The 57,671-nt window shown below is 40.9% G+C and carries 49 protein-coding genes and 5 pseudogenes (2 of these 54 running past the window's edge); 19 read left to right on the top strand and 35 right to left on the bottom strand.

Features of this window, described 5'->3' with window-relative positions; translation table 11 throughout:
* On the bottom strand, nucleotides 1-333 hold the beginning of the coding sequence (locus B9Y89_RS08335) for a BCCT family transporter (protein ID WP_085522757.1). Its footprint begins 1,218 nt before the window's first position; the window shows 333 of its 1,551 coding nt (coding positions 1-333); it begins with the start codon at nucleotides 331-333; the stop codon falls past the left edge of the window.
* 166 nt (nucleotides 334-499) lie between these two features.
* Nucleotides 500-1,162 carry a GntR family transcriptional regulator gene (locus tag B9Y89_RS08330; RefSeq protein ID WP_176222155.1) on the bottom strand — a complete coding sequence of 221 codons (663 nt, stop codon included), beginning with the start codon at nucleotides 1,160-1,162 and terminating at the stop codon, nucleotides 500-502.
* Nucleotides 1,163-1,303: 141 nt separating this feature from the next.
* Between B9Y89_RS08330 and B9Y89_RS08325 the strand changes: the two genes are divergently transcribed.
* The 5 genes and pseudogenes from B9Y89_RS08325 to B9Y89_RS08300 all read left to right on the top strand — a co-directional run bounded on the left by B9Y89_RS08325 (nucleotide 1,304) and on the right by B9Y89_RS08300 (nucleotide 7,364).
* Nucleotides 1,304-2,482 carry a CaiB/BaiF CoA transferase family protein gene (locus B9Y89_RS08325; RefSeq protein WP_085522755.1) on the top strand — a complete coding sequence of 393 codons (1,179 nt, stop codon included), beginning with the start codon at nucleotides 1,304-1,306 and terminating at the stop codon, nucleotides 2,480-2,482.
* Nucleotides 2,483-2,500: 18 nt separating this feature from the next.
* Nucleotides 2,501-3,361, top strand: coding sequence for an HpcH/HpaI aldolase/citrate lyase family protein (locus B9Y89_RS08320; protein ID WP_085522754.1), 861 nt, complete (start codon nucleotides 2,501-2,503; stop codon nucleotides 3,359-3,361).
* Between the two features lie 10 nt (nucleotides 3,362-3,371).
* The gene (locus B9Y89_RS08315; RefSeq protein WP_139822759.1) at nucleotides 3,372-4,694 is read left to right on the top strand and encodes a 2-hydroxycarboxylate transporter family protein; all 1,323 of its coding nucleotides are present in this window, start codon (nucleotides 3,372-3,374) and stop codon (nucleotides 4,692-4,694) included.
* A 218-nt stretch (nucleotides 4,695-4,912) separates the two neighbouring features.
* The gene (gene guaC / locus B9Y89_RS08310; RefSeq protein WP_085522753.1) at nucleotides 4,913-5,893 is read left to right on the top strand and encodes a GMP reductase; all 981 of its coding nucleotides are present in this window, start codon (nucleotides 4,913-4,915) and stop codon (nucleotides 5,891-5,893) included.
* A gap of 284 nt (nucleotides 5,894-6,177) precedes the next feature.
* Nucleotides 6,178-7,364 (top strand): annotated as a pseudogene (locus B9Y89_RS08300) (IS3 family transposase).
* Nucleotides 7,365-7,884: 520 nt separating this feature from the next.
* Here B9Y89_RS08300 and B9Y89_RS08295 read toward each other — a convergent pair.
* From B9Y89_RS08295 to B9Y89_RS08285, 3 genes are all read right to left on the bottom strand, one after another.
* Nucleotides 7,885-8,745, bottom strand: a complete 861-nt coding sequence (locus tag B9Y89_RS08295; RefSeq protein ID WP_085522809.1) for an STAS domain-containing protein — start codon at nucleotides 8,743-8,745, stop codon at nucleotides 7,885-7,887.
* Between the two features lie 79 nt (nucleotides 8,746-8,824).
* Nucleotides 8,825-9,466 carry a histidine kinase dimerization/phospho-acceptor domain-containing protein gene (locus tag B9Y89_RS08290; protein ID WP_176222154.1) on the bottom strand — a complete coding sequence of 214 codons (642 nt, stop codon included), beginning with the start codon at nucleotides 9,464-9,466 and terminating at the stop codon, nucleotides 8,825-8,827.
* A 106-nt stretch (nucleotides 9,467-9,572) separates the two neighbouring features.
* The gene (locus B9Y89_RS08285; protein WP_254901216.1) at nucleotides 9,573-10,424 is read right to left on the bottom strand and encodes a Cof-type HAD-IIB family hydrolase; all 852 of its coding nucleotides are present in this window, start codon (nucleotides 10,422-10,424) and stop codon (nucleotides 9,573-9,575) included.
* A 719-nt stretch (nucleotides 10,425-11,143) separates the two neighbouring features.
* Here B9Y89_RS08285 and B9Y89_RS08280 point away from each other — a divergent pair.
* Together B9Y89_RS08280 and B9Y89_RS08275 are read left to right on the top strand one after the other, a co-directional pair.
* On the top strand, nucleotides 11,144-12,550 hold the full coding sequence (locus tag B9Y89_RS08280; RefSeq protein ID WP_085522751.1) for an alanine/glycine:cation symporter family protein: 1,407 nt from the start codon (nucleotides 11,144-11,146) through the stop codon (nucleotides 12,548-12,550).
* A 467-nt stretch (nucleotides 12,551-13,017) separates the two neighbouring features.
* On the top strand, nucleotides 13,018-14,232 hold the full coding sequence (locus tag B9Y89_RS08275; RefSeq protein WP_085522807.1) for a Bcr/CflA family efflux MFS transporter: 1,215 nt from the start codon (nucleotides 13,018-13,020) through the stop codon (nucleotides 14,230-14,232).
* Nucleotides 14,233-14,716: 484 nt separating this feature from the next.
* Here B9Y89_RS08275 and B9Y89_RS08265 read toward each other — a convergent pair whose 3' ends face one another.
* Nucleotides 14,717-15,532: a nuclease-related domain-containing protein gene (locus tag B9Y89_RS08265; RefSeq protein ID WP_085522749.1), complete on the bottom strand. Its 816-nt coding sequence runs from the start codon at nucleotides 15,530-15,532 to the stop codon at nucleotides 14,717-14,719.
* 358 nt (nucleotides 15,533-15,890) lie between these two features.
* Here B9Y89_RS08265 and B9Y89_RS08260 point away from each other — a divergent pair, with 358 nt between their 5' ends.
* From B9Y89_RS08260 to B9Y89_RS08240, 5 genes are all read left to right on the top strand, one after another.
* Nucleotides 15,891-16,601, top strand: coding sequence for an SDR family NAD(P)-dependent oxidoreductase (locus B9Y89_RS08260; protein WP_085522748.1), 711 nt, complete (start codon nucleotides 15,891-15,893; stop codon nucleotides 16,599-16,601).
* A 756-nt stretch (nucleotides 16,602-17,357) separates the two neighbouring features.
* Entirely contained in the window at nucleotides 17,358-18,779 is a 1,422-nt protein-coding gene (locus B9Y89_RS08255) for an amidase (RefSeq protein WP_085522747.1), read from the top strand.
* Between the two features lie 15 nt (nucleotides 18,780-18,794).
* Nucleotides 18,795-20,135: a short-chain fatty acid transporter gene (locus B9Y89_RS08250; protein ID WP_085522746.1), complete on the top strand. Its 1,341-nt coding sequence runs from the start codon at nucleotides 18,795-18,797 to the stop codon at nucleotides 20,133-20,135.
* A gap of 785 nt (nucleotides 20,136-20,920) precedes the next feature.
* The gene (locus B9Y89_RS08245) at nucleotides 20,921-21,508 is read left to right on the top strand and encodes a hypothetical protein (protein WP_085522745.1); all 588 of its coding nucleotides are present in this window, start codon (nucleotides 20,921-20,923) and stop codon (nucleotides 21,506-21,508) included.
* A 32-nt stretch (nucleotides 21,509-21,540) separates the two neighbouring features.
* Nucleotides 21,541-21,837, top strand: coding sequence for a hypothetical protein (locus B9Y89_RS08240; protein ID WP_085522744.1), 297 nt, complete (start codon nucleotides 21,541-21,543; stop codon nucleotides 21,835-21,837).
* A gap of 170 nt (nucleotides 21,838-22,007) precedes the next feature.
* On the opposite strand, the gene B9Y89_RS19480 is transcribed toward B9Y89_RS08240, so the two are convergent.
* From B9Y89_RS19480 to B9Y89_RS08190, 9 genes are all read right to left on the bottom strand, one after another.
* Complete coding sequence (locus tag B9Y89_RS19480) at nucleotides 22,008-22,799, bottom strand: 3D domain-containing protein (RefSeq protein WP_085522743.1); 792 nt, start codon at nucleotides 22,797-22,799, stop codon at nucleotides 22,008-22,010.
* Between the two features lie 981 nt (nucleotides 22,800-23,780).
* Nucleotides 23,781-24,974 (bottom strand): thiolase family protein, encoded by a 1,194-nt coding sequence (locus tag B9Y89_RS08225; RefSeq protein WP_139822757.1) that lies wholly within the window; start codon nucleotides 24,972-24,974, stop codon nucleotides 23,781-23,783.
* Between the two features lie 19 nt (nucleotides 24,975-24,993).
* On the bottom strand, nucleotides 24,994-25,635 hold the full coding sequence (locus B9Y89_RS08220) for a 3-oxoacid CoA-transferase subunit B (protein WP_217807179.1): 642 nt from the start codon (nucleotides 25,633-25,635) through the stop codon (nucleotides 24,994-24,996).
* Nucleotides 25,632-26,318: a CoA transferase subunit A gene (locus B9Y89_RS08215; RefSeq protein WP_085522740.1), complete on the bottom strand. Its 687-nt coding sequence runs from the start codon at nucleotides 26,316-26,318 to the stop codon at nucleotides 25,632-25,634. The genes B9Y89_RS08220 and B9Y89_RS08215 overlap by 4 nt, the downstream gene beginning before the upstream one ends.
* A 316-nt stretch (nucleotides 26,319-26,634) precedes the next feature.
* A complete protein-coding gene (locus B9Y89_RS08210) occupies nucleotides 26,635-27,363 on the bottom strand; it encodes a carboxymuconolactone decarboxylase family protein (protein ID WP_085522739.1) in 729 nt (242 codons plus the stop codon).
* Nucleotides 27,364-27,385: 22 nt separating this feature from the next.
* On the bottom strand, nucleotides 27,386-28,072 hold the full coding sequence (locus B9Y89_RS08205; protein WP_085522738.1) for a cyclase family protein: 687 nt from the start codon (nucleotides 28,070-28,072) through the stop codon (nucleotides 27,386-27,388).
* 15 nt (nucleotides 28,073-28,087) lie between these two features.
* On the bottom strand, nucleotides 28,088-29,137 hold the full coding sequence (locus B9Y89_RS08200; protein WP_085522737.1) for a zinc-dependent alcohol dehydrogenase: 1,050 nt from the start codon (nucleotides 29,135-29,137) through the stop codon (nucleotides 28,088-28,090).
* A gap of 39 nt (nucleotides 29,138-29,176) precedes the next feature.
* A complete protein-coding gene (locus tag B9Y89_RS08195; protein WP_085522736.1) occupies nucleotides 29,177-30,514 on the bottom strand; it encodes a short-chain fatty acid transporter in 1,338 nt (445 codons plus the stop codon).
* Entirely contained in the window at nucleotides 30,511-31,464 is a 954-nt protein-coding gene (locus B9Y89_RS08190) for a 3-hydroxyacyl-CoA dehydrogenase NAD-binding domain-containing protein (protein WP_085522735.1), read from the bottom strand. Before B9Y89_RS08190 ends, B9Y89_RS08195 begins: the two co-directional genes overlap by 4 nt.
* A 278-nt stretch (nucleotides 31,465-31,742) precedes the next feature.
* Here B9Y89_RS08190 and B9Y89_RS08185 point away from each other — a divergent pair, with 278 nt between their 5' ends.
* Nucleotides 31,743-32,534 carry an IclR family transcriptional regulator domain-containing protein gene (locus B9Y89_RS08185; RefSeq protein ID WP_085522805.1) on the top strand — a complete coding sequence of 264 codons (792 nt, stop codon included), beginning with the start codon at nucleotides 31,743-31,745 and terminating at the stop codon, nucleotides 32,532-32,534.
* A 109-nt stretch (nucleotides 32,535-32,643) separates the two neighbouring features.
* Here the strand turns inward: B9Y89_RS08185 and B9Y89_RS08180 are convergent.
* The 9 genes and pseudogenes from B9Y89_RS08180 to B9Y89_RS19590 all read right to left on the bottom strand — a co-directional run.
* A pseudogene (locus B9Y89_RS08180) lies at nucleotides 32,644-32,748 on the bottom strand (SDR family oxidoreductase); the annotation flags it as partial.
* Nucleotides 32,749-32,824: 76 nt separating this feature from the next.
* On the bottom strand, nucleotides 32,825-33,754 hold the full coding sequence (locus B9Y89_RS08175; RefSeq protein ID WP_085522734.1) for a nucleoside hydrolase: 930 nt from the start codon (nucleotides 33,752-33,754) through the stop codon (nucleotides 32,825-32,827).
* Between the two features lie 22 nt (nucleotides 33,755-33,776).
* Entirely contained in the window at nucleotides 33,777-34,958 is a 1,182-nt protein-coding gene (locus B9Y89_RS08170; protein WP_085522733.1) for a NupC/NupG family nucleoside CNT transporter, read from the bottom strand.
* A gap of 119 nt (nucleotides 34,959-35,077) precedes the next feature.
* Entirely contained in the window at nucleotides 35,078-36,013 is a 936-nt protein-coding gene (locus B9Y89_RS08165) for a pseudouridine-5'-phosphate glycosidase (RefSeq protein WP_085522732.1), read from the bottom strand.
* The gene (locus tag B9Y89_RS08160; protein WP_254901215.1) at nucleotides 35,997-36,971 is read right to left on the bottom strand and encodes a carbohydrate kinase family protein; all 975 of its coding nucleotides are present in this window, start codon (nucleotides 36,969-36,971) and stop codon (nucleotides 35,997-35,999) included. The genes B9Y89_RS08165 and B9Y89_RS08160 overlap by 17 nt, the downstream gene beginning before the upstream one ends.
* 170 nt (nucleotides 36,972-37,141) lie before the next feature.
* Nucleotides 37,142-38,236 carry a carbohydrate kinase gene (locus B9Y89_RS08155; protein WP_085522730.1) on the bottom strand — a complete coding sequence of 365 codons (1,095 nt, stop codon included), beginning with the start codon at nucleotides 38,234-38,236 and terminating at the stop codon, nucleotides 37,142-37,144.
* Nucleotides 38,237-38,381: 145 nt separating this feature from the next.
* Nucleotides 38,382-39,062 carry a YkyA family protein gene (locus B9Y89_RS08150; protein ID WP_085522729.1) on the bottom strand — a complete coding sequence of 227 codons (681 nt, stop codon included), beginning with the start codon at nucleotides 39,060-39,062 and terminating at the stop codon, nucleotides 38,382-38,384.
* A 36-nt stretch (nucleotides 39,063-39,098) separates the two neighbouring features.
* Complete coding sequence (locus tag B9Y89_RS08145; protein WP_085522728.1) at nucleotides 39,099-40,013, bottom strand: polysaccharide deacetylase family protein; 915 nt, start codon at nucleotides 40,011-40,013, stop codon at nucleotides 39,099-39,101.
* Nucleotides 40,014-40,441: 428 nt separating this feature from the next.
* On the bottom strand, nucleotides 40,442-40,618 hold the full coding sequence (locus B9Y89_RS19590; protein WP_369596727.1) for an SDR family NAD(P)-dependent oxidoreductase: 177 nt from the start codon (nucleotides 40,616-40,618) through the stop codon (nucleotides 40,442-40,444).
* Nucleotides 40,619-40,747: 129 nt separating this feature from the next.
* Between B9Y89_RS19590 and B9Y89_RS08135 the strand changes: the two genes are divergently transcribed.
* Complete coding sequence (locus B9Y89_RS08135) at nucleotides 40,748-41,416, top strand: PadR family transcriptional regulator (RefSeq protein WP_139822756.1); 669 nt, start codon at nucleotides 40,748-40,750, stop codon at nucleotides 41,414-41,416.
* A gap of 690 nt (nucleotides 41,417-42,106) precedes the next feature.
* Here the strand turns inward: B9Y89_RS08135 and B9Y89_RS08130 are convergent.
* The gene (locus B9Y89_RS08130; RefSeq protein WP_085522726.1) at nucleotides 42,107-42,499 is read right to left on the bottom strand and encodes a hypothetical protein; all 393 of its coding nucleotides are present in this window, start codon (nucleotides 42,497-42,499) and stop codon (nucleotides 42,107-42,109) included.
* Nucleotides 42,500-42,584: 85 nt separating this feature from the next.
* Between B9Y89_RS08130 and B9Y89_RS08125 the strand changes: the two are divergent.
* Nucleotides 42,585-42,697: pseudogene (locus B9Y89_RS08125) on the top strand (PadR family transcriptional regulator); the annotation flags it as partial.
* Nucleotides 42,698-42,777: 80 nt separating this feature from the next.
* Nucleotides 42,778-42,981: a DUF2812 domain-containing protein gene (locus tag B9Y89_RS19585; RefSeq protein ID WP_369596726.1), complete on the top strand. Its 204-nt coding sequence runs from the start codon at nucleotides 42,778-42,780 to the stop codon at nucleotides 42,979-42,981.
* Between the two features lie 384 nt (nucleotides 42,982-43,365).
* Here B9Y89_RS19585 and B9Y89_RS18765 read toward each other — a convergent pair whose 3' ends face one another.
* From B9Y89_RS18765 to B9Y89_RS08075, 10 genes and pseudogenes are all read right to left on the bottom strand, one after another.
* On the bottom strand, nucleotides 43,366-43,536 hold the full coding sequence (locus tag B9Y89_RS18765; RefSeq protein WP_139822755.1) for a transposase: 171 nt from the start codon (nucleotides 43,534-43,536) through the stop codon (nucleotides 43,366-43,368).
* Between the two features lie 737 nt (nucleotides 43,537-44,273).
* Nucleotides 44,274-45,794: a tripartite tricarboxylate transporter permease gene (locus B9Y89_RS08115; protein WP_085522724.1), complete on the bottom strand. Its 1,521-nt coding sequence runs from the start codon at nucleotides 45,792-45,794 to the stop codon at nucleotides 44,274-44,276.
* Nucleotides 45,795-45,807: 13 nt separating this feature from the next.
* Nucleotides 45,808-46,287 carry a tripartite tricarboxylate transporter TctB family protein gene (locus B9Y89_RS08110; protein ID WP_085522723.1) on the bottom strand — a complete coding sequence of 160 codons (480 nt, stop codon included), beginning with the start codon at nucleotides 46,285-46,287 and terminating at the stop codon, nucleotides 45,808-45,810.
* A gap of 15 nt (nucleotides 46,288-46,302) precedes the next feature.
* Nucleotides 46,303-47,295 carry a tripartite tricarboxylate transporter substrate binding protein gene (locus tag B9Y89_RS08105; protein ID WP_085522722.1) on the bottom strand — a complete coding sequence of 331 codons (993 nt, stop codon included), beginning with the start codon at nucleotides 47,293-47,295 and terminating at the stop codon, nucleotides 46,303-46,305.
* Between the two features lie 578 nt (nucleotides 47,296-47,873).
* Nucleotides 47,874-48,077: a DUF3231 family protein gene (locus B9Y89_RS08100; protein WP_085522721.1), complete on the bottom strand. Its 204-nt coding sequence runs from the start codon at nucleotides 48,075-48,077 to the stop codon at nucleotides 47,874-47,876.
* A gap of 365 nt (nucleotides 48,078-48,442) precedes the next feature.
* Nucleotides 48,443-48,976 (bottom strand): annotated as a pseudogene (locus B9Y89_RS08095) (SDR family oxidoreductase); the annotation flags it as partial.
* Between the two features lie 42 nt (nucleotides 48,977-49,018).
* Nucleotides 49,019-50,287 (bottom strand): dihydrolipoamide acetyltransferase family protein, encoded by a 1,269-nt coding sequence (locus B9Y89_RS08090; protein WP_085522720.1) that lies wholly within the window; start codon nucleotides 50,285-50,287, stop codon nucleotides 49,019-49,021.
* A 78-nt stretch (nucleotides 50,288-50,365) separates the two neighbouring features.
* Complete coding sequence (locus B9Y89_RS08085; protein ID WP_085522719.1) at nucleotides 50,366-51,400, bottom strand: alpha-ketoacid dehydrogenase subunit beta; 1,035 nt, start codon at nucleotides 51,398-51,400, stop codon at nucleotides 50,366-50,368.
* Nucleotides 51,400-52,414 (bottom strand): annotated as a pseudogene (locus B9Y89_RS08080) (thiamine pyrophosphate-dependent dehydrogenase E1 component subunit alpha). The gene B9Y89_RS08085 and the pseudogene B9Y89_RS08080 overlap by 1 nt, the downstream one beginning before the upstream one ends.
* A gap of 179 nt (nucleotides 52,415-52,593) precedes the next feature.
* Nucleotides 52,594-54,426 carry a sigma-54-dependent Fis family transcriptional regulator gene (locus tag B9Y89_RS08075; protein ID WP_085522718.1) on the bottom strand — a complete coding sequence of 611 codons (1,833 nt, stop codon included), beginning with the start codon at nucleotides 54,424-54,426 and terminating at the stop codon, nucleotides 52,594-52,596.
* Nucleotides 54,427-54,795: 369 nt separating this feature from the next.
* Between B9Y89_RS08075 and B9Y89_RS08070 the strand changes: the two genes are divergently transcribed.
* The 3 genes in view from B9Y89_RS08070 to B9Y89_RS08060 are tightly spaced (at most 53 nt apart) and all read left to right on the top strand, a layout consistent with a single transcriptional unit that may run on beyond the window.
* The gene (locus B9Y89_RS08070) at nucleotides 54,796-56,049 is read left to right on the top strand and encodes a M20 family metallo-hydrolase (RefSeq protein WP_085522717.1); all 1,254 of its coding nucleotides are present in this window, start codon (nucleotides 54,796-54,798) and stop codon (nucleotides 56,047-56,049) included.
* A 37-nt stretch (nucleotides 56,050-56,086) separates the two neighbouring features.
* Complete coding sequence (locus tag B9Y89_RS08065) at nucleotides 56,087-57,517, top strand: amidohydrolase (protein ID WP_085522716.1); 1,431 nt, start codon at nucleotides 56,087-56,089, stop codon at nucleotides 57,515-57,517.
* A gap of 53 nt (nucleotides 57,518-57,570) precedes the next feature.
* Nucleotides 57,571-57,671 carry the start of an AbgT family transporter gene (locus tag B9Y89_RS08060; protein WP_085522715.1) on the top strand. The gene runs 1,411 nt beyond the window's last position, so 101 of the gene's 1,512 nt are visible here — the first part of the coding sequence; its start codon is at nucleotides 57,571-57,573; the stop codon falls past the right edge of the window.

The following is a 57,671-nucleotide window of genomic DNA, read 5'->3' as shown; positions in this document are numbered from 1 at the left end:
TGCATGGGAAACAGGCTCCGCTGTCGTCCAGAAAACCAACCCCACACCCATACCTGCACTAAACAGCATGGCAAACCAAGAAGGCAAACTGAAAGAGGGTTCATCATCTTCTTTTCCTAATTTAATCTTGCCAAATCGTGAAAATATCAAATAGACACAGAAGACTAGCATGATCATGATAATCAACAAATAATACCAGCCAAACGTCGTAGAAAAATAGGAGGTTACATTTGCCGTTACAGACTCAAGTTGATCAGGTGCAATGACACCCCAGATAACTACCGCCACACAAATAGCGAGAGCATTCCAAAATACAATCGTTACGTTTTTCACCGAGTCACCTCTTATGTATTTTTTACGAGAATTTTCGGCCGAATGTTTAATATATTAGCATAAACACATCAAATTTGCCAAGTTTATATTAAACAATAAAAACGTTTAATATATTAAATAATTATTAAAGATCACCATCCGGCCTGCACTCAATATTGCTTTGAGGTTACTCATTGTTGTTTTCATTTAGATGAAAATGAGCCAAAAAATCACCTTTCGTTCGCTTCACATGATTTTGAGCCTGTTCGCGAGCACGATTTGTATCCTGATTTAAAATCGCCTGCAACATATGCTCATGCTCTATGACTGATGTTTCAACTTGAAAATTCACAAACTCAGGGAACTGGGGCTGTAGGCCATTCCATAAGTCTGAAAGGAGCGCATACAATCTCGCGCTTTTTGAAGCTTCCCATATCGTTTTGTGAAAAGCCTCATTGAGTGAAACATAATCATAGCCATTATTAGTTTCTTCTTCCGCTATCTTAACAATCTGTTCATGAATATTTTTCAAGTCAGCGAAAAATTCGGGATGCTCACATGCCTTCTCTGCTGCCATTCCCTCCAGAAAAGCGCGAATATTATAGTGATCTATAACATCCGCTTTCGTTAATCCAATCACAGTTACTCGCCGGGTATCATGAATTTGAATGATTCCCTCTCTATCCAATATTTGAAAAGCATCCCGGACCGGCATCCGTGAAACGCCAAGCAGATTTGCAATTTCCTCTTGTGTAATCTCCTGATTGGGCTGTAAATCACCATTGAAAATAGACATACGTAAGGAACTTAGAACCTGTTCTTTCGCTGATACTCGCTTAATTTTCTGCATCATTTGGCCCCCTTTATAGCCTTTATAATTATATTATAACTAATTTGACATTTGAAAAAATGATAAATATAATTAGGTTATTAAATTTTGGATACAAAATACATTATACTAAAATATCAATTAAAAGAGGGGGTATGAGGATTGTTACCTTTGGAAGGGATCAAAGTTGTTTCTTTGGAGCAAGCCGTAGCTGCACCATTTGCATCCAGACAACTGGCAGATCTAGGTGCAAGAGTCATAAAAATTGAACGGCCAAAAGTTGGCGATTTTGCAAGATATTATGACCAGACCGTTAATGGCATGTCCAGTCACTTTGTTTGGTTAAATCGCTCCAAAGAATCACTTACGCTGGATCTGAAAGCGGATTCAGGCAAAACCCTATTTACTGATTTGGTCAAAGATGCCGATGTCGTCATTCAAAACCTTGCCCCAGGTGCTATGAATCGCTTGGGCTTCAGCCATCAAGAACTTCATGACATCAATGACGCTCTAATCATCTGCAACATTTCTGGGTATGGCTCTTACGGATCCTACGTCAGTAAAAAAGCCTATGATTTACTGATTCAATGTGAGGCCGGCGTCTTATCCATAACCGGAACAGAGGACGCCCCCTCTAAAGCAGGCATCTCTGTCGCGGATATTGCCGCCGGAATGTATGCATACAGCGGGATTTTGAGCAGTATTATTAAACGCTCCCAAACAGGGAAAGGTGATGTCCTTGACATTTCCATGCTAGAAGCCCTCGGTGAATGGATGGGCTATCCAATGTACTATTCGATGTACGGTGATACGGAACCCAAACGTACCGGTGCACAGCATGCAACCATTTATCCCTACGGACCCTTCCCGACCCAAAGCGGAGAAACCGTCTTTTTCGCTATTCAAAATGAACGTGAATGGACGAATTTTTGTAAAAAGGTGCTGAACCAACCGGATCTTGCCACAGATGACCGCTACAATAGCAATTCCAAGCGAGTCGAAAATAAAGAGCCTTTGAAATTGATTATTGAGCAAGCCTTACAACAAAGAAATCTGGATGAAGTGATGCAAGACCTTGAAGACAACAAAATTGCTAATGCACAATTAAAAAACATGAACCAATTTGCGGATCATCAACAACTTAAAGAGCGAGAAAGATGGATGGACGTCGAGACACCCGTCGGCAATATCAAATCATTACTACCGCCGGCTATTCAAAACAAACAGGACATGAAGCTCTCACCCATTCCTGACATAGGACAACACACGCGTCAAATACTCGGTGAACTAAACCTAACAGAAGCAAAAATCGATCAATTAAAAGCGGAACACATCATTTAGAAAGGAGCCCGATGAGATGTGCTAAGTCGATCTCTCTTATTTGTGCCAGCTGATCAAGAAACGATGATATCCAAAGTCAATCAGCTGGAAGCAGATATTATTCTCTTGGATCTTGAAGATGCGGTAGCCATTGAGACAAAGCCCGCCGCCAGAGATCTATTGAAAAAACATATTCAGTATTGGCATCGTCCCGTTTTCATCAGAATTAACAGCATTGAAACAACTGATTTCTTAGACGACATGACGTTTATAAAAAGTCTAGGAAACTCAAACGCATTACAAGGCTTCATGCTGCCAAAGGCGTCCTCAAAAGAGGATATTGAAAAACTAGCTCAACATCTAGAGGATGCTGAACAGTACAATCAATTGGATAAGACATACCTTATTCTCCCTTTAATTGAAAGTGCTGCTGGGGTCAAAAAGGCACATGAGATAGCAGTAGCTAGTGAACGCATCACAAGACTTGCATTTGGTGGCGTGGATTTCACACATGACATTGGGGCACAAGATACCCCTCAAGAGCATGAATTACTGTACGCGCGTTCCGAAATTGTTATCTCTTCTCGCGTTGCCAATATTAAGAAACCGATTGACACAGTTTATACTCATTTAAAAGACTCAGAGGGATTCCGCCAGAGCAGCAGCTATGCTAAGTCGCTTGGATTCGGAGGAAAGCTTTTGATCCACCCTGCTCAGATCGAACCCGCAAATGACGTGTTTTCACCAACGGATGATGAAATCAGCTTCGCAAAAGAATTGGTAAAACACGCCGAAGCTCAAGCCGGAACCTTTCAACTGAACGGAAAGATGATTGATAGGCCTGTGATCGAAAAGGCTTATCAAGTATTAGAAGATGAAAAAGCAATTAACAACGGCTAGGAGGCGAAGTATGACACAGGAAGCAGAAAAGATGGACCAACAGGATATCGACGCAACACCTTCGGAATCAAAACCATTCTGGCAGCGAATCAAAATTTTTAATATACCGATGATCTGGTTTGCTGGCATCACAGTTTTATCGTTATTCGCTATGTACACAAATAATCTCCCTGCCGGAATGATCGGTGCCTTACTCATCATGATGGTATTGGGTGAACTGCTTGGATGGATCGGTGACCACACACCGATTATCAAGAGTTTTCTCGGCGGAGGAGCGATTCTTGCTATTTTTGGGGCCGCCTTCATGGTCTACTCCGGACTCATGCCTGAAAACACCGTTACACAGATTACCGACTTTATGAAATCAGGCGGATTTCTCAACTTTTACATTGCAGCCCTCATTACAGGTAGTATTTTAGGCATGAACTCGAAAATATTAAAACAGGCCGGCTCCAAGTTTGCGCTACCGCTGCTCGCAGGTGTATTGCTTTCTATATTTCTGACAGGAATGATTGGCTTATTGATAGGTTACGGATTCAAGGAAGCCATCCTCGTGATCGCCATGCCGATCATGGGCGGAGGTATGGGTGCTGGTGCTGTCCCCATGTCTCAAATATACTCTGGCATTTTAGGTAACGATCCTTCTTATTATATTTCAATATTGGTACCCGCTTTAGCTCTTGGGAATGTTTTCGCTATAATATTAGCAGGTATCCTGAACATGGTTGGGGCTAAATTTCCTAAACTGACTGGTAATGGGCAATTAATGACGGGATTCCACGTGGAGCAAAAAGCCATCACTTATAATATAAGCGAAATGGGAATTGGTGTCGTCGCGGCCTTATTATTCTATGTTATTGGCCAAATCCTCGGAAGCTTTATTCCGCTGCATCCCTATGCCCTAATGATTATTATGGTTGCCATTTTCAAGCTGGGCGGATGGCTTCCGGACATCGTAGAAAATGGCGCCAACCAATGGTATCAGTTCGTTGCTAAAAACTGGACGTTAGCATTGTTAATTGGCATTGGAGTGGCCTATACAGACTTAGGCTCTGTCCTAAATGCTCTGACATTAGAGTACATCCTTCTCGTTATCAGCGTCATACTCGGAGCAGCCATTGGAGCAGGTCTTCTTGGAAAACTCGTCGGTTTTTACCCTATTGAAGCTGCGATTACAGCCGGTTTATGCATGGCTAACATGGGTGGAACCGGTGATGTTGCCGTACTATCCGCTTCTAAACGTATGGAACTCATGCCTTTTGCCCAAATCTCTTCCCGACTTGGAGGTGCACTCATCCTCTTGATTGCCGGATTGATTGTGCCATTGTTATAGAAGCCACTACGAGGGAGCATCGTTCTCCCTCGTTTTTTTATACTTAAATAGCAGTGTATTCGGGATGCGACCAATCAACAATCCATACGAAAAGAGCCTTAAGCAAAAATCAATTGACAAAAAACTTTGACACACTGCTTGAAATATTGTAAATTTACTAATGTACGAACATTAAACATATACTTATTTAATAATATTCGTCTTTAAGGATGTTGATCATGGAAAATGTATTTGATTACGAAGATATCCAGTTGATTCCGGAAAAATGTATGGTAAATAGCCGATCTGAATGTGATACCTCAGTGACTTTGGGTGGACATACTTTTAAATTACCTGTAGTCCCTGCCAATATGCAGACGGTTATCGATGAAAACATCGCTATTTCCTTAGCAGAAAAGGGTTACTTCTATGTTATGCATCGGTTTGAACCCGAGAAGCGATTAGCTTTTGTTAAAGACATGCAATCACGCGATTTAATCACATCTATTAGTGTTGGGGTTAAAGATGCAGAGTTTCGATTCATACAACAGTTGTCAGATGAACGCCTCACACCAGAGTTCATTACGATTGATATCGCCCATGGTCATGCCAATGCCGTGATCGAGATGGTTCAACATATTAAGCAGCACTTGCCTCAAAGTTTTGTTATTGCAGGGAATGTAGGCACCCCCAAGGCCGTAAGAGAATTAGAACAGGCGGGTGCGGATGCGACAAAAGTGGGTATTGGACCTGGAAAAGTTTGCACCACTAAAATTAAAACAGGATTTGGAACAGGGGGTTGGCAATTAGCTGCATTACGTTGGTGTGCTGAGGCAGCCAGTCAACCGATTATTGCTGACGGAGGCATTCGCACTCATGGCGACATCGCTAAATCCATCCGATTTGGCGCATCAATGGTTATGGTCGGTTCTTTACTAGCTGGACATGAAGAATCTCCAGGAAAAACCATTGAGAAAGATGGTAAGCTCTATAAAGAATACTTTGGTTCGGCTTCTGAATATCAAAAAGGTGAAAAGAAAAATGTGGAGGGCAAGCGAATGGTTGTCGAGCACAAAGGTTCTTTAGATGATACTTTGCAAGAACTGGAGCAAGACCTTCAATCCTCAATTTCCTATGCGGGCGGCAATACGTTGGAAGACCTTCGTCATGTCGGCTATGTCGTCGTGAAAAATTCAATTTTTAATGGAGACAGCGTGTAACACCTTTGTCCCATAACAAGCGCGTTGTCCCATGGTTGTCACGCACTTTAACAAATGTGTCCCGCTTTTTCTTCATTCTGTCCCGCAAATCACTGAACTTGGAACGCGCTTGTCCCATAACAAGCGCGTTGTCCCATGGTTGTCACGCACTTTAACAAATGTGTCCCGCTTTTTCTTCATTCTGTCCCGTAAATCACTGAACTTTAGAGTTAGTCTAAAAAGTGGACACGCTACAGAGAGAATTTTTACAATGAAATTATCAATCGAATGGAGCGTGTCTAAAGATGGGAAAACATTATGATGACGAATTCAAGGAATATGTTGCCAAAATGGTTGTGGATGAAGGCAAAAAAGCGGCGGAAGTATCTAGAGAAATGGATCTCCCTTATAAAACGATGACGCGTTGGGTCCGTGATTATCGGAAGAAAAAACAGTTGAAAGCCGAGGAATTGGACTATATCACCCCTAGTGAGCACAAGAAACGGGAAAAGGAATTGCTGGATCAAATTAAGGAATTGAAAGAGGAGAACGAAATCGTAAAAAAGGCGGCGCACATCTTCATGAAAAACCAGAAATAATTTACGCTTTCATGAATGAACATCGCCACGAGTTTCGAGTCGTGAAGATGTGCCAAGTTCTAGAAGTCTCGAAAAGTGGCTTTTATAAATGGCTTAAAATGCGACCCCATCAAAGTGATTGTGAAAAAGAAAAGGAACGTTTGAAGGGTGTCATTTGTCGACTTTTCTATGAGTATCGTGAAACGTATGGAAGCCCACGAATCACCCATGAACTTCGAAAACAAGACATTCATGTTTCGGAGAAAACAGTGGGGAGATATATGAGAGAAAGGGGGCTCCGTGCGGTTCCAGAAAAACGTTTTGTGACAACAACAGACTCGAATCACAGTCATCCCATTTATCCAAATTTATTGAATCGTCATTTCAATCCAGAACAGCCTGACCGTGCATGGGTGACCGATATCACTTATGTGTGGACATTAGAAGGATGGTTATATTTAGCTAGTGTGATGGATTTATATTCGCGTAAAATCATTGGGTGGCATATTGATAAAAGCTTGTCCAAAGCGTTGGTTTTAAAGGCGCTTAACCGAGCCATCCGTTTGAGACATCCTTCAGACAAGCTCATTCATCATTCGGACCGTGGCAGTCAGTACGCATCCAAAGAATATATTGAGTGCCTAAATGCACACAATATTCAAATCAGTATGAGCCGGCGTGGCAACTGTTATGACAACGCATGCATTGAATCCTTTCATGCGACCATTAAGAAAGACCGTATTTATCGTCGTCAATATAGAAGTCGTGAAGAAGCCAAAAAAGACATCTGGGACTATATCATGAGCTTTTATAATGAGAGAAGAAGTCATTCAACGCTCGGCTATGTCTCACCCAATCAATATGAACGGGCTTATTGGGCATTGACGGAGCGAAAGCAGGACAAAACAGCCTAAATACAACCAGCAACTTTATTTGGAGTGGCGGGCGTGATAGCCTCGACGGCGAGCCAATCTTTTATAATAGCTGGCTCCTTGGCCTGGAACTCACGCCCGTAGAGGCTCCATGTCAAGTTGCGACTATAGGCCGTGTTCCCTTTGATTCAAATACCCCTTACTCGACTCATGAGCTTAATTATTGCGTGTTGATTCATTTCGGTTCTCGTTTAAAGGGAAGACCAATGCCTAACTTAACGTATGGATTAAAAGTTTTTTCGTGAAAGTTTGTCCACTTTATTGACAGAAGTCCAACTTGGAACGCGCTTGTCCCATAACAAGCGCGTTGTCCCATGGTTGTCACGCACTTTAACAAATGTGTCCCGCTTTTTCTTTATTCTGTCCCACAAATCATTGAGCTTGGAACGCGCTTGTCCCATAACAAGCGCGTTGTCCCATTCTATAGTAATAAAAAAACACCTCCCCAAGGCGTTTGCTTCTTGGGGAGATGTCTCTCATTGTAATTGCCTACGGCCGCCTATTACACCTCCATTGAAATATTAGCATCCACTTCTTGTTTATTAAGGACATCATTCAAAGCGATTTGAAGGGTTCCCTTGAATTCAGCTTGGTTGGAAAGGCCTTCTCCTGAATCAACCATGGATTTGACGATTTCTGCTCGTAATCCTGTTAGAACTGTTCGGCATCCCATCATAGCAATGCCTTCAATGATTTTCTGTAGACTATGGATAATCTCTTCATCCATAGGTGTCACACCTGAAAGGTCTATGATTAAGGTTTGAATATGCTGTTGCTCAATTTCATGGAGCACTTTATCCATAATGGTCGAAATCCTAAGATAATCGATCATACCAATGAGAGGTAGGATACAGATTTCTTTATTGATGGGAATAATGGGAACGGAAAGGTCTTCGACTAACTCCCGTTGCTTTTCAAGTAATTCATCCTTGTACTGTGAATAACTGATGAAAAAATTGGCAAAGAATTGATCCATCAATTCGTTAATCTTCTTTTCCGTTGCATAGAAGTCCTCTCTCTTAGGCTCAGAATGCATCAGCACATCATAATTATATAAGAAATCCCATAGCGTCCTTCGAATAGCCTGAACCCATTCCAACTTAAATGCGAGTGTTAATGAATGCTTGGCCCAGGCTACCCCTTCTTGCTTGGCAAAAGAAATTAATTCATGCTCCCGCTCATCTACAACAAATAAAACGAGTTTGTGCGCATTATCTAGGAGATTGATATTGCCTAATCTATGTATTTCGTCAATTTTATCTTTTACATTGGTGGCTTCATCTAGTAATCTTTCTTCAAAGTGGTCTCGATTCTGAGAAAAAAAATCTTTGATGGAATCATTCTCTTTGTAATGTAAGTCCAATTTTTTAACCCTCCGTTTTTGCCTTTGTTTCTGTTTAGGCACTTTGATTGTGAAAACTGTCCCTTGACCTTCTGTGCTGTTAACGCTCATTTTTCCGCCATGTTGGTAAATGACGGAAAAAAACTTGGGTCAGCCCCATACCTGTACCTTTGTCCTTGGTTGTAAAAAATGGCGTTCCAAGCAGTGACAGCTTATCTTTTGGAATGCCGACACCTGTATCTTCAATAGTTACAACAATGTCATCATTAATAGCAGCGTGTGTGATCGTTACGGTTCCTTGATTTTCAATCGATTCAACTGAATTTTTGATAAGATTAAAGAGCGCTTTTTTAAACTGATTCTTCTTCCCATATATGATGGTATCTGTATCGTCAAAATCTGTAATAAAATTAATATCGTACACTTTATCAGCGAATAGATTTAATATGGACTCTAACTCAACCGCCAGACTAAATGTCTGAAAATCTTCATCTTCTAGATCTGGTTTGGAGACCTGAAGCAGGTTATTCAACGTCGTAAGAGCATGATCTAATTCTGTTTGGGCAATACCAATGTATTCACTTTCTTCTTCTTTGTTGAGCAGCTGTAAAAACCCTTTAACCGCCGTTAATGGATTCTTTACTTCATGAGCAATGCCCGCCGCCATTTGACCAACTGATGCCAGTTGGCTTAAATGTGCGTCATCCCCTGACTCCCCACTCACTGTTTCATCAAATTTCACGTCTGGCATGCTCCTTTCAATATTTTTCAATTTTTAAATAAATTTCATGATACTAGAACACATTCTTTGTCCTCTATAGTCATCTTATCATTAATGTCTAAAAACACTATATGTAATGCTTAAGCGCATAAGCGACGCCATGATCCAGATAATCCTTGGTCACATGCGTACTGGCCGCTTTCACTGCTTCCTCTGCATTCCCCATCGCAATGCTTGTGCCCGCGACTTCAAACATTGATAAATCATTTAAATGATCGCCGATGGCTACTGTCTTTTCCATTGGTATATGGAATTTTTCTGCCATTTTTGCAACGGCATAGCCTTTGCTGACCCTTTCATGTGCAATTTCTAATTTTGTTATGCCCGAGGTCGTTAACGATATTTGCCGACGTCCACTTAAACGCTCTTGTAATTGATCTAATTTGTCGCGGTCAAACGACAAAATAAAGATTTTATATAGGTCTGCCTGGGCTGTATCCACACTCTGATAATTGTCCATATAGCTAATACCATGCTGCATATACTGGACTTCTATTTCTTCGTTAGCCCAGTCCTCTGAAATATCAGCACCTTTTTGTCTAGCTTCCTCAATGCCTTTATACAGACGGTCCCGGCCTTTTTCTAAGACGACAACTCCCTTATTAGTATAGAGCTCGTAATACCAGCCTTCTGACTCTAGCTTAGACAATAATTCTGAAGTCACGTCTTCGGGCATGATCAGCCGATTGATATTTTCTCCATCTTGATACGTCCAGGCACCGTTGCCCACCATCACCGGACAGTTAAGGTCGGCTTGTCGTAAAATGTCCTGGGTATCATGCAGAGACCGACCTGAACAGATCGCTACTGTATGTCCTTGCTGCTGGATCTCCCGAATCGCTTGTCTATTTTCCTCGCAAATCGAACGGTCTCGTTTGATCAGTGTCCCATCTAAATCAATCGCGATGAGCTTCATCATGGTGTCCCTCCCCGGAAATATTCTGCAGTTACGGAAATGGTCATCCGTTATTTAAGTATATGGGAATATACAGGCACACACAATCCCTCAGGAAGGGGGTCGAAGAAATAGACATCTAAAATTAAAAAGGCCAATCAGAAGGATCCTTCTGATTGGCCGACATGAGCTTTTCTACGTATTGTTTGAACGGAGAGTTCCTCAACAAGTGATGATCCCTTATTCCACGATTAATAACCCTTGAATTGAAACAAAATGATATAGGAAAACATCAGGGCTAATAGCTGAATGATAATGACTAGCGAAGTAACTCGTATGGCCAAACTGAGATGTTTAAAACTAATAGCAATACATATGATGATCCCCAGTGTTCCCCATAATGATAGAGTTGCAAAGCCCAAATATAGTTTTGTGGAAAAAAATAACACAATGAAATGAAACAGTAAAAATATCAAACCTATTCCGTAGTAACTCGCTAGAACCGCTTTTCTCAATACAGGCACCTCAAATAAAAGTTCTTTTCTAACACAGTTTAGTTCGACATTTAAGCTAACCTTTTTGGGTGCATAACAGCTTAATATTCAATAACACTATGACATTTCATTGAATGTTGAAAGACTATGGATGATTGAAAGATTTAGATTTTTATGTATAATTTAGAAATAACATAATTTTGTTTAAAAAAGAAATACAAACTATGATTTCTGAAAGGAGTCTATTTTTTGGACGATTTATGGCATTATATTGAAATAACTGTGGCCAATCTGTCAGGATTTTTATGGACCTACCTTTTGTCTTTCATTCTCATTATTGGGGGTATATTTCTTACCATTCGGTTGAAGTTTTTCCAATTTCGTTTCTTCGGTCATGTCCTTCATCAGACCATTGGACAAACCTTTAAGAAAAATAAACATTCCGGGACCATTACCCCTTTTCAAGCTTTCACGTCAGCTTTAGCCTCTACAGCAGGTGCAACTAACATTGTCGGTGTGCCTGTAGCCATTGCATTAGGTGGACCCGGTGCGTTGTTTTGGATGTGGATTGTTGCTTTACTCGGGATGGCAACAAAGTATTCAGAAATCCTGCTCGCAATTAAGTACCGGGAAAAGAATGCAGACAACGTATGGGTCGGGGGACCCCAATATTATATTAAAAAGGCGCTAGGATGGAAATGGGTCGCTTCCGCCTTTGCCTTTCTACTCATGCTTGAATTAATTCCAAGTGTTATGGTGCAATCCAATTCAATTGCCACACAAACAGAAGATGCTTTCGGCTGGCCAGCTTATTTAACAGGTGCTGCCATGTGCGTCTTAATTGCCCTTGTTGTTTTCGGTGGTATTAAGCGAATTGCTAAAGTAACAGATAAAATTGTGCCAGGTATGGTCTTGATTTATGTCGGTGTGGCCTTAGTTATCATTTTAGCTCATATAGGTGAAATCCCTGGTGTTTTCGGATTGATTATTACCCATGCGTTCACACCTATTTCAGCCGTTGGTGGATTTGCCGGTGCCGGAATAGCTGAAGCGCTTCGCTGGGGTGTCGCTCGCGGGTTATATTCTAATGAGGCCGGGATCGGTACAGCGCCGATCGCCCACGCCGCAGCCCAAACGGATCATCCTTCGAAACAGGCCATGTGGGGCATCTTTAGTGTATTTATTGATACCATCGTGATTTGTACCATTTCAGGATTGGTCGTCTTAGTGACGGGCGCCTGGCAAGAAGTCAGTGCGGAACACGCATCGAATATGATCAATGTCGCTTTTTCAAGTCAATTAGGCGATGTGTTCGGCGGCGCTTTTGTGTCCATATTTCTATTATTTTTCATCATAACGACAGTTGGTATTATTATTTTCTACGGGGAAAAACAGGCTGAGTACTTGTATGGCTTGAAGACAGCTAAAGTCATGAGAGTCATCTATATTTTAGCGGTATTGATCGGAGCTCTCGGAGGACTCCAGTTTATCTGGCAGTTCCTTGATATCACCCTGGGTCTTGTCGTCATAGCCAACATTATCCCCATGCTCTTCTTACATCAAGACATTGCCGACATTAACGATGACTATATGAACAGAGTATATAAGGAAAAGACAAAAGAGAAAAAGGTAAAATTATTTGTAGAAGATGATTAATAACCAAAGGAAGAGAATGATCAAAAGTATATGAGTCACAGAATCATCCGAACTTTTTTAATCAGTTCGGATGATTTGTTTAAAATAGTAACGCCCGTCATCACTTCGTCAAAATCCTTTGCTTGCCTCGGGCACGGCCTCAACTAACTTGCCAAGTGGATCTTCGGCTCGTGCTCCTACATCTTCAAGCCTATTCAGAGAAGCAAGATGCTTCGTCGCAGTCCAAAGAAGCTTATTCTAAGGCGTTCGTGCTGTTCCCCGAAGACGTCTACGTATTTTGATGACGCTTAGAACTTGCTTTAATATCTTATGTTCGGCTTTTGAGTATCTTGTTTTAGATTTGTCCCAGCTTCTTCCTTGAGGTCGGCACCCCACGATTAGCACTTACCAAATGATATAGAATCATTTAAAATAAAGAGTCAGACATGAGTCTTTTATTTATCAAAAAGGAAGGTATGACAATATGTATGCATAATCCAACTGGAAAAGAGCGCTTGGGATTAGCTTTGCTTCTAGGTATGCTTGGGATATTAGGCCCGCTCAACATTGATATGTACTTACCGAGCTTTCCCGGCATTGCTAGCGAACTAGACGTTAGCGCGTCTCTTGTTCAGCTCAGTTTAACAACGTGTTTGGTCGGCCTTGCAATCGGTCAAATCGTTATTGGTCCGATCAGTGATGCCCAGGGGAGAAGGAAACCTTTAATGATATCCATCTTCTTATTTTCGCTATCATCCCTCCTCTGTGCGCTCGCCCCAAATATTATGACACTAGTGGTCGCCCGATTTTTACAAGGTTTCACGGCTTCATCCGGGGTCGTTCTTTCGCGTGCAGTTGTTCGAGATGTGTTCAGCGGTCGAGCGCTCACAAAATTCTTTGCGCTTTTGATGGTCATTAATGCAGTGGCTCCTATGATTGCACCGATATCAGGTGGAGCTATCTTACTTTTGCCGTCTTCAAGCTGGCACTCGATTTTCTACTTTTTATGTCTCCTTGGCCTTATCATTGTTCTGATTATTGCTTTACGGTTAGAAGAGACATTACCACTAGAGAAGCGCACACCAAGTTCTTTAGGGCATTCTATTCGAACGATAGGGAGTTTGCTGAAAGATCGTTCTTTTATTGGTTACGCATTAACCGTGGGATTGATTCATGGAGGCAGCTTTGCTTATGTATCAGGAACGCCTTTTGTGTATCAGGAAATCTATGGTGTGTCACCGCAAGTCTTCAGTATCCTATTTGGCATGAATGGGCTGGCCATTATTTCGGGGAGTTTTATCATCGGGCGCTTAGGTGAATTCATTCATGAAAGAAGTTTGCTTCGAGCGGCGGTTATAATTGCTGTAAGTGCGACATCCATACTTCTAGTCATGACAATCATTAAAGGGCCACTAGCTACTCTAGTGATTTCGATATTTATTTACATGACCACGATTGGCATGGTTCTGACTAGCACTTTTACATTAGCCATGGAACATCAAGGCCATCGAGCCGGAAGTGCAAGTGCCCTTATAGGCATGCTGCCGTTATTATTCGGATCTCTGGTCTCTCCTCTTGTAGGAATCAATGAGTCGACCGCCGTTCCAATGGGAGCGATATTATTTGTAACCTCTTGTGCCGGGGCTATCATCTTCTTCAAATTAACAAAACAGAACCAGCAAAAAAAAGCAGTCATGAAATAACAGAAAAGAGGAATCCATCCTACACCTAACCAACATGGGGATGGATTCCTCTTTTATCCATTTGGTTCTGCTAAACATGACTGTTGATTTCCGCTCCAGGCGTTCGCCTTCCTCTCCAATCAGCGAAATGCAAAAAAACAACAATGACCTTTAACATAGCCATCCATTTAAATAACCATAATGAATATGACCATGAAAAACACGGAGGCCATTATGGAGATAAGCAATTTTATTTTTTCACTCCTTAGATATAAGTGGATCGCTTCAACAACACTTGATAGGCTCAAACAGGTTATTAAAATCAAAAACCAAAGTTGGGTTGTATAGGCACTATGACCCGATTTATCAGAATAAATTGTGACTGCAAGGATGATGACTATAAAAACGATATCAATGGTTATCAAGGTTCTTTTCTTCTTAAAAATGGCTTTCAATTGAATCACCCCACACATTAGATCACGACCAGCACCTATCCCAAAAAACTTTACGCCCTTTTCTGATGTTCAAAACAATAGATCTTTCCCTTGAATGACTTATTGGATAGACAATACTGCTTCACTTTCTGGGAAACAGGTTTGTCGCAAATAGCGCACTTCGGTTGGTTATTCTGATCCTTCGACGTCGTAATAGCTCGATTGTGTTCCTCTCGCACTTTTGGATCAGTTATGTTCTCAGCGTTGATCGTATTGTAAATGTTTTGTATATCTACCTGTGAAAGCATGGGCTCTTTCACCTGCAATTGTTTCCTTAAGACTTTCCGGTTGATGGTTTCAGATAAATAAAGGTCATAAATAACCATTTCATCAGAAGATATCTCTCGCATATCATTATCAATTTTCAACTTACAGCGTTTTGTAAATGATATAAGCGAAATGAACTGTGAGTCAAACTTCTTGTCAACATATTGTTTCAACGCTTTGATATGGCCATCATTTTGCATGACAGGATTCAGCATTTTAAATTTGCCATTGATGAGCCATGTCTTTCTATGCTTCCCGCCATAAATGGTACCCTGATAGTTTTTCGTTTCGATCACAAAGATGCCATACGGTGAAAGCACAATATGGTCAATTTGTGAATAGCCGGACACTGATCTGGGGTTATTAATCATAATATCATTTAAGCATCTATATTCTTTCGGGAGCTGCGAGAGCTGGATATCAATTTTATATTCGCCGATGTCCCCTTTTCTAGCTGCGATCTTTTCACTACTTCTAGTTTGTTTCTGTTGGTTCGCTTTAGGCTGAGCTTTTGGCTTCTTAACGGGTGCTTTCTTTTTAAATAGTTCTAATAACTTCATCCTAAATGCCCCTTTGTCTCATTTAACCTTAATATCGGCTATAAGCATGGTAGAATGAAATGATCAGAAACCAAAAGTGACACATTCTCCCTTAAAACTTCCTAACAAAGGCGGTGCTTGTTTTGTTGAGGGACTTCCAAACATACTGTACAAATATATGACACCAAATGCTTTCAACAAAAAATTCAAATCTTGGCATTAAGTGAGGTTTAGGGTGTATCCTATTAAAAATGGCTCTGTTAAACGTGACTGTTGATTTCCGCTCCAGGCGTTCGCCCCCCTTTCCAATCAACGAAGGGCAAAAAACAACAATGACCTTTAACATAGCCTTAAAAATAAAAATTTGGAGGCATTCGTAATGACAAAATACGCTTTTGTAACTGGTGCAAATAAAGGCATTGGGTATGAAATCGTCCATCAATTAGCTGACGAGGATTACCACGTATTCCTTGGAGCTCGTAATGAGGACCTTGGACAAAAAGCTGTTCAATCTTTGGGTTATGCAAATGTCTCATTTATACCCGTTGATATTTCTGACACTCAGTCCATTCATAATTCTGTGGAAAAAATACTCGAAGTGACGGATCACATTGATTTGCTCATTAATAACGCAGGGATCTCACTCGATCACAGTACTTTACCAAGTGAACTTAAATTAGAAACATTGCGCCAAGCGTTTGATGTGAACTTCTTTGGCACCTTTCAAATGATACAAGCCTTTCTACCATTAATGAAGAAGGCTCAGAGTGGCAGAATAGTTAATGTCACAACTGATATGGCTTCACAGACCAAGTTCGATAACGGGGAAACGGCTCCCATTAATGCTTTAGGTTATAACTCATCGAAAACAGCTGTGAATGCTCTAACATTAGCCTTTGGAAAAGAGTTTGGTAACGACGGCCCTGAAATGATTGGTGTAACACCAGGATTCACAACAACGGATCTGAATGGAAACGCACCAGGCGGCCGTACGCCAGCTGAAAGCGCACAGATTATTACTCAATATGCACTTAGTGACACCACTCATAATGGTAAACTCTATGATGAAAACGGGATGATGCCTTGGTAATAACAGAAAAAGTATAACCCATTCTACACCTAACCAGTAAGGGAATGGGTTATTTTTTTCATTCATCCTTATGTCCTTTACAGTAATTCTTTAGAATGTCTACCGTCTAAGTATTTTCCTAATAACAAAAAAAGCTACCTAATCCTAAGTGGCAGCTCAACAATTATTTATAAATAACTTCATTTTTCACCCGGAAAAAGCACAGCCAGAATAACGGCATCATTCCATTCCAGGATTTATATGATGTCCAAACTATATTCTTAAAAGATGAAATTAGTTGACGTTATTATTATCACCGCTGATCACAATAGCTCCCCCTTTTACCCTGCCAAAGCTGGGAGTCCAAAAAACCAAATAAAAACAGATGCAGCCACAATGAGTGCAATTATGCTTACAATAGCAAACCATTTAGAGTAGATGACTGTGTTGAACCTTTTCATTGACTCACCCTTTTGATTGAAGTTTATCTCGTCTCCATAACAACCATAAATTTTTCTGGTATTGGCACCCATGTACCTGGTCTGAGCCGATTGCTGATTGGATCTTAAATTCGCTAAATTATAATGTTTGTTAATTATTTCTAGTATCTAAGAATGTTCCTTTATTTTAATACCCTCTATTATTTTTTAATAATTCCAAATGATATTCAAATGATTCTCCGCATAATATATAAACAAGCCAACATATCGTCGACAATCGACTTCATCTGAACCCACTTGAGAACGTTGACAAATCCAAATATAAGGGGCTGGTCATATGGATATTTGTTTCATGACTGCGCGCGATATCGCAAGCGCCATCAAACAAAAGAAGGTATCCGCTCGTGAAGTGATGGAAGCTCATCTAGATCAAATAAAGCAAATGAATCCATACGTGAATGCAATTGTGTCACCCGTTGAAGATCAGGCCGTACAAGCTGCGATTGCTGCAGATGAGCAGCTTGCCGCTGGAATTGATGTTGGGCCATTGCATGGTCTGCCCATGGCACACAAAGATACCCACGCAACGGCTGGTATCCCAACAACTTATGGATCACCTGTCTTTCGTGATCATATCCCTGAGCAAAACGACCTCATCATTGAAAGGTTAAAAGGCGCAGGTGCGATTACGGTCGGGAAGACAAACGTCCCTGAATTTGCAGCAGGTGCCCATACTTATAATAGCGTATTTGGTACAACAAAAAATCCTTATGACTTAACCAAGACTGCAGGCGGCAGCAGTGGCGGTGCAGCTGTTGCTGTAGCGTGTGGAATGACGCCTTTAGCCGATGGCAGTGACATGGGGGGTTCTTGCCGATTCCCAGCCGCTTTCAACAACGTTGTTGGGTTAAGGACATCACCAGGACGTGTTCCGTCATACCCGAAGAAGGCGCCACTTTCTCCATTGGCTGTTCAAGGACCGCTCGCGCGTAACGTTGCCGATGCCGCCTTTATGATGTCAGTGATCGCCGGACCAGATACGCGCTCACCAATATCTATTGAAGAACCCGGAACGCAATTTCGTGAGACGCTCGATCGTGATCTGACAGGGCTTCGTGTCGCATGGTCCACTGACCTTGGAGGGGCTTTTCCCGTTGATCCAGCCGTCAGAGAAAATATCGAACAGCAAGTCAAAATTTTTGAAGACCTTGGCTGTATTGTTGAAGAGGCCTGTCCGGATTTGGCTGATGCGGACCATGTTTTTCATGTATTACGAGCATGGGAAATGGCCATGTCTTACTCGGAATTACTTGATCAACACCGTGAATTATTCAAGTCAGATTTGATTTGGAATATTGAGAAGGGGCAACAGTTGAGTCGTCGTGACATCGATCAAGCCATACAACACCATCAGCAGCTTTACCACAACATGCGGGCATTTTTTGAACGATACGATGTGCTGCTGCTTCCCGTTAGCCAAGTACCCCCATTTGACGCCAACTTAGACTACCCGAAGACCATTACAGGTGAGTCTATGGAGAACTACATTGATTGGATGCGGTCATGCTATTATATTTCAGCAACAGGTCATCCAGCCCTGTCTGTTCCGAGCGGCCTCACATCTGATGGGTTACCGCTTGGACTACAAATTGTCGGTCGTCACCGCGCTGATTTTGAAGTGCTACAAATCGGTCATGCCTTTGAAAAAGCAACTGGTTACGGGAAACAACGGCCACCACTTTTAACAACCTTTAATTAAGGGGGAAGATCAAACATGTTTAAATCCACGACATTGTTTTTTAACCGGATTGTCCAACGCTATTTGCCTGATGCTTTTCTTTTCGCGATTATATTGACCTTGATTGTCTATGTGATGGGTGTTGGTTTGACCGATAGTTCCCCAATCGATATGGTCCATTATTGGGGAGATGGATTTTGGGACCTGTTATCTTTTGCGATGCAAATGGCACTCATTGTTGTAACCGGATACATTTTAGCTAACAGTCCAATATTTGAATCCTTATTATCCAAGCTGGCCCGATTTGCTAAGACACCGGGGCAAGCGATCATGCTTGTCACGTTTGTCGCTGCGATTGCTTGTTTTATCAACTATGGATTCGGGCTAGTTATTGGCGCCTTATTTGCTAGACATGTCGTCCGCGTGGTACCCAAAGTTGATTATCGTCTATTAGTTGCTAGTGCCTATAGTGGATACTTGCTCTGGCATGGCGGACTGTCAGGGTCCGTTCCGTTAACTATTGCAACTGATGGACATTTCCTAGAAGATACGATCGGTATCATTCCGGTCAGTGAAACATTATTTACGAGCTTTAATTTATTTATCATTATTGCTTTGCTCATCACACTACCTTTGCTCAATCGTCTCTTGTTGAAAGCGACCGAGGGTCAAGGACCATTAGATCCACCATCAGCGAACGATCAAATGGCTGCAACTGTAGAACCAGCACCAGAGCCGTCATCTGATGATAAACCAACACCTGCAGATCGCTTAGAAAATAGCACGATCATCTCAATGTTGATCGGTCTTTTAGGTTTGGCCTTCATTGTCTATCACTTTGCGCAAAAGGGTTTTGATTTAAACATTAATATTGTCAATTTTATCTTCCTATTCCTCGGCATTATTTGTCACAAAACACCGAGACGTTTTTTAAATTGTGTCTCGGATGCCGTCAAAAATGCTGGAGGTATCATTGTCCAATTTCCATTCTATGCGGGCATTATGGGGATGATGGTCGCTTCAGGTTTGTCCGAACAAATGTCATTATGGTTTGTCAGTATTTCAAATGAGTTTACATTTCCGTTATTTACTTTTTTGAGTGCAGGGATTGTTAATTTTTTCGTGCCATCTGGTGGCGGTCAGTGGGCCATCCAAGGGCCGATTATGGTGCCGGCCGGGCTAGAACTTGGGGTTGATACAGCTAAGACAGCGATGTCTGTCGCTTGGGGAGATGCCTGGACAAATATGATTCAACCGTTCTGGACATTACCATTGTTGGCCATTGCGGGATTAAAAGTCAAAGATATTATGGGATTTTGTGTCATGGCCCTTTTGTGGGGATTCATTCCGATCACGATTGGTTTATTGCTTTTTTAAAAAGACAAAGGGTGCTTGATTCGACCTTATTAGGTTTAATATTTTTTAATCTAGTGGTCTTTGTAACAAGCTCACTATAATAATATCCTTTTTATTTTGTGAGTCAATGTCATCATTCAAGACTAAAGCAGAAAACCCAAACATTTGTCAGTGTGCTTGGCCTGTTGATGTCCACTTTAGGCGGACGCTTTCCGCGGGCATGGCTTGAGCCTCATGCCCTCAGGATGTGGGTAGGATCAGCGTTGTCACAGGACGTGACGTTTTTAGCTGAACCTCCTTACATGAGCTGATCATCCTTGATTGCATTGCGGGGTCTCAAGACTCATGCTATTCCCGCAGGAGTCGCCGCCTGCCGTTCCAATCAACGATGTTAATGCGCTGAATTGACAAACATTAATACATTAGACCGTTCGAATGTTCGGATCAATGATGAATATAAGCATTTATGAAATTGACTCTTGTGTATAAAAAATTCGAGGAGAATGACTTCCTTCTCCTCAGGTTTCTCCCACCTAATTAATATCGGCTAAAAACATAGCATGATGAAATAATGGAGAGAAAAACAGCTATAAAAAAAGTCTTAGAAATGTGTGAGAACCTGTCGTACCAAACATTAGACCTAATTGTAATTTGGTGCTTATGACATATACAAATTCTGTAACATAGTATGATATGCTCTAAAAAGTAGCGTTACTAACAAAATCGGTTAAAGGAGGAAAAAATGGGCAAGTAAGAACATCCTAGAATCAACATAAAAAAATAAATTGGAATCGGGGAGTTTTTTTATGTTCAAAAAGGAAACTTGGATGTTGTTAACCTTTTCTATGGCTTTAGTTGTGGGTATTATGGTCATGCCATCAAAGTCATTCGCAGCTGCAAAGAATGTTACCGAAAATAATATGCCCTCAACCACATTTTCAACTCAGTTGGATCAAGGCGTTTTAGTTGGAGAGCATCAGGCGAAAATTAAGTATGCGCCATCATCTACAACTGTGAATGTCAATTCCGAAAACGTCAAAGCAGTTAATACTCTCCTTGCTGAAAAGGGCAAAACTAAACTGCCTCAGAACACAACATCTATTAAGTTTAATAAAAACGGAACTTCCATGGTAACGACTGCTGATGGCAAAAGAATTGCCATTCAAAAAGGCTTTTGGGGTAGTGCTTGGAAAGTAACTAAATGTGCTGCTTTTATCACCATGGCCGTTGTCCCTGTCTTTAAAGCTTATAAAGCAGTTAAAGCACTAGGAGGCGTTACCCAAACAGCCAAATTACTTGTTGGTGCAGGAAATGCAAGCGACTTTATGGAAATTGCGGGGGGAGCTGCTGCTGAGATTCTAGGTATAAGCGGTATCAGAAGAAATTGCTTCTAGAACATGACCAAATGAAGGGAGGTTCTCATGATATGCAAAATGAAGAGATCCTTAGTGAAGCTTCAAATCGTAACAACGGCGTACTTGGAAAGACCTCCAATGCTTTCATGGCGGCATTTTCTTATGCCATCTTATTTGTAGCATTAATGCTATTAACCGGTGGAAACATTACCACTAACACCCTTGGGATCCCAGCCATCACCCTTTTTGTCGTTGTTTCTTTAGCTCAATATCTTGTTGGAGGGAATACTAAAAATCCTCGGTGGTTAGTCGTCGGTTCATTTATCATTTCGGTAGTAACAGCTATAGCTATGGTCATCATCGTCTGAACCATAGCTGAGACAGCTTATATAAACGATGATTGTTGGACCTATGAAAATAGGTCTCTTTTTTATAGAAAAAACATCCACCCGCTATTGAATAACGACAAGTACTAAAATAATACAAAAAAGCTTGTAGATATTGATCTACAAGCTTTTTTCTACCTTGCTGCTTAAAACTATTTTTCTACGACAGTTACATCCACTTTTCGTTCGCCCCAATTTTTAGCCTTGGACTTTGTCGGGAAGTAAACATCGATTTTCTTTCCGTCAATGGCACCCCCAACGTCCCCAGCTATTGCATCACCATAACCTTCAACATGCACTTTCGATCCTAATGGAATGACGTCTGGATCAACGGCAATAACTTTTGCATCTGGATTTTTATTGAGGTTAATACCTGTCGCCGTTACCCCATTGCCACCGGCACTTTTCGCTGTATATGCCGTAGCCGTTACAGTAAAGGATTCATCTTGCGCTTTGTCATTCTTTTCATTTTTGTTTTTATCTTTAGTTTCTACTTTTTGCTCGGTCTGAGCATCAGCTTGTGCCTTCTTTGCTTTTTTGTCTTTCTCATCATTCTTATTAGATTGCTCAGCAGTATTTGGATCCTGACTTGTATTCATATCATTAATGGCTAACTTTTGACCGATAGTAATGAGATTCGATTCAAGATCATTCCATTTCTTCAATTGATCTACCTTTATATCATGCTGACTTGCAATCTCAGATAATGTGTCACCTTTTTTAACTGTATATTGCTTGTTCGTTAATAGTGTTTGATTGGGATGTATAACAGTTGAATTCAAGTCATTTATTTTCATTAAGTCGTCCACTGAAGTGTGATATGTATTGGCTATACTCCATAAACTATCACCTTTTTGTACCTTAACTTCCTCGGCTGAAGCAGTCGTAAGAGAAGCACCTGCTATGACAATTCCTAGCGTTACTGACGCTACTAACTTTTTCATGAAATAGGCCTCCTTAAGTTTCATTGGTGACAATGCTATCACATACTTCTATGTAATACGGTTACACAGAGGTTAAGAATATATTACTTAGTTGGTCGTTTCGGAGGCTTATAACAGTTTCAATCCCCATAAAGATAGAAACCCTACAGGAATCTAAGATTCTGTAGGGTTTCTTCGCCATAATCGCAGTCAACAGAAAAAAGTAACCCACCCTGCACCTAGCCAGTAAGGGGATGGGTTACTCCCTGAATCGGTCACCGCTATCTTGCGGTCTGTAACTGTAGGACGATAGGTATTAGAGTACCTAGCGTCCTTAATTATTTTATATACCCTAATCACAATGATTTCAAATCCGAACATGGGTGCTTATCACCATCATTCTTTCATTTCCCCTCATATATTTTAGCAAAGACATAACGATGTAAATGGATGATTTTTGATTAGATTGCTCTTCTATATGCCGTCACTAATTCCTTCTGTTTCTGATAAGATAAGGTTACCCATTTTGATACCTAAACCCTACTGAAATTTAATTGAATATAATTTACCGCATCAGTTGCAATTGAGAGGATAAGAAGATGAGAAAATATTTTTGGTTAGTCCCATTTTTAGTTCCTTGGTTATCATTCTGGTTAATATTAGTTAAGATTGGAGATATAAACACCCTTCCATTGCTCGCTTTTCTATTACTATTATCTTTAATTTTAGCTATTAAGAGCCCTGAAGGAGCCGGAAAATATTTCGCCATATTAAGTGCCGTTACTGGGATAGTCATATTTGTTTTAATTATATTACTTCTATATATTATCGGCAGTTTCATGCAGTGAAGAGCAAATAATTTTATAACACAACCCACCAACAGTAAATGACTGTCAGTGGGTTGTGACTATATTTCTATTCCAATGTAATTACCTCACGCAATCTAGAAAGGGTTTTAATACGGAAGATTTGAAGACATAGGTGTACACAACAAGGCCCTAATTACAGCTGCATATTTTCAACAATTGTTGATATGCCCATACCTCCCGCGATACATAACGTAACTAAGCCATATCTTTGACCGGTGCGTTCTAATTCGTGGAGTAATTTCGTCATGAGGATGGCTCCCGTGGCCCCAATGGGGTGACCCATTGCGATTGCACCGCCATTTGGATTCACTTTCGCATGATCAAACCCCAACTCATTCATGCAGGCAAGTGACTGAGCGGCAAATGCTTCATTCAATTCCACAACATCAATGTCTTCAATGGATAACTCGGTTTGTTTCAATGCTTTTCGTGTGGCATAGACAGGACCCATCCCCATCAATTCCGGCGAACATCCTGCCGCAGCTTGAGCAATGATTCGTGCTTTAGGCTGATAGCCACGCTTCTGTGCTTCCTCTTCGGCCATAACCAGTAAAGCGGCTGCGCCATCATTGCGCCCGCTGGCATTGCCGGCAGTAACGGTACCGCCTGATTTGAAAGCAGGTTTTAATTTTCCTAGCTTGTTGAGGTTTGTTTCGCGAGGATGCTCATCGACACTGAATTCCACCGTACTTTTACGATTGTTCACTGTGTAAGGGGCAATTTGATTATCAAAATAGCCTTTGGACATCGCATTTTTGATCTTTTCTTGGCTGCTCATCGCAAATGCATCTTGTTCTTCTCTCGATATGTTATACTTCTCTGCAACGTTTTCTGCGGTTAACCCCATATTCAAGTCCCCGTAGTCTTCTCTTGGCTGAGAACCGGGCTGACTAGCTGTATTCGGATCCTTTAATGAGACGTCACCGGACGTCACACCGAACCTGACACCACTGACATAATAAGGAGCCGTGCTCATTGATTCGCTTCCGCCAGCAACGATGATATCACTTAATCCGAGCTGGATTTGTTGAGCTGCAGCGTTCACCGATTGAAGACCGGAACCGCATTGCCGGTGAAGCGTATAGCCAGGGACTTCGACAGGGATCCCAGCACGTAACATGGCAACCCGTGCCACATTTGATGCATCAGAGCTCTGTTTTGCCTGCCCTAAAATCACTTCATCAACAGCACTTTTGTCCAAATCTGTCCGGTTCAAAAGTGCTTCGATCACATGTGATCCGAGATTATCTGCGGTTTCATTGACCAATGTTCCTCCAAGTTTTCCTACAGCCGTTCGTACGGAGTCAATAATCACTGGATGTTTCAATTCATCACCCTCCATCTCTCTATTCAATAAATTCAGCATCTGTCTTTTCTCTGATTTCTTCAATAGTAGCGCCTGGCATCATTTCCACCAGTCTGAGCTGTTGATCAACCACTTCAAATACCGCTAATTCCGTCATAACCATATCAATACTGCGGGTTGATGTGATTGGATACGTGCATGCCTTTAAAATTTTGCTGGAACCATCCTTGGAAGTATGACTCATCGTTACAATGACCTTTTTGGCACCGACGAGTAAATCCATAGCACCGCCAACCCCCATGATATTTTTCCCAGGAACGGCCCAATTGGCGATGATACCTGTCTGATCAACTTGCAAAGCACCTAAAATAGCCACATCAACATGACCACCGCGAATCATCGCAAACGAATCAGAACTGTTGAATAAAGACGCACCCACGGATTCTCCAACTGGCTGTTTCCCTGCATTCACAAGATTGGGATCAATATTGTCTTCCTCTATATCCGTTACACCAAGTAAACCATTTTCCGTATGAAGGTAAATGTCATCATCGTCCATATATTCGGGTATGAGGGTTGGTATCCCAATCCCTAAATTCACTGTTAACGGACCCTGTAATTCTTTTGCAGCCCTTCTGGCGATCATGTTCTGCATTTCTTTCTTGGTAAATTTCGTTGTCATTTGCTAACGACACCATCCTTTGTCAGGATTCTTCGTGCTTCAACGATTGTGTCAACATATAGATGAGGGGTCACAATAGCCTCTGGATCCAATGTTCCGGGCTCCACAATCTCATCGACTTCCAAAATCACATGTTTTGCTGCTGTTGCCATCAATGGATTAAAGTTACGAGCTGTTTTATAGTAAACAACATTGCCCAATGTATCAGCTTTGTGAGCACGGATCAGCGCCACATCCCCACGAATTGGCTTTTCAAAAATATACTTTACACCGTCAATTTCACGTTCTTCTTTTCCTTCTGCCAATTTTGTACCGACCGCTGTTTTCGTATAGTAGCCCCCTAATCCAGCACCACCAGCTCTTAATGACTCAGCCAACGTTCCTTGTGGCTTCAGTTCCAGTTCAACTTCACCTTTCTGATATTTATCACCTACATCCCGGTTGCTGGTGAAATAGGAACCGATGCCTTTTTTTATTTTATTTTGGTTTAATAATATTCCCAGGCCTTTTCCAGATTCACCGAGATTATTACTAACAACTGTCAGATCGTACACCTCTTTTTTCGTCAACTCGTCAATTAATGTGAGCGGGGCACCTATCAATCCAAAGCCCCCAACGAGTACGGTGTCCCCGGATTTCACACAGGATAAAGCTTCCTCTACGTCTTGTTTGATTTTTGTCATACCTTCTCCCCCCGTTAGATTATTTATTGACCACATTCAAGGGTCTTTTCGTAAACTTTGTTGCTATTTCAGAGGAGGGTTGATTTCCGCTACAGGATACTCGCTTTCCGCGGGGCGGGCGGTGAGCCTCCTCATGCCCACAGGGATGTGGGTAGGATCTGCGTTGTCACAGGACGTGACGAATTTAGCTGATCATCCTTAATCGCCTGTGGGGTCTCACCTGTCCCGCTTCTCCCGCTGGAGTCTCGAACCTTCCGCTCCAATCAACTATAAATATTAATCTTGCTTCTTCATCTCTGGAAACGAGATTGGTAGATTATTCTAGATATTCACTACCCTCAAACCATGCGGGGATACCGGCTGTCAGCACTCCTGTCAGTGTCACTTCAGCAATCTCTTGATCGGTTGCGCCTAATTTCTTAGCAGACTTAACGTGTAATGCGATGCCCTTTTCGTATCGTTCAGCGACATTAATGCCAACCAGTACCAATTCTTTCATCTTTCTCGGGACGACCCCATCTTTTAAAATTGACGTCCTCAGATTCCCATAATGCCGTAATACCTCTGAAGCGTCTTTCTCCATGATGTCGACCCAATCTGCTTTAACACCGCCTGCTTCGTCTTTAAAATAAGCAAGCGCCTCATTCACATCTTGAAAATCCAATACCCTATCATATTCCGTTGGTTCAGATGATAGGTTGTTACCTGTTTCCTTGGCATATTGAATGGCTTTGATGCCTTCAAACCAAGCCGGGATACCCCTTGATAAAATACATGGGGTAAGGATCTCAACCAATTCAGGGATTGTGGCGCCCAATTGGATGGCTCTTTTCGTATGATCCATCATCCCTTTTTCATATCTTCTTGCGGCATTCATGCCGACAAGCAGTAACTCTTTATCTTTCGTAGAAATGGCTCCGTCTTTCATAATTTCACTTTGGAGATTGGCGTAATACTCAAGTGCCTTCGGTTGATAATCATTCATTTTCCGAACCCATTCCGGCACTTTTCCATAATTGTCTTTAAAATCATTCAAGATATCCAAGGAGTGCTCCCTCCCTCATCACTTACTTCTCTTCCACAAATGCAATCGCTCTGACCGGGGAAGCTGTCGCATTTTTCATTTTTAATGGTGTCGCATTGAATTGAAAGCGTTCCTGCTTTGGCAATTTCTCAAGGTTGACTAAGTTTTCAACAATATAAATGTTTTTGCCAAGGACCTCTAAATGAACTTCCCGTTTCATATTGTCATTCACATCAATATTCGGCAGATCCAAACCTACTGTCTTGACCTTCTTACCCGTGATCCATGCTCCGGCGCTTCTCGCAAAGGCTTTTTCACTAAAAAATCCTTCATCACCCCATGTGCCTTTTCGTGTACGTATGAGGAGGATATCACCTTCCTGGACATGTACACCTTGCCTTGCTTCTGCCTGATCCAGCATCTCGCTCGTAACCGCCTCATCCGGACCCTTAAAATCAGAAACATCCAGTAAAAGGCCAGCACCCATCGTTTTCTCCAATGCCATTTCACTTGCAGATTCTCCACCTTCAATAAAGTGAACGGGTGCATCAATATGGGTACCGCTGTGATCTGAAAATGCTAACATCCGGGACTCAAACCCCTTACAAGGGAGAATATAACGATCTTTAGAATTTTCAAAAGTAGAGTGTTCTTTGATTTGAACAGGCGGATGACTCGCAAATGACTGAAGCCCATCATAAAGTTCCAACGTCAGATCAATAACATTCATACAAACGCCTCCTGTCTACTCACTAATTTTTAATACAATTTTGCCTGCCGCTTTATTTAATGCCCCATCAAAAGCCTGTTTAACACTTGCAATGTCATAATCTTCGGAAACAAGTTTGTCAAAAGGAAAAGCCTCATCTGCCGCATAGTCCAGCGTTCGTCTAAATGTTGCCCCGGTGATTCCATAACTGCCCTTAATTTGTATCTCTCCGCGAACGATTTGATCCATTTCTATTGAAAATGTGTTAGTGGAAATACCCACCAATACAAGATCACCGCCTTTTTTTAAAACCTTAACGGCATTTCTCGGCACCGAATGATGTCCGGAACAATCGATGACCCCATCATATCCATGATTTATATTTAATAAATCATCAACGATGGTTTCAGAGGTTATCACGGTATGATGGACGCCTAATTCCTTTGCCTTTTCCAGTCTCATTTCATCGCCTGGAACGCCTACCATAACGATATTGTCAGCCTGCATCCCGACTAATAGACTCGCTACACCTAATCCAATGGGTCCGGGGCCGAATATGACAACAGATTTCCCGGTGACCGCTGTCTTCTCCACTGCTGTAAGTCCAACAGCTATCGCTTCTGCTACGGCTGCAACATTATCCGAAACCTTATCAGAGATTGGAACAACATTTTCTTCAGGAACAGCAATGAATTCTGCCATCCCACCATGTTGCCTAAAACCATATTGCAATGATTTCGGCGCTTTCTTGTTTGTAAAGAAAGCATTATGATCACAACGATTACCTTCACCACGAAGACAATAGTTACATTCCCCGCAAGGAACATATGGATTGATGACAACACGTCGGTCCTGCAAAGCTTGATTACTCGTCTCTATTACAGTGCCGGTTATCTCATGCCCCAATACGAGCGGATAGGATATCCAGTCATACCCTTCATGGCCCGCATACATATGCAAATCACTACCGCAGATCCCGACACGATTCACTTTAACTAAAACTTCCCTATCTTTAATGTTCGGTTTTGGTAAATCCGTTACCGACAGTTCATAAGGTTGGTCATTAGACTTAACAACGGCTTGCATCAAAGTCCACTCCTTTTTACTAATATCTATTGATTAACACTACCCGAGAAAGCCCCAAAGCAGGAAGGAGGCGCCGAAGACAACCCCAAGCCATAGCATAATGACGACCATATAGCCCATGACAGCTTTTAAAGGTAATTTTGATATAGCCAATACAGGCAAGATCCAGAATGGTTGGACCATATTATTCCAAGCGTCCCCAAGCATAACAGCCATTGCCGTTTGATTAAGTGAAGCGCCCAGCTCCTCAGCTGCCTGAATCATAACCGGACCCTGAACAGCCCATTGGCCTCCACCCGAAGGTGCTAATATATTGACAAGGAATGCACTAATTAAGCTCCAAAATGGTAAAGTGGCCCCCGTGGAAAAGCTTGCAAACCAATGAGCAAACGTCGTAATTAATCCGGATCCAACTAAAATAGCCATAATCCCTGCATAAAATGGATATTGTAAGACAATACCTGCTACGGTTTTAATGCCATCCGATACAGCACTTAAGTATCGTGCAGGCGTCCCCATTAATAAAATGCCAAGAAATAACATGATAAAGTTCACTGTATTTAGATCCAATGAACCCCCTTGAATAAAATGGGTCACAATATAGATAAGGCCTAAAACACCAATACTAATACCAAATACATAACTATGATTCATACGATTAGCAAATGTCTGCTCTTCCGCACTCGCGGACTCCTTTGCGGCATCTGTAACCTCTTCCACAATCTTAGGATCAATTTCGATAATCTCTTCTTTTTTCTTAGGATGAAGCTTAGCATTTAATATAGGTAGTGTAATTAATATGGCTAAGGTCATAAGAATCATTGGCAAAGAAAAAATCGTTTCACTCATCGGAATGGTTCCCATCTGTTCTTCAAGGAAATGACCAGGAGTTGCAATGGTTACGGGGATTGTTCCAGACACTCCCGAACCATAAAGGGCAAACCCACTATATCCAGCTGCAATAATTAATGGATAGTGGACGCCTTTGACCTGTATGGCCAACTTTTGTGCCACAATACCACCGATGACTAACCCAAATCCCCAGTTAAATAGACTTCCAATGCCTCCAAACAAAGTAGCTGTCACGATCGCTGTGGATGGTTTTCTGATCTTGGAAATCGACTTATCAATGGTCTTATCAACCGCCGGTGTTTTGGCTAATACATACCCTGTAAGCAAAATCACCGTCATTTGCATGGTGAAGGATAATAGATCCCAAAAACCATCACCCCAATAAGCGGTTGTCTCTATAAAACCAGCCCCTTGCACAGTCATGGCTAAGATGATCGATACAATGGTCAGTCCAATGGCTATAACAAACGGGTCAGGTAAATACTTATTTACCAAATTTGTAAAAAGGTTTGTCGCTCTTTTCATCCTAAAGGCCCCCCTGTTTCCTTGTTTTGTCCGATTGTCTGAATCAACTCAATTAATTGCTCATCTTTATTTTTAACATCATTTCTATCATCTTTTGTCTCCCAATCATAAAACCCTTTGCCAGCCTTTAATCCGGTTTCCCCTTGATCTACCTTTTCTTTTAACAATGGAGATGGGGCTGCCGAATGACTCAAATCTTTATACAAATAAGATGCAATATCATAATGAATATCCAGACCATTGATATCCCGCTGTTCAATGGGTCCTGTCAGCACCATGCGAAGACCAATACTCCATTTGACAACGGTATCAATATCCTCAGCAGACGCTACTCCTGATTCCAGTAAGGATATCGCTTCTCTAGCAATCGCATGTTGGATCCGGTTACCGATAAAACCCGGAACTTCCTTTTGCAACAGGACAGGCTTCTTCCCCAATTCGTTTAAATAGTCCACGATATAACCCGCTGTTGCATCAGAAGTCTCACGGCCTTTGACGACCTCTACCAACGGTATAATGGCTGCAGGTGTAAAAAAATGTGTGCCAATCAAACGTTCTGGATAATCCAAATTTAAAGCGATTTCAGAAATGGATAGACCTGACGTGTTTGTCGCAAATAGTGTATCTGTACTGCATAGGTCTTCCAACTTCAAAAACAGATTCTGCTTCCATGCCAATTTTTCCGGAATAGCTTCAATAACTAGATCAGCTGTCAATCTAGCTGGTAATCCATAACCGATTTCGAGATTAGAAAGATCATAAGCTGACATTTCATCCAAACAATTTTTTTCATGCAACTTCTCTAACTGGTTTTTAATTGATACTTCGGCATGTCTTGCAACATTGTCATTTTCATCGATTAATAAAACGTTTACATTGTTTTGTAACAAAAATTGGGCTATACTCCTGCCCATATTACCAGCACCAATAACTGCGACAGATTCAATCATTTACTCATCCCCAAATAAATCCTTTTTGCAAAACATAGCTAACTCCATGAACTTACTGAATCAAACCTGTGTTAACTCTAGCCATTGCATCCAACTTTATAAAAATGGTTACTGATATCTATATCTCCTCCTTCAAGATGTGAATGGCTTTTCTCATCAATGAAAAATTTATCATGGCTCATTAAAACACTTGCTAAAACAAATAAAATATTGTACGCTATGTGTACAATATTTTATTATGCGTACATATTATAGCATGGGAGGCATATCAATTGTCAATGGAAGGTTCGAACAATTTCAATAAATCTCAAGATTATATCCAATCATTAGAAAAAGGACTCAACGTCATCCAGGCATTTTCGGAAGAAACCCAGACATTAACCATTAGTGAGGCCGCACGGGTCACCGGGCTATCCAGACCAACTGCACGCAGAATCCTTTTGACTCTAGAGCATCTTGGTTTTGCCAAATCAATGAATGGTGTTTATTCACTGACAGCCCATACATTAACATTGGGTTATGCTTATCTTTCCTCCCAAAACATATGGAATATCGCTCATCCGTTTATGAGGGACTTTGTTGTTGAGACAGGCGAGTCAAGTTCAATTGCAGTTTTGGATGGTACGGATATTATTTATGTTGCGCGTGTTCCAACGAAAAGAATCATGACAATCAATTTAAATGTCGGATCTCGCTTGCCTGCTTACGCCACATCTATGGGACATGTCTTATTAGCCCATCTGTCACAAGATGGTTTTAACCAGTTTTTAGATAATGCCACTTTTGATAAATATACCGATAATACGATAACGACCCAAGAAGAATTAATAGAGAATCTCAATCATGTTCGTGAAAGAGGATGGGCATTAGTAGAACAGCAGCTTGAAGAAGGACTCCGTTCCATTGCAGTCCCTATTAAAAACACTGATGGAAAAGTCATCGCAGCCATCAATTGTTCGGCACATGCTGGTAGAATTAGCAAGGAAACATTGAAGGAAGCATACTTGCCCCTGCTGTTAACAGCAGCCGACAAAATCAGTAAAGGAATTTCAAGTTTTTCACAGTATTAAAGATTGTCAACAGAACATCCGAATGTATATGATAAAGGAAGCCCTGTTTTGTCTTTCGACCGACAAAACAGGGCTTCCTTTTTACTTATTTCCAAATTGAATATGGTTATTAAGCAAATTCCACGCCGCCATCTATTAATACAGATTGGCCAGTCATGTAATCAGAATCGGACGAAGCCAAAAAAGAGACAAAGTTGGCAACATCTGTTGGTTCTTAAAATATAGCGTTAAAACAAATCGTTTACCTGACTTTCTAACTGCTTAATGGCACTCCCGCGGTGAATGAGATTCTAGTACGTTTTTAATGCCTCAATCATTAGCTGCCAAAAGCCTTCTACATCAAGTTCTAATCCAAACTTTGCATTAACCTTTCTGCCAGTGACCCCTTGAAGATCAATGAGCGTTGTCCCTTCTGTATACTCTCCTTTCGTTTCTACCGCAATATTAACGTCCTTAGTCGCAAAAAGTTCTGGTGCAACACAATAGGCAACAGTCAAGACATCATGTACAGGTGCCCCATCGAAATCAAACACCTCTTTATAGGTTGAGGCAAAATACGTCAATAATTCACCGACTATGTTAGCAACATGATTATCAATTGCATTCACCTGATCAATCACTTCTTTGGTTGCTAACGCTTGATGTGTTATATCTAATCCCATAACTGTTGTAGAAATCCCACTATTAAATACTTTCTTTGCAGCTTCGGGGTCAGCCCAAATATTAAATTCAGCAGTAGGTGTCCAGTTACCAAAAGTACCACCACCCATAAGGACGATCTCTTCAATATTGTCCTTAATCTCTGGCGCTTTTGATAAGGCTAAAGCAATATTGGTTAAAGGTCCTGTTGGCAGAATAGTCACCGGCTCTTTTGACTCTTTTGTCAGTCTTATAATGGTGTCAGAACCATGTTCCTCCCCCCAGCTCAGTGAAGGCTCAGGCAGCTCTGGACCATCCAAACCTGAATCCCCATGAATCTCAGGGGCGTTTTCACGCCATCGAACTAATGGTTCACTCGCCCCTTTTGAAACAACAACATCAGTTAATGAAACCAATTCACAAATTTTCAACGCATTCATCGTCGTTTTATCAATATCTGAATTTCCGGTGACAGTAGTGATCCCCAGAATATTCAATTCTGGCTGAGCGGCAGCTAGTATCATCGCAATCGCATCATCATGTCCTGGATCACAATCCATAATTATATTTCTCGTTGTCATCACTTTCACCTCTATATTAATATTAAATAACTAATCCCATAATGGTACCTGATATGACGGAAGCTAGTGTAGCTCCTAGTAATAGTTTTAAAGCAAATTTCGAAACGTAACTCCCTTGTTCTTCACTGATAGATTTAATTGAACCTGATATAATCCCCACAGTACCAAAGTTAGCAAAACTGACTAAATAAACAGATACAATGGCGACGGTTTTTTCAGAAAGATGCTCTGAAATATCACCAAAGCTTAACATCGCAACAAATTCATTAGTAACAAGTTTGGTAGCCATTATACCCCCTGCTTGTACGGCTTCTCCCCATGGGACCCCCATTAGGAAAGCGATTGGTGCAAAGACATAGCCCATCACCGTCTGGAAGGAAACATCAAATAAGCTTTGAAATATCACATTAACCAATTCCATCAGGGCAATAAAGCCTAAAAGCATGGCGGCAACGGTAATTGCAATTTTAAAACCATCCATAACGCTGTCCCCAACCATCTGGAAAAAAGGGACTCTTGCACTTTCTTCAGTCTGTAGTAAATCATCTTCGTCATCCAAGTCATATGGATTGATAATATTCGCAATAATAAGCGCGCTAAAAATATTCAATACAACTGCAGTGACTACGTATTTTGGCTCCAGCATGGTCATATAAGACCCAACCATTGCCATACTGACAGCACTCATGGCAGACGTACAAATAGTGTAAAGCCGTTTTTGCGATAGTAAAGGAATTTGTTTGATAATGGTTAAGAACACTTCCGGTTGTCCAAATACAGCCGTGGATACGGCAAAGTAGCTTTCCAGCTTACCCATTCCTGTGATTTTACTTAAAACTAATCCTATATATTTGATGACAAAAGGCAATACTTTGATATAGTTGACTATACCTATTAATACCGAAATGAAGACGAGGGGTAATAAGGCTGTAAAGAAAAACGTCGATGCTCCTTCGTTCACCATACCTCCAAACACAAACTGGACGCCTGCATCGGCAATGGCCATTAACTTCTCAAACAACTCTCCCACTTGAGCAATAGCAATAAGACCGATACTCGTATTCATCATAAAATAAACTAATAGAATTTGGACTGCCAACATTATGAGAATACGTTTATATTTAATTTCTCTCCTATTATTACTAAATATAAAGGCAATAACAAAGGCAAGCAAAATGCCTGTTATCAAGAATATAATATTCATACTCAGTTGCTCCTTTTATATGATATCGTTTTCAAACACTGTTAAAAACAACTTCTATAAAGTATAGCGGTTATCAATGCCGTAACAATTAACTTTATAGAAGTTGAGTGGCTCTTATATCAGAACTGATTTGGTATTATTTGAGCTTGGTTATTAAAACAAACTGCGATTTGTGTACCGACTTTTGTATTGTGTTTAACTAATTCTATATTCGCATCAAGGCTTTTACCGTTCGTTAATTCCTTAACTTTCGCTAGCAAAAATGGTGTGCTGTCTTTACCGGAAATTTGATTGTCTTCTGCTTCTTTAATAGCTTGATTGATAATGCCATCAATATAAGTTTGATCCATGGCATATTCCTCAGGAATTGGATTAGCGATGACAGCGCCACCCTTAAGGTTAAGGTCCCATTTCGTTTTTAATACATCAGCAATAACATCAACTGAATCCGTGGAGAAATTTAGCGGATGGTCACTTGTTCTTGTATAAAAGGCTGGTAAGACTTCTGTTTCATATCCAATGACAGGAACCCCTTTTGTTTCGAGGTACTCTAATGTTAGAGCTAAATCTAGAATTGACTTGGCACCGGCACAAACGACCGCGACGTCCGTTTGAGCGAGTTCTTCAAGATCAGCCGAGATATCCATAGTTGTTTCAGCCCCTCTATGAACCCCGCCAATACCACCCGTCACAAAGATTTTGATATCAGCTAAATCAGCACAAATCATGGTTGTGGCCACAGTTGTTGCGCCTAGTTGTTTTGTCGCAATAATATGGGGCAAATCACGTCTTGAAACTTTAGCTACATCAGAACTTTGTCCAAATAGCTCGAGCTCTTCAGCAGTTAAGCCAACTTTGATTGTGCCATCCATGATAGCAATGGTCGCCGGAACGGCACCGTTATCACGAACAATTTGTTCAACCTCACGAGCCATTTCAATATTTTGTGGATAAGGCATGCCGTGAGAAATAATGGTGGATTCTAAGGCAACAATGGCCTTCCCTTCTGCTTTTGCTTGTTGGACCTCTTCGGATAGTTCAATATATTGCTTCATTTGAAAACGCCTCCATGTCTGAATAAAATTGGTCTTCTGATAATTTTTGCCGGACTGTGTCTTTTGACATGATTGTTTTGTGTGCATTCATCAATCCAGATTTGATAATAAAATCAAATGGTTGTTCTTGTAACCAGGCATAAATAACACCTGCACAAAAGGAATCTCCTGCACCCGTAACATCGACAACCCTTGGTGTCTCAATAGCCGGAAAGTAATGAATCTCTCCATTCGTGGTCCCTGTCATGACACCCGCTGATCCATTCGTTACAATAACTTGTTTAACACCCAAATCAAGCCACTTCTTAACAGAGTTCTTCCAATCCCTTTTATCTTTTATCTCAATATTCATGAAATTTTCCGTTTCATCTTTATTTACAATCAGCCAATTCACAGCATTCAAGGTATTTGAAAGCCTATTCATTTTTGGAGACGAAACAGGAATAATGACGAATGGGATATCGTGTTCAGTTGTGAATGTACAAAGAAAATCAATGGTCTCACTTGGGCAATTCAAATCGACTACAATACATTTAGCTTTGAGAAGAATATCAGTATTTTTTAAAAGGAGCTCAGGTGTCATGTGATCAAAAATGTCCATATCCGCCAGGGCGATCGATAAATCACCGTTTTTATCTAAAACGGCTGTATAGGAACCTGTGGCGAAATTTTCTAAATCATGAACATAGTCCACATTCATAAAAGGTGAAGACAGCTGTTCAATATCCAACCAATCTGAATCATAACCTCTCGTTGAAAGCAATATCACGTCTTCCCCTAAACGCCCTAAGTTTTCAGCTATATTCCTTGCTACTCCACCAACCGATTTAGAAGAGGTGACTGGGTTAGATGTTTTGTTAACGATTTCATTTTTGATATATAATTTTTTGTCAACATTCGCTCCCCCTATACAGACAACGGGAGATGTTAGTTCTTTCTGATTAACCGCGTTAGACACATGCAACACCCCCTTATTAAACAAAAGTTTATCACAAGGACAATTGTTTAGCAAATAGAAAATGCTCTTTTCTTAATACAAAAAAAGCCGATACCTCCCTAATGTAAGGAAGTATCGGCTTTTACTGAAAAAATCTATTCTTTTTGCATATTGTCCCGTTTAATCTATCATCATTCATAGTGATTATCGGCAAGTGAATAAAGTTGATCTGCTGAAAAGTCAGCATTTGTTTCTGAAGTTTGCCATGTCACAGCAGATGCTGCCATACCCAAACGCACAGCATGTTCAAAGGATTCATCATGACTGATACCGAATAGAACACCGCCGATGAAGGATTCCTCTACACCTGTTCTATCTATAGGATTAGTAGGTAGTGGGTGAAAGTGTGCTTGTTCTCCATTAGCATTGACCCATAAGACGCCCTGTTCATTTAGGGTAATCATCACTTCCTTAACCCCTCTTTGTATTAACTGTTCCGCAGCTTTCTTACAGTCTTCAATCGTTAACGTCTCCATTTCCGTTAATGCCGCTACTTCATCACGAGTGGCAACCAGCACATCGATGCCCTGTAAATGAGAAGGCAGTTTCAGCGCTTTTGGTGCAGAAACGGTATGAACCCATAGAGACAATTGCTCATTAGCACATCGATTAATGAGATAAGTTAACGATGCTTCTGGAAGATTAGCGTCAGCAAATATGATATTGGATGATGCTAAATGCGACCAGCGGGCTTCAATGAATCCAATGCTGAACTGATCGTATACTTTCATATCAGCGACGGCTAGAACCATTTCTCCGGTATCATTAAGAATTGATGTATAAGTCCCTGTCTTTTCCTGATTCATTGCTAAGCATTGGCTAACATCGACGCCGTGACGTTTGGTTTCATCCAAGAGCCATTTACCGTCCCGGTCATCCCCGATTAAGGTCATCAACGAAACGTGACATCCAAGCCGCCCAAGGTTCTCCGCTACATTTCTAGATATACCTCCAGAGGACTGCCTAACCGTTGCAGGGTTGGACGTGCCGTACTGAACAGGTTTTAAGGTTTGTGACTTGCGATCGATATTTGCTCCACCGATACAAGTGATTTTTGCCTCTTCCTTAACGATATAAGCACGGCCAACGATTTCCCCTTTTTTCGTTAAGGTGGATATATATCCAGCGACCGCTGATCTCGAGAGCCCTAATTTTTCTGATAATTCTTGTTGCGAAATAAATGGGTTTTCTCTAATTAAAGCCAAAATATGCTGATCTTTGACCATATATTCCCCTACCTTATATTCAACATATCATTGCAATGTTGAGTATAAACTTAGCATTCGCCTTTTTCAATATTGATCACAGGTTGATAAGCAGGCGGAAACAACAGCAATGGATCACATTTAATCCATTATAGCCAAGAGTCATTTATGGGTTACTGTTGTCCTGTGATTTCACTTCCAAACCCGCCTTCTGATAGTATTCAATTTTCGCCTTGTTGTACTGTTTCGTATAGCGGTTAAATTGTTGTTTTAGGCTCTTCATATCGTCGTAGACATGATTGATCTCTTCAATTTGCTGATCGAGTTCGGACACTTTATATTCCTGTTTTGCGAGCTGCTTATAGAAGTCGTGATTAAGCGCCAACGCGTGACTGTACTTTTTATTATAAGACTGGTATAGATGATGGCGTTTCTCCATGAGTTCTACAACTTTCGAGGCTGCCTTTTTTTGCTTGGTATCATTGATTTTTTCGACAACGGGTTCCATTGAAGAGACTTCGGTAAAAGCCTGCTTGAAATGCTTTTTGGCTGTTTTTAAGGCCTGCTGCTGTTTCTTATTATATTTTTGTGCTTTTTTTATTGCGGATTGAATCTTATCCGTCTGATTAACATTCAAAGAAATGATTGTTTTATAGAGATTATGTTCCTTGCGGTTGACTTTACCTAATGTTTCTTGATTCTCGGCAAATGTTTTCTCAATTTGCGCCGATTGTTTCAAATCATGATGAATACTTTCCACCTGTTTTTGGTCATGATGACAACCGCCCACGAGCAATACGAATATCACAGAAAGTCCGAACGGCACAAATCTTTTGATGATGGTCATACTTACGATCGCTTCTTCCTTTGCTAAAATATGAAGCTATGAACTGATTGAATGGCAGCGCCCTTCACATTGGAAGGTCAAAGGGGGCATTTTATTCGTTATTTTTTTGGTTTGATAGCCGTGTTGCTCAAGATAGTTTAAAAGTTGTGGCAAGTAGCGAATCGTCGCAGCGCTATCATGCATAAGGACAACCGGTACTTCGCCTTTCTTTTTGAGGTTCTGAATATCATGAATCGTCTTATGCACGAATCGCTGATCTTTTAACTCCCAATCCTTACTATCTACATTCCAATCCCATATTTTAAACCCATTTTGATCTAACAAAGAACGCATGCCCACTGTCAAATAAGGAATGCTGCCATAGGGCAAACGGACAAGTCTAGAATGAGAACCTGTTATATTATGTAATATTTGCTGGTCCTTGGTCATTTCTTGTAACGGTGCTTTCTTTGAATTGTAGATCTTGTGAACATCATGAGTGATGCCATGTAATCCAACGCCGAAATCTTCTTTCACTATTCGCTTCACAACCGATGGATGGCTTTGGATATTGGGGCCCAACATGAAAAAAGTCGCCTGAGCATTGTATTGGTCAAGGACGTCAAGCAATTGGTTCGTATTGGATGACGGTCCATCATCGAAGGTTAAATAAATGTCCTTATTGTCTCGGTCCGCTTCTAATAGGTTCTGTGCTTTTTGATGTTGCCTTTGTTCTCGCTTAATTTCCTGTTTATATTGAATCGATTGATGCAGCTTCGAGCTGGCAAAGGCTTTTTTGGTTCCAGAAGACAGTGATAATGGTTTCGCCGGGATAGAGGAAATCTTGGTTTCTTGTTCCGTGGTGTCTGCTTTGGTAATTGTGCCCCACCCGACAAGAAAACTCGTTATAAATGTCAACAGGATGAGTACAGCCTTCTTCCCTCTACGATTTAAACGTCTGCGCTTCCTCATTGCTTCTCCCCCAATACTATCTATCTCTTATTATTCTACAAAATAATAAGATATATGACAATATCATTACAAATGTTTCAAAAATCGACATACTTATTTAATGTAGTCCATTCGAAAGGGGATATTTTAGGTTCTCTATTTGGGAATAGGTGTGTTGATTTTCAGGTGTTCAAATCCAAAGTTGAAAAGAATCCGTACCCTTTTTTATTTATCTTTATTATATTCAAGAAAAGGGAAGTTATGTAAAACAAGCCCACCCCGAAAATCAAGGTGGGCAATCATATTGCCTTTCTACGTGGCTTGAGATCATTGAAATGGATCATTAACTCTATTCACATCATTCGGCTGAGTCACGGTATAAATGACTGCCTGTGCAATATCAGTCGCTTGGGTTTTTTTCCGATCACTTTCAAAAGGACTCTCCGGACTTAGCTCATCCCCATTTGCCCAGCATTGTTGACATATATGTCCACGCTTCCAAACGCCGTTTTCGTGCATTCTGCTAGGGCGTCCACATCTTCTTGCTTCGTCATGTCTGCCTTAACGCATAGCATTTTGTCTTTTTTGATCAATATCCTCTGCGATAAAAGTAAGCTAGTCTTCACAGTCCGGTGCAGAGATAAAAAACCACAGTAAAAAATCACATGCTCCGTCTTGACAGTTAGCGATATATCGGATACTATTTAATTAACGATATATCGTTAATTTTTAATAAAAACTACAGGAGGATAACAATGTTCAAAAGACCTGATAGGCCTCAACATCCTTTTTTTAAAGGGAAAGATCATTTTCATCATAATGGCTTCTTTAAAGGTGGCAAATTCGATAAAGAATTCTGGATGGAAAACGGTAACTTCGGAGGAAGACAAGGTGGACCTCGTTTCTTCGCAGGCAAAGGACCCGGCGGAGATCATGGTGGCGAACGTTTTTTCAAACGCGGTGATATTAAGATCGTCTTGTTAAAGTTGTTACAAGAGCAACCAAGACATGGCTACGAATTAATCAAGGTACTTGAAGAAAGGTTCAAGGGCTTTTATTCGCCCAGTCCCGGCTCTGTTTATCCGACTCTGCAAATGCTCGAAGATCAAGATCTTGTCGATATAACCAAGGAAGGACGGAAAAAAGTTTATCATCTTACAGATGAGGGGCAAACTTATTTAGACAATCACCAAAACGAAGACCCCTTTATCTCAAGAATGAATATGTTTGAAAATGTGGATCTAGATGAAATGCAGACTTTAAGATCTGACATTAAGAATTTATTCCATGACTTTATTAAGGTCGGTCGTCATGCTATGGAAACTCCCGAAAAAAAGGAACAACTACAAAAGCTACTCGAAAAAACAAGGGCAGAGCTTTCGGAAATTGCGGATGACGACAAGAAAAACACTGATGAACAATAATGTCCTGAAATAGAAGTGAGATCTTAGCCCAGAGGCTGGGTCAATAGTATATGAGTCACAGAATCATCCGAACTTGTTTTATTAATCCGTTCGGATGATTTGTTGACACTTAAAGAAAGTATAAAAACTTTCTTCAAACAAGGATGTTCGGCTAAGAACGTTACGTCCTATAACAACGCCGAACTAACTCGCATCCTGCGAGTCCAAGTGCAACTAAGACTTTCGCCATTAAGGCTTGGCGATAAGCCAAGTATTCTTTAAAGTAGTCATTCCTGTCATTGCTTCGTCAAAATCCTTCGCTTTCCGCGGGAGTCTACGTATTTTGACGACGCCTAGAGCTTGCTTTCATATCTTATGGTTCGGCTTCCTGAGTATCCCACCTCATGGCTTTATTATAAAAGCCAAAAGACATTCAACAATTTCCTGCTTAACGTTACGATTTGAATAACTTTCTATAAAGACTCACAATCTTGCCCACAGGATCTATATTCGAACTTATCGTTCTAATTAATTGAGCAATGATTGAAACGCAAATGACAATGATCAATATACTTAAAGCTAACTTTAATGTATTCATAAGAAACCCCTCTTTTGGCGAACTCGACTAATCAACAAATGGACCTTATGTACAATACGGGCGCTGAAACCTATTCAGGAAGTGAGCCTATTTTATTTAAACGAAGATTATATTTAGGTTTGTCTATAGCCAACAAAGACATAGCCACTCAGGCATAACTGAATAAAGCCTAAAATCAAAAACTCTACTGTCGCAAGATACCATTCCCCTAAAATAATCACTTGAAAAATCAGACTCAAAAAGAATAGCCCTCCCATAAAAGCGGAGGCTATCCATGATCTGTTATGTTCCTTTTGCAAACAAAGGATCGCAGCGATCAAATTCCCCAATCCAAATATAAGGATTGCAAGGACACCGGGCATAACCCAACTATCAAAAGGAAGTCTTGAAGCCCACAAATTTGGATATTCAGTCCACTTGGTCATCTTGGCACCCGTCCAAACTGCACCCGCAGCCAAGATTAAATCATAAAAGCCTAACATTTTCGCTCTTAACGCCTGCTTCATCTTCCTGCACCTCCTGCAAACACATTAAACAGCTTTGCTCCATTAAAATCATCAAACATCCAAGAAAGAGAGCAATTTTTATTAATCATTATTAGAACATGCCCACAGATACCTTATTATGCAAAAGGTTGAGGAACTAAGCAGTAATCAGGTTAAAATCGCGTAAGGCACATTTACGGGGCCATTGAAAACTTGTTGTAACAAAGAATGCAGCATATGATCAACACAACCAAAGATCTCTTGAATTTATAAACTTGGAGGGAGTACGATGAGAAAATATAAGTTGTTTCATTGACTATGATAAAGAAGAAAAATGGTTAAGAGAGATGGCTAAAGAAGGGTATCAGTTGGAAGATGCATCTTTCAGATATAAATTCCGTTCCACAGAACCAGAATACACTGTAATCAAAGTTGATTACAGACACTTAAAGAAACACGAAGATTTCATTGATTATTGCACTTTATTTGAAGACAGCGGCTGAAAACATATAGCAGGTAAAAAGAATTCCGGAACGCAATATTTTAAGAAAATTGATGGGAACAGTGAAGTGTTATTTTCTCAGACAAGATTTCATGACCGCCAACATACAAACGGTTATCTGATATGTTTATACAAATGGCAATTTGCTATTTCCTGATTTTCATAGCCTTGATATCTACAGATGTCATTAATATCGATGCGATATTGAAACCTAAACAATTATATTTAACGCCGAGATTGTGGGAAATGAACGGTGCATCGTTTTGGAGAGCCTTTTTATTCAAAACTCCGTTTTCATAGATTTATTCTTGAAGCAGACAATCTTAATTATCCATTCAAAATAAGTTCTTCATCAATTTTATTTTCATTTAAAATTCTGAATTAGTTATAACAGGTCGATGATCGACTGATACTTACGGTTTCTGCCCATTTGATGAACCTGGCCTGTTAAAATATCCGTCACCACCGTTTCATACTTATGCCCTTTTAAAATGGCCATTTCATCAATACCAATCACAGGTGAGGGTTCCCTCTCAGTGAGTGTTTGGTTAGCCACATCATAGTCAATCGCTCGATTGTTTCATAACTCATCTTCAGTTGAGACTGACATAACTAATGGTGCTATCTTGGCACATATCGAAAACATGTTGCCGTAACCGATTCGTCTGATAGTTGCCTTTTGGAATGGGTTGATATAATCACTAAAGATTTCCTAGCAATTTAAAACACCGAAAACGCTTGGCGTGAACCCATAAATATATGTGGTGTTCAAATAGATCAAGATCTCTCACCCTAAAATTTCAAATTCCGGCAGTTCTTGTGGTAAACTTATATGTTAGTTTTCACTCGCTATTCCCTCGAAGTTTTGACTACTAAAAGGATGCTAGGAAATAGCGAGTTTTTCGTGTTAATTATCACTTTTTACAGAAAGTGACGATGAATCAAAATAGGTGTTAAACAACTGGTTGATTTAACAATACACTAAGACAAATACAGGCTAATTTGAAGCATTAAAAAGCATTACGATGTCAAAAATACGCTTTCCGGTACGGTAATGAACATTATTGAGCTGAAAATATCCCTTGAAATAAGCATTGATCTGTTTTATGAAGGTGCATTGTTTAAAGATTTTCTTCTAAGCCTTTGAACCCTGACTTGGGGGGGCACTCCATTTTTTTATGCTTAAAATCCCTTCAGCCGTAAAGGTTCAGTGTTATAAAATTCATTCAACTAAAAACACCGAGAGAAATTCATTTCGATATTTTGCGTGTCTTCCGGTCGTTTCGTTAACACTTATAAAACTTTTGATTCAGGAGGACTATGGTTAGAATTTGCCACATGACGTGTTTTTACACTACTATAAATCGAATAGATCATAGATAAGACGGCTAAGCCAATTAACACACCTGATATTGGCCTTGTAATAAACAACAACAAATTAGAATCAGTCGAGATGGCTTGACGTAAATTCGTCTCGACCATTGGTCCAAGGATAACACCTAAAACAAATGGTGGGAGTGGGAAGTCGTTTGATTTCATCCAATAACCAATGATTCCGAATAACAACAATACCCATATATCAAAAACTCGGTTATTAATAGCAAAACTGCCAAGGGCACATAATAATAAAATAGTTGGAATCAAATAATGTTGCGGAATTTGATTGATTTTTAAAAACACTTTAATGCCAAAGATCTGAACAACCAACATGAAAATGGTCGCTATGAAAAATGAGATAAAAATACCGTAGACTAAAATGGGTTGTGTTTCCATCAATAAAGGACCTGGCTGAATGCCGTGAATGAGTAAGGCACCGAGCATCATCGCTGTCACTGCATCTCCGGGAATACCAAACGCCAGCATAGGTACTAATGCGCCGCCTACCGATGAGTTATTGGAAGCTTCAGATGCAATAAGTCCATCTTTTATACCCTTACCAAATTTATGGGGGATTTTAGAAAACTTTTTTGCTACATCATAACTTAAAATGTTTGCAATACTCCCACCTGCCGCCGGTAAAATCCCTACAAATGTACCTATCAAACTTGAACGAATCAGATTGACAAAAGATCTTGATAGATCACCGACCGTTTTCGTAAAGGAATAAGACACTTCAGTTGTTTTATCAACTTGATAAGATTTGGGTGGTTTTTTGATATCCCCTAGCAATTGAGAGAACGCAAAAAGACCAATTAATACCGGTAAAAAGTTAAAGCCAGCCTGTAATTGAGTAAAACCAAAAGTAAACCTCGGTGTCCCCTGAAGTGGATCAATCCCTACAAGGGCAAACATTAAACCAAGGCCACCAGCAACTAGTCCTTTGATTAAAGAACCGTCACCCAGACTGGCGATCGCACTTAATCCAAAAAGCATAAGGGCAAATAACTCCCAAGGGCCAAACTCAGTTGCCCATTGTGCCAGTAGTGGTGCCATAAAAATTAAAATAATCCCTGCAATAATTGATCCGACAAACGATGCCCCTAGACCAATGGCCAGTGCTTTCCCCGGTTGACCGTTTCGTGCCATTGGATAACCATCAAAGGTTGTCGCCATTGCGGAGGGTGTTCCCGGTATTCCCAATAGAGATGCGGTAATCAATCCGCCTGAAGAGCCCCCAACTTGTACACCCATCATTAATGCAATCCCATTAATAGGGTCCATACTAAAGCTGAAAGGCAAGGTGAGCGCCACACCCATAGTAATGGTAAAACCAGGAATGCTGCCTACAATAATACCGACGGTGACACCTATCAAGAGAATCACCAGTGTTTGTACATTTAATATGGTCTCAAGGCTCATAAGTACGTTCTCCATAAATGATCACCTCCTAAAAAAATGTTCCTTTGGGTAAAAATACTGAAAGGATATTCTGAAATATAAAAAATACGATTAACGTTAATACAATATACCCCAATCCAACGATCCAAACTTTTTGTATTTTAGGTGTCAACAACAAATATAGTGTCATTAGAAACAACATGGTTGAAATAATGTAACCAATCAATCCAAGCAATACGACATAGGTTCCAAAGATGATAAACGTTAATAGCACTTTTTTGTTTTCTTTAATCAATTTAGGAATAGAAAGGTTAAGTTTGTCTGTTGTCTCTTTTTTCATTCTAAAAAGGCTGTTAATTAAGAGACAAATGCCTAGCAGCGCAACAATACTTATAACAATCTTCGGAAAAAAGGCCCCTCCGGTTTTACCAAAAGCCGGGGCTGATATTGACAAAGTTTCGAAATAAACAAAGCCACAAAATACTAAAATCAGAATTGCATTCATGCAATCACGTTTCGCTTTTACCATTTTGAATCCCTCAAATTATTGTTTTGATAAACCACTTTTTTCAAGCGCGTCTTTCATGTTTTTCTGATTTTCATTTAAGAAATCACTAAACTCTTTATAACCTTTATAGTTGACATCAGTACCTAATGATTTCATTTTATCCTTAAAAGCTTGACTGTTAGCAACCTTTTTTAAAGCTTTACTCATTTTTTTAACAATAGATTCGGGTGTCCCTTTCGGAGCATAAACACCCCTATTTGTCGCTGATACAACGTCAATGCCTTGCTCTTTTAAAGTAGGTACATCTGGGAGAATAGGGCTTCTTTCTGGGCCAAGATACCCTAAAAGTTTCATTTTGTCGTCTTTTAAATATTCCTTTCCAGCAACAACTGAAACACCTCCAAAATCAACGTGATTACCAACAACAGCCTTCATTCTTTTTGCTGTTCCTTCATAGCCTATGATATTGAATTTAATGTCGGCGGCTGTTTGAATTAGGGCAGGTTCCAGTTGAGAGGTCGAACCAAGTGACGCAGCAAATGACAACTCTCCATTGTGTTCATTAGCATCCTTAACAACATCTTCCATGTTATCCCACGGATTCTCAGGACTTGTTGCAACAGCATCATAAGTCGAGGTCATTAATGCGACTGGTTCAAAATCAAAATAGCCGAAATCGGCACTTCCGACTAACCTTGACATGGCAATCGAATCATGTCCAGCAAGAAGCGTATATCCATCATTATCAGCATTTAATGCTTTTTGTGCGCCGACAGTGCCACTTCCACCTTCGACGTTTTTAACAACAACGGTTTGGTCTAATTGTTTTTCTAACCCTTTTGCCACCAAGCGAAAAATGGCATCAGTGTCTCCACCAGCTCCCCATGGGACAATTAATTGAATGGATTTTGTTGGATACTTTTCACTATTCCCATCTTGACTGCCGGATGAATCCTGTGAACTACAACCGGATAAAATGAGAATTAAAACAAAGAAATATAAGATAGAACCTTTAAAAAAATTATTCACCTTTACTCCTCCTCTAGTTTTCACTAAATTCTCCCCTCTTCAAAGAAAGGAATACCAAAATACTCTTCACAAAATGAAAACGAGCATGCAAATATCCTTCCAAAAGAATGAATATTTGCGATATAAACTCCCTTTGTTAAGGAAAACCATCCTTTCACTTAATATTTGTCTGTATATTGTATTATTCATGATTATAGAATACGGCAGAACAGATTTTCAATGATTTTATCAAAAAAGTAACACTAATTATTTTTTTTGAAATATTTTGAGTATAATTCTAATAGATTTTGTTACTGTGCTGCTCAATACAATGGTTAAAGTTCGATTGAACGTTGATTAGAATTATAATATGGATGAAGAGTGCCCCCCCCCCCCCCTTTAGAAAACAGCTGTTCAATGCTCGGGAGGATAATGCTCCATATCAATTTTTCCATAAAAAAGGATCCTAAACTTTATTGTTTTTAATTTGCTCTCGATCCGGAGCTTGGGGAGGTCCATCCATTTTTAATCATGATCTTTGCGGCATCTTCAGCATAGCCTGCAATTTCAGCGTAAGCCGTGTGTAAGTTGTAACTAAATCAGCCCTTGGCTCTAACCAATCGCCGCTCCATAGGCCGATCCCCGAAGCGTTCATCGTCGCAATATAGCTTGTCTGAAAATGGAGTTTCTGGTGAATCCGTAGCTTGAGCGTCCCATGTTGAAGGCGTTGGCAGATGGTCATTCCTTATGATTTTACCGATAATTTCCAGATGTTTTTCAGCAATATTTCGCCCTCTGGCCATGTACTTTCGAACTCTATGATTGAGGCACTTGACTGAATCCTATAATCAAGGCAGCCCCTACCGTATTTCTTTCAATGTTATAATACAAACTAGACATTTCAACCACATTCAACCGAGTGCAAAAAGAACAAAACAATCCCTCGCAGCCGCAATTGCGAGGTACGTAATCACTTACTATTACTCAACTGCTCCCCAATTATCCCATGCACCTTCTGAACTCAGCATCACTAACAGACAAGTAATAAATCCCGTCAATCTTCGTCCCGTGTCCTTTAACTTCATACGTTTTAAAATAGCCCTGTTTTGTCGTTAGATAGATAAAACAGGGCTACCTTTTTTACTTGTCTATCATCAAATATTATTTTTTAAACAAATTCCACGCCACCATCAATTAAAACAGACTGGCCAGTCATGTAATCAGAATCGGACGAAGCCAAATAAGAGACAAAGTTGGCAACATCTGTTGGTTCCTCTGATCGACCTAGGGTTATTCCTTCAGAAAACTGCTTGAAAGCTTCTCCCGGTTCAAGATCCATATAGTCAACCATTTTGTCATCAATACGATCCCACATCGATGTTCCGACGATTTCAGGACAATAGGCGTTCACATTAATATTAAATTGAGCAAGTTCTTGTGCTGCCGTTTGCGTAAATCCACGGACGGCAAACTTTGTAGATGAATAGGTCCCTAGTAAACTATAGCCTTTATGCCCCGCAATACTGAAAGCATTAATGATTTTGCCACGGCCCTCTTGTTTTTTCATCTGCTCGGCAGCTGCTTGGATGCCGTAAAGGGTACCGAAAACATTAACTTTGTACATTGATTCTAAATCTTTTTCTGTGACCTCTAATAACGGTGCCACTTGATCGATCCCAGCATTATTAACGAAGACATCCAGTAATAACTGCAACTTTATTCTCTGCCATAATCATTTACCACCTTATATCATTAGAATATGAGGGTGTTCAATATATTTTTTTACTGTCTGAAGAAATTGACTAGCTGGCTCCCCATCCAGCACTCTATGATCAAAAGTTAGACTTAATGGTAAAAGAAAACCGCGTTCAATCTCTCCATCTGAGTTGTAAACAGGAGATTGTTGAATGGATCCAATTCCTAATATTCCAGTTTCTGGTGGGTTCAAAATAGGCGTGAAAAATTCGATCCCTGATGAACCGAGATTGGTGATTGTAAATGTCGATCCCTTTATATCTCCAGTTTCATATTGTCCAGATCTTACTTTGGTTGTAATCGATCGAATCTCCTTTGAAAGGTTGCTTAGTGAAAGCGTCTCTGCCTCTTTCACAACTGGGACAGTCAATCCGTTATCCAGCGCTGTGGCTACCCCAAGATGAACGTGATCATAAGTGTAGATAGTTTCATGTTCGTAAGTGCTGTTCATTCGCTTGTGTAATTGGAGACTTTTTACGACAGCCCTTGCGATAAAATCTGTTAAAGTTAGATGAGCTTCATCGCCTACATGCTCAAAGTCGTCCTTGATCTGCTCTCTAAGTTGTACCAGTTGCGCCGCATTAGCTTTAACCGTCAATGTCAATTGCGCACTTTGTTGCAAGCTTTCATGCATCCTAGAGGCAATCACTTTACGCATCCCTGAAACTGGCGTCCTTTTTTTAGCCTCTTCAGTTTTTTCCTCCGTTACCGCTGAACTATGGTATTGATATTGACTCACTTCAGGCTTACTTGACTCTATCCCCTTTGCTGATACTTCCCTTTCAATATCTGTTTTTGTAATTCTCCCTTTCGGCCCAGTTCCTGTTAATCTATCAATATCTATCCCTTCTATTTTAGCCAACTTGCGGGCTGCAGGTGAAATGCGCACCTTTCGGGATGATTCCTGTGGCAAGGGATCATTTTTTGCTTCTTCAACCTGAGTCGTAACGGCCACTTCCTTATTGGACGCCTGCCATTCAGTGGTTGAAGAAACAGGATAATCGTTCTCAATTTTCTCATTTACTTCTCCGATGTAAGCAATCGGATGCCCAACTGAGACCATATCGTCTTCATTCGCATTTATATTGATTAAAAAACCGTCTCCAGGGGCTTCAATCTCTTTTTCCACTTTTTCCGAACTAATTTCGACAACGCTTTCTCCTTTTTCCACCCACTCTCCTTCCTCTTTAAGCCACTTAACGACCGTACCTTCCTCCATACTCATACCCATCTTAGGCATAATGATTTGGGTTGCCATATGCTCACTCCTCATCCGAACAATAAAAGTTGAGGGATTGGATTGAATCCAATCCCAAGTTTCAAACCAAGGGGTATCTTATAACGTTACGATTGATTCATCTTCAATCATTTCAGACACAGCCTGAATAATTTTCTCGGGAGATGGCAAATAAGCATCTTCTAGCACAGGAGAGAATGGAATGGGACTGTGAGGTGCCGTAATCTTTTTAATGGGAGCATCCAAATAGTCAAAGCCCTTGTCAGCGACAAGCGATGAAATATCTGCAGCAACCCCACAACGTGGATTCGCTTCGTCGACAATGATTAACCGTCCCGTTTTCATCACCGAAGACAGAATCGTCTCTTCATCCAAAGGGGATAAACTTCTCGGATCGACAATTTCCGTATCAATGCCTTTCTTGGCTAACTGGTCGGCTGCCTTAAATGCTGTGTTTACTTGTTTACCAATCGAGACAATCGTTAAATCTGTCCCTTTCCGTTTAATTTCTGCTTGGCCAAGTGGAATGAGGTAGTCATCTTCTGGTACCTCACCTTTTATATTGTAGAGGGTTTTGTCTTCGAAAAAGATGACCGGATCATCATCAAAGATGGCAGATAATAATAGTCCCTTTGCATCATAAGGGGTCGAAGGAACAACAACCTTTAAACCGGGGATGGCCGTAAACATACCGTAAAGAGACTGGGAATGTTGAGCTGCCGCACGAAACCCAGCGCCATGCATTGTCCGAATGGTGACAGGTACTTTAGCTTTCCCTCCAAACATATAACGCAATTTGGCTGTCTGATTCATGACCTCATCCAAGCAACTTCCCAGAAAATCGTTAAACATTAATTCAGCTACAGGCCTCATTCCCGTTGCAGCAGCGGAAGCAGCAGCCCCAATGTATCCAGCTTCAGTAATCGGTGTGTCAAGAATACGGTCTCGACCAAATTCACCAACAAGGCCTTTCGTAACGCCCATAACACCGCCCCAGGATTCTTCATCTTGCAAATGATCGACTTCTGCCCCACCGGCCACATCTTCTCCTAGCATCATGACATTGCTATCCTTCCGCATGGCTGTTTTTAAAGCTTCATTGACTGCGTCGGCAAAAGATATCTTTCTACTCATTATCGCTCACCCCTTATAGATTGTTGATAAGAAGAATAAACATCGTTTAACAAATCACCTACTTCGGGATCGGCACTATTTTCCGCAAATTCAACCGCTTGGGCAACAGCTTCTTCGGCACTTTTTTCAATCTCATCCAGTTCTTCATTGGACATCACTTGACTATTTGACACTCTATTTCGAAACTTTTGGATGGCGTCTAATTCTGTTAAATGCTGTTCTTTCTCCTTTCCTTTATATGATTGAGCATCCCCTTCAAAATGGCCATAATATCCGGTAAGTGACGCATTCAATTAGAGTCGGGCCTTCTCCGTTTCGTGCACGTTCAATTGCTTTTTGCGCGACTTCATAGACCGCTTCGACATCCTTCCCATCAACCTTCTCCCCGGGAATGTTATAGCCGACAGCCCTATCAGCAATGGACTTACAGCTTGATGCATAAGAACAAGGTGTTGCTTCTCCAAAACCGTTATTTTCAGCTACAAAAACGACAGGTAGATTCCAAATCGCTGCAAGGTTAATGCCTTCATGGAATGTACCGTGATTGTTTGCTCCATCGCCAAAAAAACACACAGCAACAGCGCCTGTTTTCTTAAGTTTTGCGGTTAGCCCTGCACCCGCTGCAAGAGGAAAGCCACCGCCAACAATGCCATTCGCTCCAAGCATGCCTTTTTCCACATCAGCAATATGCATCGAGCCGCCTTTGCCTTTGCAAAGGCCCGTGACTTTCCCATATATTTCAGCCATCATGCCGTCCAGATCACAACCTTTAGCAATGCAATGGCCGTGTCCCCGGTGGGTGCTTGTTATGGAGTCCTTCTCGGTTAGATGAGCGCAAACACCAACTGCAACCGCTTCTTCGCCAGCATACAGATGAACAAATCCTGGTAAAACCCCAGTTTCGAAAATGTCATGAACCTTATCCTCAAAGAAGCGGATCTGATTCATTTTTTCATACATCCATCGCACTTGTTCCTTGGGGATGACTGCTTCCTTTGTCTCAGACAATGCCATTTTTTCATCCTCCCTCATTTGTGTTTGTGAGTCGATTGCAACTCACGGTGTCTTCTCTTCATCTATTCAATTTTCATGCCAATATTAAAACGCTTTCAAAACGCTGTTTTATTTTTATAGATTGTGAGACAAATTGGGAGGGTCTCATTGTGTCTCATACTGTCCTTCACAAGTGCTTATTAAAGGTGATACTTTTTCAATTTACGGTAAAATGTACTTCGGGGGATATCGAGTTGTTTGGCGGCTTCATTCGCATTGCCATTTGTCTCTTCAAGCTTATGCTTAATTTTCTTTAACTCCAATTGTTCACGGTAAGATAAGGTTGTCGGTTCTAATACATTTGAAGATAAGTCAGTAGAAGGGATAACCCCTTCGATTTCATCAATCTGAGGTAATTGGTCACCGTACAAAATTCGCAGACGTTCTAATATATTGAATAACTCTCTAATATTACCTGGCCAATGATAATTTTGAAATGGCTTCATCATTGACGCGTCCCAAGATACATGCCAATCATGTTGCTTACAAAAATATTCTATAAAGTAGGGGATATCTTCAGGTCTTTGCGCTAATGAAGGAAGCTGTATAGGGAATACCATAATCCGATAATATAGGTCAGCACGAAATTGACCTGTTTTAACAAGCTCTGCCAAGTTTTGATGCGTTGCCGTCACTAATCGGATATCAATTGGAATGGGATTCATGCCCCCTATAGGTGTTAGGCTTTTTTCCTCCAAAATCCTTAGAAGGGCCACCTGCATGGTTGGACTTATTTCACCGATTTCATCAAGAAACAACGTGCCATGATTCGCTTGTTCAATTTTCCCTTTATACCCCTGACGCTTAGCTCCCGTAAACGCTCCTGGGGCATAACCAAATAATTCACTTTCTATTAAAGACTCAGGTATGGCACCGCAATTAACGGCGATGAACGGCCCATTTTGGCGGTCACTATTCGAATGGATCGTATGTGCCAACACTTCCTTACCCGTCCCCGTCGCACCAGTTATGTGAATGGAGGCGTCTGTTTTAGAAGCCTTCTCCGTATACTGCAATACCGATTCAAAAATGGCACTGGCGCCCTTGACACCCTTAAAGTTAAGATTATCATACCTATTTCCGCTTCTCTGCATCTTTCTTTTCTCACGATACAGATCCATCTTGTATCCGATGATCTGCGACTGAGAATAAATAGGTATTTGCTTTTCCGACTGAAATCCCTCTGCCATGATCTGTTCTAATGTCGTATGAGACCAGTTTTGGTAAGCTTGTCGAAAGGCTGGATTAGCCTTTATAATTTGACCCTTTCGATTACAAACAAGCGTAAGTTTGTTTGTAGACGGTTGTTCAGTTGCATATTTAAGGAGGGTCACTTCTTCTTCATCCATTCTTATCTTCCATTGTCTTTCAATTTTATATGCTGTAGCCACTAATGAAGCTAGCACATCATCATCTTTAACAGACTTATCAATCGGGATCGAAACATCTAAAATGCCAACGATCTCCCCATCATCATCGTGAATAGGTGATGCGGAACAAACCCACGAATGGGAAGCTTTTGCGTAATGTTCTGTCCCGATAATTTTGATCGGTTCGTCTATGCGAAGGGCTGTGCCGATCGAATTGGTACCTACTTGATTTTCCGTCCACCTAACCCCTTCGATGAAATTAATTTGTTTCGCTTGCTCCATTGCCTTTTCATGTCCTATCGTCCTAATCACATAACCTTCAGGGTCTATAAGCAATAGTAAAGCATGAGTCGCCTTTAATTTTGGGTACAAGTTTTTCAAATACGGTAATGCCAGTTCCAAAAGAAGGGTATTTTTTTCTTTGCGGTTCATGAGCTGTTGACTAGATAAAATGTGACTACCTTCTCCTTGATAAGGGTCGACCCCCTTATTACGGCATAGATACCATGATTCTACGATTCTCTTATTGATCCTTGTGGAATCGATCACTCCATCACTCACAAATCGTTTCCAAACAGCCTTGGTCAACCGTCCATCAAACAATTTGATCCCCTCACTTGTTTAATTATAACAATTTAAAATTATCACAATTGTATGTATTAATAAAGCATTCAATGGACCTAAACCATTCCGACTGATAAAAAAAGACTAGCTTATCTAGTAATCATGCCGTTGGATACTTGGGGTGGAATAAGCACAAGAGTGGGGCTCAAGTCATTCCAACGGCTGTTGTTGCCCATGCTCCTGACGTTTTTTCCCATACATCATCGCCCTTCTCTACTCATAATCATTTAAAAGGCGTTGACTTTTTATAATCAAGCGAGGTGTTTCAAAGTATCGCACGTATCGAACTGAAAAAAGCTCTTATTAAACAGTGTTTGAACAATCATTCCAAAAGCAGAGGTATCAATGATGAGTGAATTAGCCGTTTGGATGGCAGACAAGTTATGCCAATTGAATCTAACTCACAATATGAATCATTCAGAAGGTTTTTCACGGTTAGGATACACAGAAGAAGAGGCATCTGCCCAGCAAGCATTCGTACGCATCGCACAAGAACTCGGTCTAGTCACTTCGCAAGATCAAGCCGGTAATGTCTGGGCTGTATGGGACATTGATCATAAGGCCAAAACAATCGCCATGGGTTCTCACCTTGATACGGTCTACAACGGTGGCGGCTATGACGGAGTGGCTGGGGTGTTATGTGCATTAGCTGCGGTTAAGATTTTAAAAGATAAACAGTTTCGCCCCCATAAAAATATTGCTGTCATCTGCTTCGCCTCTGAGGAATCCGCCCGTTTTGGGATTTCAACGCTTGGAAGTAAAGCTATATCTGGTCAATTTGAAAAAGCAGCATTGGCTGAGGTGACTGATTGTGATGGGATAACAGTCAAACAAGCAATGGAAGATTTCGGATTGAAGTGGGACGAGATTGAGCAAGCGGCATTGCCTGAAGACCATTTGGCATGTTTTTTGGAACTGCACATCGAACAAGGCGAGCAATTACAAGCAGCTCAAGCAGATATCGGTATCGTCCATGGCGTTGCCCGACCTATAAGGTTAATGATTAAAGCTATAGGTATGTCGAATCATACGGGGACAACCCCCATGGATCGCCGTCAAGATGCATTCGTCGCCATATCACCTTTGATTCGTTTCATAAATGAGGAAGCTTTAAAAGCTCATACACATGAATCCCCTTCACTGGTTGCAACGGTCAGCACCATCCATTTAAAGCCAAATGCTATGAATATGATTCCAGGAGAAGTGGAACTAGGCATCGATATTCGCAGTGTTGACGACAACGCCAAGCAAAGTTTTGTAAAGAACATTAAGGACTATTGTTTCAATATAGAACAAAACAATGATGTGTCTATAGAAATACAAACATTAGTCAACGACAACTCTGTCACTTTAGATGACCACGTGATGCAAAAATTAATAGACGCCTCCAAAAAGTTAGGATTGCAAACACAAGTCATGGATAGTGGCGCTGGTCACGATGTTATGAATATGGCTCACAAATGGCCTTCAGGGTTGATTTTCATTCCATGCAAAAATGGAATCAGCCACCACCCCGAGGAGTCCACCTCTATTAATGAATTAATCAAAGGCACACAGGTCATACAAGCTTTCATAGAAAACGAGAGTCATTCATCAGATTGATAAATTTTATTCTTAAACGAGATTGGGGTCAGGTCCAATGAAAACATTTGTTGAAGACTATCTAAGCATGAATCAAGGGGTATTTGAGCGAGTCAGTGAATATATCTATAACCACCCTGAAACGAGATTTGAAGAGTATGCCTCTTCGGAGTTCTTGGCTGCTGAATGTGAGAAGCAGGGCTTTAGTGTAGAGCGTCATGTAGCTAATATTGAAACGGCCTTTACAGCTACCTATGGCAGTGGCGAACCTGTCATTGGATTTCTAGGTGAATTTGATGCCCTCTCTGGTTTAAGTCAAGAACCCAACGCAACCAGCTATAAGCCTCTGGATAGAGATGTTGGTCACGGATGTGGCCATAACTTACTAGGAACGGGTGCTTTTGCTGCTGCTTGCGCCGCCAAAGCCTATCTTGAAAAACATCATCTAGATGGAACGATCAAGTTTTTTGGTTGTCCAGGTGAAGAAGGCGGATCAGGAAAAACATTCATGGTAAGAGAAGGCGTATTTGACGGTGTCGATACAGCATTAACTTGGCATCCATCGCCATCCAATTCCATTATGAGCCTATCCAGCTTAGCCAATTACCAAGTGTATTTCAAATTCAATGGTGTCTCAGCGCATGCCGCCAATGCGCCCCATTTAGGTCGAAGTGCATTAGATGCCGTTGAATTAATGAATGTGGGGGTCAACTATTTGCGCGAGCATATCATCCAAGAAGCGCGTATCCATTATGCCGTTACACATACAGGGGGCATCTCACCTAATGTCGTTCAGGCGAATGCAGAAGTATTGTATTTAATCCGCGCTCCAAGGGTCCATCAAGTTGATGACATCTTCAACAGAGTGAAAAAGATAGCCGAGGGTGCCGCATTAATGACCGACACTGAACTGTCCATTGAGTTTGATAAAGCCTGTTCGAATTATATTCCTAATCGTCGTTTAGAAAAGATCTTATATAACAACTTTCAAGACGTTAATATTGATCAACCGACGAAAGACGAAGTCGCATTTGCTAAAGACATATGGTCTTCACTCTCAGAAGCTGAACAAGATAACTTTTTAGATTCCATGAAGGGTTTTGGTTATGTGGGTGACGGCCGTGAATTTTCCGGAAAGTACTTATCGGATGCTATCTCTTCCTATCACGCATCCAATGACATTCTTTCAGGTTCAACTGATGTCTCAGATGTCAGTTGGGTTGTTCCTACGGCGCAACTCACATCATCAACTTCGACACTCGGAACCCATCTGCATACTTGGCAAATGACCACTCAAGGACTCAGCCGCTATGCGCTTAGAGGGACTCTCCGTGCTGCAGAAACCATGGCATTGACTGGACTACAAGTATTAACAAATCCAAAAGATTTGGAAGCTATCAAAGAAGAGTTCCATCAATTTAGAGAAAACAATGACTATCACTGTCCGATACCGAAAGATGTGACACCTTCAAAGCTTTATGAACATTAGTTCAGAATGACTTTGTTCCGCGAAACGATATAAATCATGAAAGTGGGGGTTACATGAAGCAAAAAAAGGGTTTTTTTCAAAAGTTCCTTGATCTTGTAGAAAGAGCGGGCAATAAACTTCCCGACCCGTTTATTCTATTTATTGGTTTATCCGT

This window comes from Tuberibacillus sp. Marseille-P3662 (genome assembly GCF_900178005.1).
GTDB lineage: Bacteria > Bacillota > Bacilli > Bacillales > Sporolactobacillaceae > Marseille-P3662.
The sequence above is the reverse complement of the archived record's forward strand: the minus strand, read 5'-3'. Positions and strand labels throughout refer to the sequence as shown.

Coding starts and splice junctions, on each gene's coding strand:
- B9Y89_RS08330 (WP_176222155.1), bottom strand. CDS start 1,162: ATGCAGAAAATTAAGCGAGTATCAGCGAAAGAACAGGTTCTAAGTTCC.
- B9Y89_RS08315 (WP_139822759.1), top strand. CDS start 3,372: ATGACACAGGAAGCAGAAAAGATGGACCAACAGGATATCGACGCAACA.
- guaC (WP_085522753.1), top strand. CDS start 4,913: ATGGAAAATGTATTTGATTACGAAGATATCCAGTTGATTCCGGAAAAA.
- B9Y89_RS08285 (WP_254901216.1), bottom strand. CDS start 10,424: ATGATGAAGCTCATCGCGATTGATTTAGATGGGACACTGATCAAACGA.
- B9Y89_RS08275 (WP_085522807.1), top strand. CDS start 13,018: ATGCATAATCCAACTGGAAAAGAGCGCTTGGGATTAGCTTTGCTTCTA.
- B9Y89_RS08265 (WP_085522749.1), bottom strand. CDS start 15,532: ATGAAGTTATTAGAACTATTTAAAAAGAAAGCACCCGTTAAGAAGCCA.
- B9Y89_RS08260 (WP_085522748.1), top strand. CDS start 15,891: ATGACAAAATACGCTTTTGTAACTGGTGCAAATAAAGGCATTGGGTAT.
- B9Y89_RS08255 (WP_085522747.1), top strand. CDS start 17,358: ATGGATATTTGTTTCATGACTGCGCGCGATATCGCAAGCGCCATCAAA.
- B9Y89_RS08250 (WP_085522746.1), top strand. CDS start 18,795: ATGTTTAAATCCACGACATTGTTTTTTAACCGGATTGTCCAACGCTAT.
- B9Y89_RS08245 (WP_085522745.1), top strand. CDS start 20,921: ATGTTCAAAAAGGAAACTTGGATGTTGTTAACCTTTTCTATGGCTTTA.
- B9Y89_RS08240 (WP_085522744.1), top strand. CDS start 21,541: ATGCAAAATGAAGAGATCCTTAGTGAAGCTTCAAATCGTAACAACGGC.
- B9Y89_RS19480 (WP_085522743.1), bottom strand. CDS start 22,799: ATGAAAAAGTTAGTAGCGTCAGTAACGCTAGGAATTGTCATAGCAGGT.
- B9Y89_RS08220 (WP_217807179.1), bottom strand. CDS start 25,635: ATGACAACGAAATTTACCAAGAAAGAAATGCAGAACATGATCGCCAGA.
- B9Y89_RS08215 (WP_085522740.1), bottom strand. CDS start 26,318: ATGACAAAAATCAAACAAGACGTAGAGGAAGCTTTATCCTGTGTGAAA.
- B9Y89_RS08205 (WP_085522738.1), bottom strand. CDS start 28,072: ATGAATGTTATTGATCTGACGTTGGAACTTTATGATGGGCTTCAGTCA.
- B9Y89_RS08200 (WP_085522737.1), bottom strand. CDS start 29,137: ATGCAAGCCGTTGTTAAGTCTAATGACCAACCTTATGAACTGTCGGTA.
- B9Y89_RS08195 (WP_085522736.1), bottom strand. CDS start 30,514: ATGAAAAGAGCGACAAACCTTTTTACAAATTTGGTAAATAAGTATTTA.
- B9Y89_RS08190 (WP_085522735.1), bottom strand. CDS start 31,464: ATGATTGAATCTGTCGCAGTTATTGGTGCTGGTAATATGGGCAGGAGT.
- B9Y89_RS08185 (WP_085522805.1), top strand. CDS start 31,743: ATGGAAGGTTCGAACAATTTCAATAAATCTCAAGATTATATCCAATCA.
- B9Y89_RS08175 (WP_085522734.1), bottom strand. CDS start 33,754: ATGACAACGAGAAATATAATTATGGATTGTGATCCAGGACATGATGAT.
- B9Y89_RS08170 (WP_085522733.1), bottom strand. CDS start 34,958: ATGAATATTATATTCTTGATAACAGGCATTTTGCTTGCCTTTGTTATT.
- B9Y89_RS08165 (WP_085522732.1), bottom strand. CDS start 36,013: ATGAAGCAATATATTGAACTATCCGAAGAGGTCCAACAAGCAAAAGCA.
- B9Y89_RS08155 (WP_085522730.1), bottom strand. CDS start 38,236: ATGGTCAAAGATCAGCATATTTTGGCTTTAATTAGAGAAAACCCATTT.
- B9Y89_RS08150 (WP_085522729.1), bottom strand. CDS start 39,062: ATGACCATCATCAAAAGATTTGTGCCGTTCGGACTTTCTGTGATATTC.
- B9Y89_RS08145 (WP_085522728.1), bottom strand. CDS start 40,013: ATGAGGAAGCGCAGACGTTTAAATCGTAGAGGGAAGAAGGCTGTACTC.
- B9Y89_RS08135 (WP_139822756.1), top strand. CDS start 40,748: ATGTTCAAAAGACCTGATAGGCCTCAACATCCTTTTTTTAAAGGGAAA.
- B9Y89_RS08130 (WP_085522726.1), bottom strand. CDS start 42,499: ATGAAGCAGGCGTTAAGAGCGAAAATGTTAGGCTTTTATGATTTAATC.
- B9Y89_RS08115 (WP_085522724.1), bottom strand. CDS start 45,794: ATGGAGAACGTACTTATGAGCCTTGAGACCATATTAAATGTACAAACA.
- B9Y89_RS08110 (WP_085522723.1), bottom strand. CDS start 46,287: ATGGTAAAAGCGAAACGTGATTGCATGAATGCAATTCTGATTTTAGTA.
- B9Y89_RS08100 (WP_085522721.1), bottom strand. CDS start 48,077: ATGGCCAGAGGGCGAAATATTGCTGAAAAACATCTGGAAATTATCGGT.
- B9Y89_RS08090 (WP_085522720.1), bottom strand. CDS start 50,287: ATGGCAACCCAAATCATTATGCCTAAGATGGGTATGAGTATGGAGGAA.
- B9Y89_RS08085 (WP_085522719.1), bottom strand. CDS start 51,400: ATGAGTAGAAAGATATCTTTTGCCGACGCAGTCAATGAAGCTTTAAAA.
- B9Y89_RS08070 (WP_085522717.1), top strand. CDS start 54,796: ATGAGTGAATTAGCCGTTTGGATGGCAGACAAGTTATGCCAATTGAAT.
- B9Y89_RS08065 (WP_085522716.1), top strand. CDS start 56,087: ATGAAAACATTTGTTGAAGACTATCTAAGCATGAATCAAGGGGTATTT.